Raw genomic sequence first — 55248 nt, 5'->3', positions numbered from 1 at the left:
TGCAGACCGAGGATCCGGTCGTCGATCTCGCCGCGCGCGGACACCACGATGATGGCCACGTCGCTCGCCGCGCGGATGCTGCGGCACAGCGTCACACCGTCCACATCGGGCAGTCCGAGGTCCAGCAGGACCACATCCACCCCTAACAATCGATCCAGAGTACCCCTACCTGTAGCTTGACGATCCACGGTGAAACCGCGTCGGGTCAGCGCCGGGACCAGCGCTTCTGCGACACGGTCGTCATCCTCGACGAGCAGCACACGCACTGTGGTCCCTCTCGGGTAGGGGTCGCCGACCTGTGACAGAGTTGAGACCCTAAGTCTTGCTCAATGTCGTGGACTGGTGTGGTGGCGCACACCTAGGTTTTGCCCAGCGCTGACAATTGCCAGTTGGAGGATCGGATGACTGCCCCCAATCCCGCACCGCCGATGATCAAGATGGCGGGCGTGGACAAGTTCTTCGGCCCTCTGCACGTTCTGAAGAACGTCAACCTGGAGGTGCCCAAGGGCCAGGTGGTCGTCGTCCTGGGCCCCTCCGGCTCCGGCAAGTCGACGCTGTGCCGCACGATCAACCGCCTGGAGCCCATCAACTCCGGGACGATCGAGGTCGACGGACAGCCGCTCCCGGCCGAGGGCAAGGAGCTCGCCCGCCTGCGCGCCGACGTGGGCATGGTGTTCCAGTCGTTCAACCTGTTCGCGCACAAGAGCATCGTCGACAACGTGCTGCTCGCCCCGACGAAGGTGCGCAAGGTGCCGTCGAACGAGGCCTTGGAGCACGCCACGGAGCTGCTGGAGCGGGTCGGCATCGCCAACCAGGCCGAGAAGTTCCCCGCACAGCTCTCCGGTGGCCAGCAGCAGCGCGCCGCCATCGCGCGCGCGCTGGCCATGCGCCCGAAGGTCATGCTGTTCGACGAACCCACCTCCGCGCTGGACCCGGAAATGGTCCAGGAGGTGCTGGACGTCATGACGACGCTGGCCAAGGAAGGCATGACCATGCTCGTGGTCACCCACGAGATGGGGTTCGCCCGGAAAGCCGCCGATCGCGTCATCTTCATGGCGGATGGCGAGATCGTCGAGGACTCGACGCCGACGGAGTTCTTCTCGGCGCCGAAGTCCAACCGCGCGAAGGACTTCCTTGGCAAGATCCTCACCCACTGAAGTCTCGGCATTTCGCGACGCCCCGACAGGCGTCGTCTGATCTACAAGAGCAGGAGAAGGACGATGAGGGCTCGTACCCTTGCGGCGGTGCTGCTTGCCGGCGGCCTGGCGTTGACCGCATGTGGCAAGGAAGGCACCCCCGGAGACACCGGCGGTACCGCCCCTTCCCAGGCAGCCGCCACGGACGTGAAGATCGACGGCTCGCCGACGTTCGAGAAGATCAAGGCGCGTGGCCGCGTCATCATCGGCGTCAAGGAGGACCAGCCCGGCCTGGGCTTCAAGGACCCGACGACGAACAAGTACAGCGGCTTCGACATCGAGATCGCGAAGCTGATGGCCGCGAAGCTCGGCTACGCCGAGGACAAGATCGACTACAAGGCGGTCGCGTCCGCCGGTCGTGAGCAGGCCCTGATCAACGGCGACGTCGACTACTACGTCGGCACGTACACGATCAACGCTGCTCGCAAGGAAAAGATCGCCTTCGCAGGCCCGTACTACACGGCCGGTCAGGACCTGCTGGTGCGCAAGGACGACACGTCCATCACCGGCAAGGACACCCTCAAGGGCAAGAAGGTCTGCTCCGCGACGGCGTCGACCCCGATCAAGAAGATCCGGGACGAGAACCTGACCGAGCCGGAGAACATCACCGAGTTCCAGCTCTACTCGCAGTGCGTGAGCAAGCTGGCCGAGGGCGCGGTCGACGCCGTCACCACGGATGACGCGATCCTCAAGGGCTTCGCCGCTCAGGACCCCGACAAGTTCAAGGTCGTCGGCAAGCCGTTCTCCCTGGAGCCGTACGGCATCGGCCTGTCGAAGGAGGACACCGCCCTGCGCGGCAAGTTCTTCGACGTGCTGGAGGCGGCGCTGAAGGACGGCACCTGGCAGACGATCTACGACAACACGCTGGGCAAGTCCGGCTCCGCGGCGACCAAGCCGATCATCGAGCGCTACTGACCCACGAGAGTGGCCGGTGACCACGCCTTTTGCGGGCTGGTCACCGGCCATTCCTCTTGAGCCCTCCGGCAAGGAACCCCGATGAGCGTCCTCACCAACTTTTCCAGCCTTTTCCTGAGCGCGTTCGGCACGACTCTCAAGCTGTTCGCGTTCTCGGCCGTCGGGTCGCTCATCCTGGGCACCTTCCTGGCGATGCTGCGGGTCAGCCCGGTACCGGTGTTCCGCGCGGCCGCCACCACCTACGTCGGCATGCTGCGCAACACACCGCTCACGCTGGTGTTCTTCTTCTTCACGTTCGCCTATCCCCTGCTGAAGATCCTGAAACTCGATCCCGACCCCACGGCGATCGTCGCGCTGACGCTCTACACGTCCGCGTTCGTGTGCGAGGTCGTCCGCTCGGGCATCAACACCGTGCCGGTCGGCCAGGCCGAGGCGTCGCGGGCGCTGGGACTCACGTTCTCGCAGATGCTCGCGAGCGTCGTCCTGCCCCAGGCCCTGCGCGCCGTCGTCCCGCCGCTGGTGAGCACCATGATCGCACTGCTGAAGAACACGACGGTCGCGGCGGGCTTCTCGGTCCAGGACGCCGGGTCGATCAGCTACTCGCTGTCCGAGGCGGGCGCCGACACGCTCGTCGGGCTCGGCTGGGTGGCGTTCTTCTTCGTGTTGCTGGTGATCCCGCTGACCCTGCTGCAACGCAGCCTTGAGAAGCGCTGGAGCGTGGCCCGATGAGCTCGGTCCTTTTCGACGTACCCGGCCCGAGGGCTCGATTCCGCCACCGGGTGCTCGCGGTGGTCGGCGTGCTCGGCGTGGTCGGCCTGCTGGGCTTCATCGTCTACCGGTTCGCCGACAGCGGCCAGTTCGAGCCGCGGCTCTGGGAGTGGTTGCAGTACGAGACCATCCAGATCGGCTTGATCGAAGGCCTGCTGAACACGCTGAAGGCCTTCGCGCTCGGCGCGGTGCTGGCCATGGTCTTCGGGGCGTTCTTCGCCGCGGGCCGCCTCTCCGAGCACGCGATCTTCCGGGGCCCGTCCTCGGTGGTCGTCGAGTTCTTCCGCGCGGTCCCGCTGCTGATCATGATGTTCACCTTCTACTACGGCCTCCCGCAGGTCGGGGTGAAGATGACGCCGTTCACGGTCGTCGTGCTGAGCCTCATGCTCTACAACGGCTCGGTGCTGGCCGAGATCTTCCGCGCGGGCATCAAGTCGCTGCCCAAGGGCCAGACCGAGGCCGCGTACGCGCTGGGCATGCGCAAGACCCAGGTCATGGTGCTCGTGCTGCTGCCGCAGGCGCTGCGCTCGATGATGCCGACGATCATCAGCCAGCTCGTGGTGCTGCTGAAGGACACCGCGCTCGGCTTCATCATCACCTACGAGGAACTGCTGTACTACGCGCGCTTCATCGGCTCGCAGGGCCAGTTCGGCAGGCCCCTCGTGCCGATCACGATCATCGTGGGCGCCATGTACATCACCATGTGCCTCCTGCTGACGCTGCTCGCGAACTACCTGGAGAAGCGAAACCGGCGGAACAAGAAGGTCCAGACGGCGGTCCCGGTCGAGGACATCGCGCCCGCTGGGGCGACGACGGGCGCCTGACCTCCGTTCGACTCGCACGAAAGGGTGGCTCCGACTTCGGAGCCACCCTTTCGTGCGTTATCAGCGAAAACCACGATCTATTCGGATGAAATCACGATCCACACGTGAACGCGTTTCATCGAGAATGAGCCGCAGAAATCACGGGCCGACGTACAGGCCCCAGTAGAGGACGTTGTTGTACCAGGTCTCCTCGCAGTAGTAACCCGTGGACCCGTCGGCGTACGACTCCCCCTCGATCTGGCACGCGCGCAGCCCAACCGCGGAGTACGACCACAAGGTCACCAGCTTCCAGGCGGACGCGTGAACCCCGCCCTCAGCAGCGACAACAGGCGCGGAAGCCGCACCTGCGGAAGCCGACGCGACCGGTGCGACACCAATTCCAGCCCCCAACAACGCTGCCGACATGATCGCAGCACTAATAAACTTCTTGCAAGACACAATCCCCCCTGACCAATTTCCCCAATCAGTACAAGATCGAAGCTACTCAGGGCGCAGTGCGGCAGCAATACTCCATACGGGATGAATGCAGTGCGCCATTCCGGGCAAGTAGGCATAACGCCGTGTGATCACCGCAGAACCGTGGGGGCACCCAGGCGAGCCGCGTGACGAAACGGCGAAGGGCGCCCCCGGAGGTCCGGGAACGCCCTTCGTGGTTCACCGCGGGAGCAGCCCGCTCACGAACGTCACGACGACGTGCCGCCGTCGCAACCGCTCGACCCCTCACCATCGCTTCCGGACATGTCCACCTCCCCGATCGCATGCCGCCACCACCAACGGTAGCCAGATCTCGACAGCAGGCAACCAGTTCAAACGCACACGATCAGGTGGAGTTCAGGCTCACGATTGGCGACGGAAGATCTTGTTGCCCAGCCAGACGACGGGGTCGTACTTGCGGTCCGCGACCCGTTCCTTCATCGGGATCAGGGCGTTGTCGGTGATCTTGATGTGCTCCGGGCACACCTCGGAGCAGCACTTGGTGATGTTGCACAGCCCGAGCCCGTGGGTCTCCTGCGCGGCGACGGTCCGACCGCCCTCGTCGAGCGGGTGCATCTCCAGTTCGGCGACCCGCATCAGGAACCGCGGCCCGGCGAACGCCTCCTTGTTCTCCTCGTGGTCGCGGATCACGTGGCAGGTGTCCTGGCACAGGAAGCACTCGATGCACTTGCGGAACTCCTGCGAGCGCTCCACGTCGATCTGCTGCATCCGGTACTCGCCGGGGGCGAGGTCCTTCGGCGGCTTGAACGACGGGATCTCGCGGGCCTTGGTGTAGTTGAACGACACGTCCGTCACGAGGTCTCGGATGATCGGGAACGTGCGCATGGGCGTGATCGTGATGGTCTCGCCCTCGGTGAACGTGGACATGCGGGTCATGCACAGCAGCCGCGGCCTGCCGTTGATCTCGGCCGAGCACGAGCCGCACTTGCCCGCCTTGCAGTTCCACCGGACGGCGAGGTCGCCCGCCTGCGTGGCCTGGAGGCGGTGGATGACGTCGAGGACGACCTCGCCCTCGTTCACCTCGACGGTGAAGTCCTCCAGCCCTCCCCCGTCCTCGTCGCCGCGCCAGACCCGGAAGTTCCCCTGGTAACCCATCGTCAGCTCCCCAACTCGTCACCGGTGAGGTACTTCTCCAGCTCGCCCCGGTCGAACAGGTCCAGCAGGTCCTCGCGGATCGGGATCTGCGGCTTCTCCACCACGTCCACTTCGGACGGTCCGGAAGCCGTGCACACCAACAGCTTCCGCCGCCAGTCCGAGTCCATCGCGGGGTAGTCGTCACGGGTGTGGCCGCCGCGGCTCTCGGTGCGCAGCAGCGCGGCCTTGGCGACGCACTCGCTGACGACGAGCATGTTCCGCAGGTCGAGCGCGAGGTGCCAGCCGGGGTTGAACTGCCGGTGGCCCTCGACGGTCAACGTCCTGGCGCGGACCTTGAGGCCCTCCAGGCGTTCCAGCGCCCGCTCGATCTCCTCGGCCTTGCGGATGATGCCGACGAGGTCGTTCATCGTCTGCTGGAGCTCCATGTGCAGCGTGTACGGGTTCTCCCCGCCGTCACCGGAGAACGGCGCCAGCGCGACCCGCTCAGCCTCGGCGATGGAGGCCTCCGACGGCACCGGCCGGACGCTCAGCGCCGCCGCGTAGTCCGACGCCCCGGCGCCCGCCCGGCGGCCGAACACCAGCAGGTCGGACAGCGAGTTGCCGCCGAGCCGGTTCGAGCCGTGCATGCCGCCGGACACCTCGCCCGCCGCGAACAGGCCGGGCACCGACGACGCCCCGGTGTCCGGGTCGACCTCCACCCCGCCCATGACGTAGTGGCAGGTCGGCCCGACCTCCATCGGCTGGGCGGTGATGTCGACGTCGGCCAGTTCCTTGAACTGGTGGTGCATCGACGGCAGCCGCCGGGTGATCTCCTCGGCGGGCAGCCGGGTCGACACGTCCAGGAACACGCCGCCGTGCTCGGTGCCGCGACCGGCCTTGACCTCGGAGTTGATCGCGCGGGCGACCTCGTCGCGGGGCAGGAGCTCCGGTGGGCGCCGGTTGTTGTCGGCGTCGGTGTACCAGCGGTCGCCCTCGGCCTCGCTGTCGGCGTACTTCTCCTTGAAGACCTCGGGGATGTAGTCGAACATGAACCGCTTGCCTTCGGAGTTCCGCAGCACGCCGCCGTCACCGCGGACCGATTCGGTGACCAGGATGCCCTTCACGCTGGGCGGCCAGACCATGCCGGTCGGGTGGAACTGGATGAACTCCATGTTGATCAGCGAGGCCCCGGCGCGCAGCGCCAGCGCGTGGCCGTCGCCGGTGTACTCCCACGAGTTCGACGTGACCTTGAACGACTTGCCGATGCCGCCGGTCGCGAGGATCACCGAGGGGGCCGTGAACAGCACGAACCGGCCGGACTCGCGCCAGTAGCCGAACGCGCCCGCGACCCGGCCGTCCTCGATCAGCAGGTCGCTGACGGTGAACTCCTGGAACACCTTCAGCTTGGCCTCGTAGTCGCCGGTCTCGGCGTGGTCCTCCTGCTGGAGCGACACGATCTTCTGCTGGAGGCTGCGGATCAGCTCCAGGCCGGTGCGGTCGCCGACGTGCGCGAGCCGCGGGTACTCGTGGCCGCCGAAGTTGCGCTGGCTGACCCGGCCGTCCGCGGTCCGGTCGAACAGGGCGCCGTAGGTCTCCAGCTCCCAGACGCGGTCCGGCGCCTCCTTGGCGTGCAGCTCGGCCATCCGCCAGTTGTTGAGGAACTTGCCGCCGCGCATGGTGTCGCGGAAGTGGACCTGCCAGTTGTCGTTGGAGTTCACGTTGCCCATGGCCGCGGCGATGCCGCCCTCGGCCATCACCGTGTGGGCCTTGCCGAACAACGACTTGCAGAGCACCGCCGTGCGCATCCCGTGCTCACGGGCCTCGATCGCGGCACGCAGTCCGGCGCCCCCGGCACCGATGACGAGTACGTCGAACGAGTGCCGTTCCAGCTCGGCCAAGGTTGTGCTCCCTAGTTGACGATGCGCAGGTCGCCGATGACCCCGGAGGCGACGAGAGCGATGTAGAGGTCGGTCAGGCAGACGAAGATCAGCGAAGCCCAGGCGAGCTGCATGTGCTTGGCGTTGAGCTTGGAGATCTTCTGCCACATCCAGTAGCGGACGGGGTGCTTGGAGAAGTGCTTGAGCTTGCCGCCCATGATGTGCCTGCACGAGTGGCAGGACGCCGTGTACGCGGCGAGCAGGCCCACGTTGACCAGCAGGATGATGTTCCCGAGGCCGATGCCGAAGCCCTTCTCACCGACGAAGGCGGTTATCGCGTCGTAGATGTTGACCAGCAGCAGGAGCGACGCCGCGTAGAAGAAGTAGCGGTGCAGGTTCTGCGCGATCAGCGGCGCCTTGGTCTCGCCGGTGTACGTCTTGTGGGGCTCCGCCACGGCGCACGCGGGCGGCGACATCCAGGCCGCCCGGTAGTAGGCCTTGCGGTAGTAGTAGCAGGTGATCCGGAACCCCAGCAGGAACGGGATGATGAAGATCGGCGGCGTGAGGAAGCCGGGCAGCTCCGGCAGCGGCTGGCCGAAGTGGCTGGCCGCCGGGACGCACTCGGCGCTCAGGCAGGGCGAGTACATGGGTGTCAGGTAGTGGTACTCCGACACCCAGTAGTAGTCGTTCATGAAGGTGCGGATCGCCGCGTAGACCGAGATCAACCCCAGCCCGGCTACGGTCAGCAACGGCGAAAGCCACCACCGGTCCGTGCGCAGCGTTCGCTCGGAGATCTGCGCCCTCACCAACTGGCCCACCTCGGTTCCACTTCGTTGTGGCTGCAAAGGCCTCGGCCCCCGCATACCAGCGAGGGCCGAGGAGGAGTGTTGCAGATCACCTATCGCTGACGGTAGCCACCCAACCCCTCGTCGTCGGCGTCCTGCCACAGCGACGAGTCGTAGGGCGTGTCCGGGACGACGACCACCTCCCGCTCCACCAGAGGCGCCCTCCTGGGCGGTGGCGGGGAGTCGATGTCGATCAACTCCGTGGCGTCGATGTCCATGCGCTCGATGTCGTTCGCAAGCCGCTGCACTGCGGCAACGTCGCCATAGCGCCCGCGCAGGGAGCCGACGCACTGCCTGAGCTGACCCAGCGCGCGCCTCAACTCGACGATCTCCGTGGACGTCATGTCGCACCTCCGTTACCGAGGTCCCCGTCAGTGATCTCGACGCCGACTCTGCCTTGTCCAGCGCCATGTGACAAGCGACACACGCCAAGATTTAATTCGCACTTACCCCCCGGTTACTGAATCGGTCACTGAATCGGTTCTGGGTGAATACGCGCTGGTGAACTACCCTGTGATTGTCACGACCGTTCGTGCGACGCCAGCGCTGTCGTCCACTGGGCCCCACCACGGCCCGTGATCACCGGAGACAGTCATGAGCCAGACGCACCCCATCGTCGCCGAGGTGACCGAGCGCATCGCGGCCCGCAGCGCCGCCGGACGCGCCGTCTACCTGGAGCGCGTGGCCGCAGCGGCTAGCGAGAGCACCACCCGCACGGGCATGGCGTGCAGCAACCTCGCCCACGGCTTCGCGGGCATCACCGGCGGCGACAAGGCCGCCCTGCGCGCGCTGCGCAAGCCGAACGTGGCGATCGTGTCCGCCTACAACGACATGCTGTCGGCCCACCAGCCGATGGACGAGTACCCCGCGTGGATCAAGGACGCCGCCCGCCGGTCGGGTGGCATCGCCCAGTTCGCGGGCGGTGTGCCCGCCATGTGCGACGGCATCACCCAGGGGCGCGACGGCATGGAGCTGTCGCTGTTCAGCCGCGACGTCATCGCCATGTCCACCGGCGTGGCCCTGTCGCACGAGATGTTCGACGCGACGCTGCTGCTCGGCGTGTGCGACAAGATCGTGCCGGGGATGCTGATCGGCGCGCTGTCGTTCGGGCACCTGCCGACGATCCTGGTGCCCGCGGGCCCGATGAGCTCCGGGCTGACGAACTCCGAGAAGAGCCGCGTCCGACAGCTCTTCGCCGAGGGCAAGGCCACCCGCGAAGACCTGCTCGAGGCCGAGGCCGCGTCCTACCACAGCCCCGGCACCTGCACGTTCTACGGAACGGCGAACTCGAACCAGCTCGTCAACGAGGTCATGGGCCTGCACCTGCCCGGCGCGACCTTCGTGCCGCCGGGCACGCCGCTGCGGCGGGCGCTGACCGAGGAGGCCGCCCGCCGCGCGGTGAAGATCAGCCGCGGCGAGGAGTACACGCCGATCGCCCGCGTCGTCGACGAGCGCTCCGTCGTGAACGGCGTCGTCGCGCTGCTCGCCACCGGTGGCTCGACCAACCTGACCATGCACCTGGTCGCCATCGCGTCCGCCGCGGGCATCGAGCTGAGCTGGGACGACTTCTCCGACCTGTCGTCGGTCGTGCCGCTGCTGACCAGGGTCTACCCGAACGGCAGCGCGGACATCAACCACTTCCAGGCCGCGGGTGGCGTCCAGTTCCTGGTCGGCACGCTGCTCGACGCGGGCCTGTTGCACGGCGACGTGCACACGGTCGCGGGCTTCGGCCTCGACCGGTACCGCGAGGAGCCGGTGCTGATCGACGGCGAGCTGCTCTGGCGCGACGGCCCGACCAAGAGCCTCGACAAGGCCGTCCTGCGCGGTGCCGACGAGCCGTTCGCCGCCGACGGCGGCCTGCGCATGATGACCGGCAACCTGGGCCGCGCGGTGATCAAGGTGTCCGCCGTCGCGGAGGAGAACCGGGTCGTCGAGGCCCCGGCGCGCGTGTTCACCACGCAGGAGGCGTTCGCCGAGGCCTTCCAGGCGGGCGAGCTGGACCGCGACGTCGTGGTGGTGGTCCGCAACCAGGGACCGCAGGCCAACGGCATGCCGGAGCTGCACAAGCTCACGCCCCCGCTGGGCGTCCTGATGGACCGCGGCCACCGGGTCGCGATCGTCACCGACGGCCGCATGTCCGGTGCCTCCGGCAAGATCCCGGCCGCCATCCAGCTCACCCCCGAAGCCGCCGTCGGCGGCCCGCTGGGCAGGGTGCGCGACGGCGACGTCATCCGGCTCGACGCGGGAACGGGCACCCTGGAGGTGTTCGTGGACGCGGCCGAACTGGCCGCCCGCCCGCTGGTGGACTTCCCCGCCGACGCGCAGGCGTGGACCGGGACGGGCCGCGAGCTGTTCGCCGCGCTCCGCCGCGCGGTCGGCCCGGCGGACCGGGGCGCCAGCGTCTTCGGGCCCGTCGCCGCCTCCCACTTCGAAGGCCGCTGGGAGACCAGCCCCGCGTCGAGGTAGAGGGCCGTTCCCGCACCACGGCAGTGGATCTTGACCACGGTCCGCGCCGCACGTCACGACTAGGCTGCCCGGTTGGCGGCCGGTTCCGACCGCGCCGCCGACCGGCCAGCACCCGACCACCCAGAACCAGGAGGGCTTCGCGGTGACCACCAGCGCGGACCTGCTCACGCTGTCCCCCGTCATCCCGGTCGTCGTCGTGGACGACGCCGCTCACGCCGTGCCGTTGGCGCAGGCGCTGCTGCGCGGCGGGATCGGGGTGATCGAGCTGACGCTGCGGACGCCCGCCGCGCTGGCCGCGATCGAGCGGGTCGCCGCGGAGGTGCCGGAGATCGTCATCGGCGCGGGCACGGTGACCACGCCGGAGCTGGCCGAGCAGGCGGTGAAGGCCGGTGCGGCGTTCCTGGTGACCCCCGGCTGCACGGAGCGGCTCCTGAACGCCGTGGAGGACACCGGACTGCCGTTCCTGCCGGGCGCGGCGACCGTGTCGGAGGCGCTGCGGCTGTACGAGCGCGGGCTGACCGCGCTCAAGTTCTTCCCCGCCGAGGCCGCGGGGGGCGTGGACTACCTCAAGTCGATCGGCGGCCCGCTGCCGCAGTTGCGCTTCTGCCCGACCGGCGGCATCACCCCGCAGACCGCGCCCGAGTACCTGGCGCTGTCGAACGTGGGCTGCGTCGGCGGCTCGTGGCTGACCCCGAAGGAAGCACTCGCCGCGGGCGACTTCGGCCGCGTCGAGACGCTCGCCAAGGTGGCTTCGGGGCTCAAGTAGGGAACACCCTCCGCACCGGCGCCCGTCTCCTCCGGACCGCGGCGCCGGTGCGGTGTTCTCGCGAGACCGGGGCCGTCCTCGCCGGGCACGACCGGAGAACGTCCTCGCGGCGATGACGATCTTCGACGTCCGACCGCGCCCGCCGCGGCGCGAGGTGGGCGCCCCGCTGGCCATCGTGACGGCGCTGAGTGTCCCGACAGGGCGGTCCTAGTCCAGCAGCGCCAGTGCCTCGGAGATCGAGTCGGCGACCGGCGCCCCGGTGGCCTCCAGCTTGGCGCGGCTCATGACGCCGGTCGTGACGAGGACGCTCGACGCGCCGACGTGCGCGGCGGCCTCGGCGTCGTCGACGACGTCACCGATGAGCACGACGTCGGCCGGGTCGAGGTCCAGCGCGGTCAGGTGCGCCGCGAGGTGCGCCGCCTTCGACCCGCCCTGGGCGTCCTCGCGCAGGCCGTCGACCCGGCTGAACAGCTCCGTCAGCCCGTACTGGTCGACCAGCACGACCAGCTCGTCGTGGTACCACATCGACAGCAGCGACTGGGTGAGGCCGCGCTCGCCCCACGCCCGCAGGTGCTCGGGTGCCCCGTCGGCGAGGCGGCAGAGCGGCAGGAGACCGCGGTAGTGGTCGTGGTAGACCGTGTCGACGCGCGTCCACCCCGCCGCGTCCAGCGGCTGTCCGAGCAGGCGCTGGTAGCAGTCGAGGAGCGGGCGGCTGAACACCGAGCGCCACTGGTCCAGCGTGATCGGCTCGCGCCCGAACCCGGCGCAGACGACGTCCACGGCCGACGGCCCGTTCGAGGGCGGCCCGCAGGTGACGCACAGGCACTCCACCCCAGCCTGAGCCGGGTAGAAGTCGCGGATCACCCTGTTCACCGACGCCATCACGGCGACGTTGTCCGCCAGCAGGGTCCCGTTCCAGTCCCACACCACGTGTTTCGCGCCCACGACGGCACTCTAGTGCGGTACCGACGGCCACCGGGCGGTTCCCACCCGCCCGCGCTAACGGCCGGTGTCGACCCACTCCACGTGGTGCGCCTCGGTCGGGTCCGGTGTCTCCCACTTGCCGATCAGCCGGTCCACCACGGCTTCCGGCACGGGTTCGGCCCTCGCCCGGTTGCGGGCCCGCACGATCGACGGGGCCGCTTCGAGGCTCACGAGCGTGACCCGCGCGCGGTAGTCGGCCGCCAGCCCGACGCAGCGCTCGCGCACCTGGCGCGACACGTTGGTCGCGTTCCAGACGAACCGCTCCCCCGCCCGCAGGTGCACCCGTGCCTGCTCGAACGCCGCCGCGACGACGGCCCGTTGATCACCACCCGGCTTGACGCCCATCCGGTCCCGCAGCACGTCCAGGCTCACCACCGGCCACCCCGCCCGGTGGGTGGCGGCCCAGTGGTCCTTGCCGACGCCCGGCAGTCCGGACAGGACGGTCACGTCCATCCTCGTGTCGTCGAACGCGGCGTACTCCGGATCACGCCCCGGCGTGCGGAAGTACTGGAACCGCGCGTGCTCCGACGCGAACCCCTTCGGCTTGTCCAGGCAATCCAGTTCGCGGCAGTACTCCCGGAACAGCTCGATGTTGTCCAGCACGCCCGCCGCGTCCCCGCACACCCGTCCCAGGATGTCCGCGGTCGCCAGGATCGCCAGGTCGTCGTTGCGCGCCACCAGGCTCACCCGGTACGCGATGCGCGTCAGGTCCGGCCGCTCCAACGCCCAGAACGGCACCTGGTGGTGGTTCACCAGCGCGGCGACGTGCTCGCGCCACGGCCGCGGCGCCCCCAGTTCCCACAGGATCCGCCGCGCCAGCAGGTCGCCGTGCCGCGAGTGGCCGTGCGCGGTGACCCGCCCGTGCTCGTCGACCTGCGTCCGGAACGGCTTCGCGCAGTCGTGCAGCAGCACGGTCGCGAACAGCCGCGTCCGCTCGGGCTCAGGCCTCGCCCGCCACTCCGGCAGCGACACCAGCGCCTCGCACGCCATCCGCGTGTGCGTCGCCACGTCGCCTTCCGCGTGGTGCACCGGGTCCTGCACGACACCGCGCATCCGCCGAACCCACTCGAACGCGGCTTCGACCTCCGACCACCGCACCGTCCACTCCGGACCGCGCGGGCACAGCTCGTCAAAGATCCGCACGAGAGCCCCCGGCCAGCCGGTTCGGCAGGATCGGCCGGGAAGCCCAGTGGCTGCCCGAATCCAGGACCGCGGTCAGGAAGCTGGGCCGCACCCACTTGTACCGGTCGACGGTCTCGTCACCGACCTCGACCTTGAGGTACAGGCCTTCCATGAGGTCGTCCGAGTCCGTCTCCACGACCACCTGGTCCGGGTCCAGCCCCGCGGCGCCCGCGGCCTCGCGCAGCACGGCACGCCACCTCGGCGTGCGGCAGGTCGACGTCCCCAGGAACGCCGTCACCGCCACGAGGTCCTCGATCACCCCGGAGTGCAGCACCGGCACGGACACCACCGGCGCACCGGCGAGCAGTTCCGCCCGCGCGGGCGTCGACAGGAACCTGCCGCTCTCCCGGTCGTACACGTCGAACTCGCAGAAGTAGTGCGGCAGCGCGTCGTAGAACACCGTGTGCTTCGCGAAGAGCCACTCCCCGTACATGACGTACCGGGAGCCGAGGCGGTCCCACAGTTCCGGGCGCACCTGCGCCGCCCACGCCTTGAACCGCGCGAACTGCCGCTCCCGAGGCCCACCGACCAGGTAGTGCCCCCGGCTCTGCAACCTCAGGGTCCCGTCCGGGTCGAACCCGACCCCCGCGTTCGCCCCGTCGAGCTTCTCCTCGACCACCACGTGCCGCCCCCGGATCGCGGCGAACGCCACCGAGTCCAGGTCTTCGTCCCCCGGCTGGAGGCGCGACCCCTCGAGGTGCCGGGTTCGGGGGTACTTGAGGAGCATGACGTCTTTGTACGCACCGACACCGGTCCCGGCCAGCGAATATGCGCCCGCGGCCGGAACGGCCCACGTCCACCCACAACGCGGGCAGGGCGAGGCTCCGGGCGACCTGCCGTGTGCCACCGCACGACCCGATGGCCCGCGGACGAAAGCACCTCAGTCCGGCAGGGCCTCGTCCAGCAGAGCGGCGTCCGCACCCTCGGCACGCAGTTCCTCGCGCACCACCTGGTAGGCCATACCGCCCGAATAACCCTTCCGCGCCAACGCACCCACGAGCCGACGGATCTTCGCCGTCTCGTCGACACCGCTCATCCCGCGCAGCTTCTTCCGCACCAGTTCACGGGCACGGTCCTGTTCGGCCTCGTCGTCCACCGCCGCCACGGCCTCGGTGACCAACTCGTCCGCGACACCCTTGCGCTTCAACTCCATCGCCAGCGCGCGGCGACCGAGCCCGTTGTAGGTGTGCCGGGACCGGACCCAGATCTCCGCGAACGCCGCGTCGTCGATCAGGCCCGCCTTGTCGAACTTGCCGAGCACCAACTCGGCGAGTTCCTCGGCGATCCCCTTGCGCAGCATCGCGTTCTTCAGTTCGAGACGAGTGCGCGGCTGTGCGGCGAGTTGCGTGAAGCAGATCTCCTTGGCCCGCTTCTGCTCCTCGACGGGATCCGGCGGCGGGAGGTCGGGTTCGTCGTCGTCCGAACCGAATCCGGGCCGCCGACGACCCCGACCCCTGCCACCGTGGAACGTCATGGTGCTGCTCAGAAGTCGACCGGCGTGGGCGCCGCCACGGTGACGTCCTCGTCGAGCTTCGCCCCGATGCCGAGCTTGTCCTTGATGCGCTTCTCGACCTCATTGGCGACGTCGGGGTTCTCCAGCAGGAACTTGCGGGCGTTCTCCTTGCCCTGCCCCAACTGGTCGCCCTCGTAGGTGTACCAGGCACCGGACTTGCGCAGGATGCCCTGGTCGACGCCCATGTCGATCAGCGAGCCCTCACGGCTGATGCCCTTGCCGTAGAGGATGTCGAACTCGGCCTGCTTGAACGGCGGGGCCACCTTGTTCTTCACGACCTTGACCCTGGTGCGGTTGCCGACGGGCTCGCCTCCGTCCTTCAGGGTCTCGATGCGGCGCACGTCCAGGCGGACCGACGCGTAGAACTTCAGCGCCTTGCCACCGGTCGTCGTCTCCGGCGTGCCGAACATGACGCCGATCTTCTCGCGGAGCTGGTTGATGAAGATCGCCGTGGTGCCGGAGTTGCTGAGCGCACCGGTGATCTTGCGGAGCGCCTGGCTCATCAACCGGGCCTGGAGGCCGACGTGGTTGTCGCCCATCTCGCCCTCGATCTCGGCGCGGGGCACGAGCGCCGCCACCGAGTCGATGACCAGGATGTCGAGCGCGCCGGAGCGGATCAGCATGTCCGCGATCTCCAGCGCCTGCTCACCGGTGTCGGGCTGGGACACCAGGAGCGCGTCGGTGTCGACGCCGAGCTTCTTCGCGTAGTCGGGGTCGAGTGCGTGCTCCGCGTCGATGAACGCCGCGATGCCGCCCTGCTTCTGGGCGTTCGCGACCGCGTGCAGCGCGACCGTCGTCTTACCGGACGACTCAGGACCGTAGATCTCGACCACGCGACCGCGCGGCAGACCGCCGATGCCGAGGGCCACGTCCAACGCGATAGCGCCGGTCGGGATGACGGCGATCGGGGCGCGGCCCTCTTCGCCGAGACGCATGACCGAACCCTTGCCGAACTGCTTGTCGATCTGGGCAAGGGCCAGCTCTAGGGCCTTGTCCCTGTCGGGTGCTGCGGGAGCCATCTGGTGTCCACCTCGGGTTGTCTCGGATCGCTTTTTCATGTTGGGCCCGACGCTACGGGGAGGGTCCGACAATTTTTGCGAGGGCCGGGCGAGCAGCGGTTCGGACACCCGGTCGTGCCGGGAGCTTAGCCGAACAGGTGTTCGATCGCAGCCCCGACACGCTCGCTCATCTCCGCTGCTCGGGGACGTCGAAGGCGTCGCAGACCGCGAGCCAGATCTCTTTCGGGGGTAGTCCGGATTCCAGTGCCTGATCAGGTGTCAGCCCGCCGAGCGCGGACAGCACGTGGTCGTGGGCCACCATCTCACCGCGGACGGAGCCGAACTCGTCGGCCATCAGCTTGCGGAACACCGTGATGCGCATCGGGTCCAGGCTAACCTCAGGGCGTGGTGCTGCTCCAGCAAGACCCCAGTGGCCTGTCCTCGCCCGTCGGCCGGATCGCGGTGGTGGCCATGCTGCTGATCACGATCGTCATCGGCCTGCGCTTCTGGTGGGGGAACCGGCGGAAGTGACTCACGCCGTCCGCTGGAGCGTCGTGTAGACGCAGACCGCCAGCAGGGGCAGCGCGACGAACCCGACGATCAGGCCGAGCGCCGCGAACGACCACGCGGTGACGACCAGGCCCGCCGTCACGCCGCCGATCGCGCCGCCGACGTTCATGCAGAGGTCGGACAGGCCTTGGGCCGCGGGCCGGTCCGGCACCGCGACGGACTCCGTGAGCAGCGCGGACCCGGACACGAGCGCGGCGGACCAGCCGAACCCGAGGACGGTGAGCCCGGCGGCGAGCTGCGGGGCGTTCTCCGACGGCGCCATCCCGGTGATGCCGGACGCGGCGACGAGCAGCGCGGCCCCGATGGCCAGGACGGGGATCCGGCCGAGGCGGTCGGCCAGCCAGCCGAACAGCGGGCTGGCCCCGTACATCGACGCGACGTGCAGGCTGATCACGACGCCGACCACCTGGAGCGAGGAGCCCGCGTGGTTCATGTGCACCGGGGTCATCGACATCAGGCCGACCATCGCGGTGTGGCTCAGCGCGATGGCCACCAGCGCGAGCTTCGCGCTGGACCGCAGCGACCGCCACACGGCGGCGCTGCCCCTCGTCGGGGCCTGGCCGCCCGCGCAGTGGCCGGGCGCGACCGGTGCGGGTTCGGCGTCGCGCACGACCACGAGGGGGTCCGGCCGGAGGAAGACGCCGATGACCAGCGCGGCGACCCCGAACACGACGGCGGCCAGCAGGAACGGGCCTGCGCCGACCGGGAGCCCGGAGGACGCGGCCAGGCGGCCCGCGGGGTCGGCGAGGTTGGGTCCGGCGACGGCTCCGATGGTCGCCGCCCACACCACGATCCCCACCGAACGCGCACGTCGATGGGGATGTGCGAGGTCGGTGGCCGCGTAGCGGGCGGCGAGGTTCGCGCTGCTCGCGCCACCGAACAGGATGAGCGCGGGCAGCAGGAGCTGCCACCAGCCGAGTACGACGGCGAGCGCGGCCACCAGCGCGCCGAGCGCGCCGACGCCGTAGCCGAGCACCAGCGCGGGACGGCGACCTCGGCGCTGCGCCAGCCGGGCCGCGGGGAGCGCGAGGAGGGCGGCGCCCACGACGGCGCTGGTCTGCGCGAGACCGCCGATCGCGTCGGAACCCGACAGCGCGGCGGCGATCAGCGTGCTGAAGGCGAGCCCGATGGTGACGCCCGCGGCCCCCAGGACCTGGGTGGTCGTGAGCACGCGGAGCACCCTGCGCTGGAGGTGCTCGACTGCGGGCGCGGCCGTCTTCATGATCGCGATGGTGACACGGTCCCGCGGACCCCTGCCAGGGCCGTCCGGGTCACGTACCAGGCTGGACGTGCTTCTCGAAGTAGTTCGCGACCTCGTCGGCGGTGAGTTCCCCGCCGCCGGTCTTGCTCACGATGCCCAGCAGCGGCCGGTCCGTCGCGGTGAACGCGAGCAGCCCGACGCCGCCGTCCGCCGACGACCGGTACCTGCCCTCCAGGCCGTTGCCCGCCCACTGCGCCTCGACCACGTCGGCCTTGAGCGACCCGACGACGGCGTCCGCGCCCTGCTGCGCGCCGGTGACCGTCTCCGTGAGCACGTACTGCACCTGGTAGTCCTCGGCCAGTTCGCAGCTCACGACGGTGCCCTTGATGGCGTTGACGCCGGACACGCCCGCCGAGCCGCCGGTCTCGCACTTGCCGCCGTCCGGCACGACCCCCGCGAGCTGGCGCAGGCACTTGGTGAAGCCCTTGTCGTCGGTCGCCGTGTCGGACTTGCACTCCTGCGCGTTCGGGATGTCCGGACCGCTCAGCGCGAAGACGCCGCCGACGACGGCCAGCACCAGCACGACCGCGCCGCCCACGGCGAGCAGGACGGTCCGGTTCGGCTTCTTCTTCGAGGAGGAGGCGGCGACGGTGCTCGGGAAGTTGAACTGCTGCGGCCCGGTCGACGGGTACTGGGAGTTGACCGAGAACGAGGTGTTCACCGAGTACGGCGAGGTCACCGGGTAGCCGCCGCTGATCGCGGGGTTCACCGGGTACGGGCCGCTGGCCGCCGGGTTCACCGGGAAGGGACCGCTCAGCGCCGGGTTGACCGGGAAGGACCCGCTCTGCACGGGGTTCTGCGCCGGGAACCCGCCGGTGGCGGGCATGTTCTCGGTGGGGAAGTCGTCGACGGGCTCCGTGACGACCGTGGGCACCTCGGAGCTCTCCACCGCGACGGCCGACTGCTCGTCGGTCGCCCGCAGGGTGATGCCCTCCTTCGGCACGTGGTGCGCGCCGAGCGCGACGGCCGTCTCCGGCTGGTCGAGGCTGGTCGGCGCGACCCGGACCTGCTCGACGATCATGGTGCTGACCAGCGGGATCCGGCTGGACCCGCCGACGAGGTAGATGCCCGCGAGCTGCTCGGGGGCCATGCCGGTCGAGTGGATCGTGGACGCCAGCAGCTCGGCGCTGCGCAGCAGCCGCGGCCGGACCAGCGCCTCCATGTCGGAGCGGGTCACCACCACGTCGGCGAACGGCTCGGGCATCGGCACCTCGGTCTGCTGGTGCCGCGACAGCGCTTCCTTGGCCGAGCGGACGTCGTCCAGCAGGGTCCGGCGGACGCGGCGGTCCGCGGTCGACTCCGGCCGCATCAGCCGCTGCCAGTGGCCGGGGTCGCCGTGCGACACCTGGCGGCCGATGTGCTCGAGCAGCGCCTGGTCGACGTCCAGGCCACCGAGGTCCGGCACGCCGTCGTGGGCCAGCACCTCGAACCCCTTGCGGGTGACGCCGACGATGGCCACGTCGAACGTGCCCGCACCCAGGTCGTACACGGCCAGCGCCTGGCCGGCCGAGAAGTTCCGGTCCAGCACGGCGGCGAAGTGCGCCGCGGCGGCCACCGGCTCGGGGACCAGCACGATCTCGGCGGTCACCCCGGCCAGCAGCGCGGCGGACATCAGCACGTTGCGGCGCGTCGGGCCCCACTGCGCGGGGTGGGTCAGCCGGACCTCGTCCAGCGCGGCGCCGTTGAGCTGCCGCTCGGTCTCCTCCAGCACGCGGCCGAGCACGGCGGCCAGCGCGTCCGAGACAGCCACCATGGAGTCGCCGAGCCGCAGCACGCCGTCGTCCACCCGGCGCTTCGGGTTCGGCTCGAACCGCGACGGGTCCAGGCGCGCGCGCCGCTCGGCGTCGCGGCCGACGACCAGGGTGCCGTCCTCTTCGCAGAAGATCGCCGACGGCATCGCCGACGCGCCGTCCACCTCGACGACCCTGGGTGGGCGGCCGTGTGCCGACAGCACCGCCACCGTGTTGGAAGTTCCCAGGTCAACGGACAGGACGCGCACGCTCTCCCCTTAGTCGGCGGACCGGCTGATGGTGCCACGTCCGTCGAGGGGTGCGCCCAGGGGTTGGCCGGATTGGGTCGTTCGAGGTCAGGTGCCCTCCAACCGGAAATTGTCGGACCCGCGGTTCATGATGGGCCGTATGGACGCGTTGAAGGCTTTCTCCCCCGCCACCCGGCAGTGGTTCACGGGTGCCTTCGCCGCGCCGACGGACGCGCAGGCGGGGGCGTGGCAGGCCGCGGCCGCGGGCGAGCACGCGCTGGTCATCGCGCCGACGGGGTCGGGCAAGACGCTGTCGGCGTTCCTGTGGGCGCTCGACCGGCTGGCGTCGACACCGGCTCCGGAGGACCCGAAGGCGCGGTGCCGCGTCCTCTACATCTCCCCGCTGAAGGCCCTCGCGGTCGACGTGGAGCGCAACCTGCGGGCGCCCTTGGCGGGCATCCGGCAGGCCGCGCGCCGGTTGGGGCAGGCGGAGCCGTCGATCACGGTCGGAATGCGGACCGGTGACACGCCCGCGGACGAGCGGCGGGCGTTCATGAAGACGCCGCCGGACGTGCTGGTGACCACGCCCGAGTCGCTGTTCCTGCTGCTCACGTCCGCCGCGCGCGAGTCGTTGCGGGGGGTGCGGACGGTGATCCTGGACGAGGTGCACGCGGTGGCGGGCACCAAGCGCGGCGGGCACCTGGTGCTGTCGCTCGAACGGCTGGACGCGCTGCTCGAGCAGCCCGCCCAGCGGATCGGGCTGTCGGCGACGGTCCGGCCGGTCGAGGAGGTCTCGTCGTTCCTCGCGGGCGGGCGGCCCGTGCGGGTGGTGCAGCCGAAGACGGCGAAGACGATCGAGGTGCGGGTCGAGGTGCCCGTGGAGGACATGTCGGTCCTCGGGCAGCCGACCGGGGAGGTGACGGGGTCGGCCGCGGGCGCGGAGCAGAAGGCGTCGATCTGGCCCGCCGTGGAGCAGCGGATCCTGGAGCTGGTGCGGGAGCACCGGTCGACGATCGTGTTCGCGAACTCGCGGAGGCTGGCCGAACGGCTGACGGCCAGGCTGAACGAGCTGGCGGAGGAAGCGGTCGAGCTGGAGCGGTTCCCCGCCGAGGCGATCGGGCAGTCCGGGCTCACGACCCAGACGGCCCCGGTGGTCGCTCGCGCGCATCACGGGTCGATGGCGCGCGAGCAGCGGACGGTGGTGGAGGAGGAGCTGAAGTCCGGGCGGCTGCCGTGCGTGGTGGCGACGTCGTCGCTGGAGCTCGGCATCGACATGGGCGCGGTCGACCTGGTGGTCCAGGTGGAGGCGCCGCCAACGGTGGCGTCCGGGATGCAGCGGGTGGGCCGCGCGGGCCACCAGGTGGGGGCGGTGTCGCGCGGGGTGATGTTCCCGAAGTTCCGCGGCGACCTGGTGTCGTGCGCGGTCGTGGCGGAGCGGATGCGGGACGGGGCGATCGAGGCCGTCCGGTACCCGCGCAACCCGCTCGACGTGCTGGCGCAGCACGTCGTGGCGATGGTCGCGCTGGAGCCGTGGACGGTGCAGGAGCTGGCGGGGCTGGTGCGGCGGGCGGCGCCGTTCGCGGCGCTGCCGGAGTCGGCGCTGGTCGCGGTGCTGGACATGCTGGCGGGCCGGTACCCGAGCGAGGAGTTCGGGGAGCTGCGGCCGCGCATCACCTGGGACAGGGTGACCGGCGAGCTGCGCGGCAGGCCGGGAGCGCAGCGGCTGGCGGTGACGTCGGGCGGCACGATCCCGGACCGGGGCATGTTCGCGGTGATGACCCCGGCGTCGGACCGGGGGCCGGGGTCGCGCGTCGGCGAGCTGGACGAGGAGATGGTCTACGAGTCGCGGGTGGGCGACACGTTCCTGCTGGGCACCTCCGCGTGGCGGGTGGAGGACATCACCCACGACCGGGTGATCGTGGTGCCCGCGCCGGGGCAGCCCGCGCGGATGCCGTTCTGGAAGGGCGACGCGCCGGGCAGGCCGTTGGAACTGGGGCGGGCGCTGGGGAAGTTCCTGCGGGAGATGTCCACGGCGGACGGTCCGGACGCGGCGGTGCGGGCCGCCGACGCGGGCTTGGACGCGTGGGCGGCGAGCAACCTCGCCGCGTACCTGGGCGAGCAGCGCGAGGCCACCCGGCACGTGCCGAACGACCGGGTGCTGCTGGTCGAGCGGTTCCGCGACGAGCTGGGCGACTGGCGGCTGGTCGTGCACTCGCCGTTCGGGGCGCAGGTCAACGCGCCGTGGGCGCTGGCCATCGCGGCCAGGCTGCGGGAACGGCGGGGCGTCGAGGTGCAGGCGGCCCACTCGGACGACGGCATCGTGGTGCGGCTGCCCGACGCGGTCGACTCCGACGGCGCGGACGTGGTGGTGGGCGCGGAGGACGTGCTGCTGGACCCGGAGGAGGTCGAGCAGGTCGTCGTGGCCGAGGTGGGCGGGTCGGCGCTGTTCGCCGCCCGGTTCCGGGAGTGCGCGGCCCGGTCGCTGCTGCTCCCCCGGCGCGACCCCCGCAAGCGGTCGCCGCTGTGGCAGCAGCGGCAGCGGGCGGCGCAACTGCTGTCGGTGGCGTCGAAGTACGAGAGCTTCCCGGTGGTGCTGGAGGCCATGCGGGAGTGCTTGCAGGACGTCTACGACGTGCCGGGGCTGCGGGAGCTGATGACCGACGTCCGGGCGCGGCGGGTGCGGGTGGTGGAGGTCGAGACGCCGACCCCGTCGCCGTTCGCCCGCAGCCTGCTGTTCGGGTACGTCGGCATGTTCCTGTACGAGACGGACACGCCGCTGGCCGAGCGGCGGGCCGCCGCCCTGTCCCTGGACTCGACGCTGCTCGCGGAGCTGCTCGGGTCGGAGGCGATCCGCGAGCTGCTGGACCCGGAGGTGGTCGAGGAGGTCGAGCGCAGCCTGCAACGGCTCACCGAGGACCGGCGGGCGCGGCACGCGGAGGACGCGGCGGACCTGCTGCGGTTCCTCGGCGACCTCTCCGAGGCCGAGGGGCTGGAGCGCGGGATCCAGCCGTCGTGGTTCGCGGAGCTGGTCGAGCAGCGGCGGGCGTTGCGGATCAGGGTCGCGGGCGAGGAGCGCCTGATCGCGATCGAGGACGCGGGCCGCTACCGGGACGCGTTGGGGGCGGCGCTGCCGGTCGGGGTGCCGGAGGTGTTCACCGAGCCGGTGGCCGACCCGGTCGGCGACCTGCTGAGCCGGTACGCCCGCACGCACGGGCCGTTCCCGGCGCTGGACGCCGCGGCGCGGTTCGGGCTCGGGATCGCGGTGGTGACGGGTGTGCTGGAACGCATGTCCGGCACCGGGCGGCTGGTGCGCGGTGAACTCCGGCCCGGCGGCACGCACACCGAGTACTGCGACGCGGAGGTGCTGCGCAGGCTGCGGCGGGCCTCGCTGGCCCGGCTGCGGGCCGAGGTCGAGCCGGTCGAGCCCGCCGCGCTGGGCCGGTTCCTGCCGAGTTGGCACGGTGTCGGCCGACGGCTGCGGTCGGCCCCGTCGGTGGACGACGTGCTGTCGGTCGTGGAGCAGTTGGCGGGCGCGCCGCTGCCCGCGAGCGCGCTGGAGTCGCTGGTGCTGCCCGCGCGGCTGCCCGGCTACTCCCCCGCGCTGCTGGACGAGCTGACCGCGTCGGGCGAGGTGACGTGGACCGGCTGCGGTTCGCTGGCGGGCGGCGACGGCTGGATCGCGCTGGCGCCGACGGACGTGGCCGACCTGCTGCTGCCGGACCTGGTGCCGGAGTCGGCCCCGGAGTCCCCGCTGCACCTGGCGGTGGTCGAGGCGCTGGCGGGTGGGGCGCTGTTCTTCCGGCAGCTCGTCGACCGGGTGTCGTTGCAGGGGCCGACCACGGACTCCGACGTGGTCGGCGCGCTGTGGGACCTGGTGTGGGCGGGGCTGGTCACCAACGACACCCTCGCTCCGCTGCGGTCGCTGGTGTCCGGCAAGAGCGCGGCGCACAAACCCAGACGGTCGGCTCCGCGCGGCCGGTACGCCCGGATGCGGGCCGGGCGGCCGGACATGCCGAGCCGGACCGGGCCGCCGACGGTCGGGGGCCGGTGGTCGTTGGCGGTGGTGCCCGCGACCGACCCGACCCGGCGGGCGCACGCGAGAGCCGAGGCGTTCCTGGAACGGCACGGCGTGCTGACCAGGGGCGCGCTCGACACCGAGCGGGTGACCGGCGGTTTCAGCGGTGTGTACAAGGTGCTGCGGGCGATGGAGGAGTCCGGGCAGGTCGTGCGCGGGTACGTCGTCGAAGGCCTCGGCGCCGCCCAGTTCGCCGCGCGCGGTGCCGTCGACCGTCTCCGGGCGCTGTCGAGACCGCCCGGTCAGGACCACCTCGGCACGCCGGAGGCCGTGGTGCTGGCCGCGTCCGACCCCGCCCAGCCGTACGGCGCGGCGCTGGACTGGCCCGCGCCGGTCGGTGACGGCAAGCACCGCCCGGCCCGCAAGGCCGGGGCGCTGACCGTGCTGGTCGACGGGGTGGCCGTGCTCTACGTCGAGCGCGGTGGTCGGTCGCTGCTGTCGTTCACCGAGGACGAGGGCACCCTGCGGGCCGCCGCGCAGTCGTTGAGCCGGGCCGTGCGCGACGGGTGGCTCGGCCACCTCGCCGTGCAGCGCACCGACGGCGAGAACGCGCTGGGCACCCGGTTGGCGGGCGTCCTCCAGGAGGCGGGTTTCCGCGCGACGCCGAAGGGGTTGAGGCTGCGGGCGTGAGTGGGAAAGCCGGTGGATCTGGGACACTGGGGCGATGGGCAGAGGACGGGCGGTGGCGGCGGCGGTGACCGTCGCGTTCGCCGTGTCCGGCGTCCTGGTGGCTCGCGCGGACGAGACGGGCGTCGCCCACTGGGGTGAGTGCGAGTTCGGCCTGTGCGGCACCGTCGTCAACGACCTCGAACTCCCCGTGGACGTGGCGCTCTCGTGGTGCGAGTGGGCTCCGTGCGAGACCGAGCCCATCCGCACCATTCCGGCCAGGAGCAGCAGCGATGCCGGGGGCAAGATCGACATCGACGCGTTCCACGTCCCCGAGGGCCTCCGCTACCAGGTCGTCCTCAGCCACACGTTCAGCCGGGAAACCGTCTGGCTCGGTCCCGGCTGGCACAAGATGAGCACCGACACGGTCGCCCACATCACCGCGCACCAGGTCGGCCCGGTGGTCGGCCGAGCCCTGTAGCCCGCCCGGCCCCGGCGCCGCGTGCGTCGATCAGGTGAACAGGGTGCTGTAGGCGTTCAGGGCGGGTTGGCCGCCCAGGTGGGCGTAGAGGACCTTCGAGTCGCGGGGGATTTCGCCGGTCGACACGAGTTCGACGAGGCCTGCCAAGGACTTGCCCTCGTACACCGGGTCGGTGATCATGCCTTCCAGCGAGGCGCCGAGGCGCATGGCGTCCAGTGTGGACTTCCCCGGCACGCCGTAGACGCCTTCGTGGAAGCGTTCGTCGAGCAGCACGTCGGCGGGGTCGAGGGGGACTTCCAGCAGGGTCGCGGTGGCGGTGGCGATCCTGGTGACCTGGTCCAGGGTCTCGGCGGGTTTCGCGGAGGCGTCGATGCCCAGCACCCGGCGGGGCGTGGGGCTGTCCGCGAAGCCCGCGACCATGCCCGCCTGGGTGCTGCCGGTGACGGAGCAGACGACGACGGTGTCGAAGAAGAGGCCCAATTGGGCTTCCTGGGCCTCGACCTCCTTGGCCCAGTTGGCGAACCCCAGGCCGCCGAGGCGGTGGTCGGAGCCGCCCGCCGGGATCGGGTACGGGGTGCCGCCCGCATCGCGGACGTCCTGGATGGCCTGTTCCCACGCGGGTTTGACGCCGATGCCGAACTCGGCCTCCACGAGCCGCACGTCGGCGCCCATCAGGCGGCTGAGCTGGATGTTGCCGACCCGGTCGTAGCCGGGATCGGTCCACTCGACCCAGCTCTCCTGCACCAGCACGCACTTCAGACCCGCGCGGGCGGCCGCCGCGGCCACCTGGCGGGTGTGGTTGGACTGGACGCCGCCGATCGAGACGAGCGTGTCGCAGCCGGTCGCCACGGCGTCGGCGACCAGGTACTCGAGCTTGCGGGTCTTGTTGCCGCCGTAGGCGAGACCGGAGTTGCAGTCCTCGCGCTTGGCCCACACCTCGGCGCCACCGAGGTGGGCGGTGAGGCGGTCCAGGCGGTGGACGGGTGACGGGCCGAACAGCAGCGGGTAGCGGGGGAAGTCCTGCAACACCGGGGGTCTCCTCTAGTCGTCGGACTCAAGCAGGTCGGTCAAGGTCGCCCAGTTCAGGGACACCCGTTCGGCGGCCAGGTCGGCGTCCGGGAGGGCGCAGGCCGCGATGACGTCGGCGTGCATCGCCACGGAGTGACGGCCGGGAGGGGTGGCGAAGCGCAGGCGTTCGAGCCTGCGGACCAGCGGCGTGTAGCGGTCGATGGTCGCCGTGACCGCGAAGTTGTCGGCGCGGCGGACCGCGACGTCGTGGAACTCGTCGTCGGCGGCCAGCGCGGCCGTCACGTCACCGGTCGCCAGGGCTTCTTCGAAGCGGCTGTTGGCGGCCCGCATGGCGTCCAGATCCGCGGGCGTCATCAGCGGAACGGCCAGTCGGGCGGCGAGCGCGTGCATCGCCTGCACGACGGCGTGCGCGTGCCGGACGACGGCGGTGTCCAGCGGGGTGACCCTGGTGTAGCTGTGCGGCTTGCTCTCGACCAGACCTTCGTCGGTCAGCCTGGCGAGCGCCTCGCGAACAGGCGTACGCGACAACCCCAGTTCCTCGGCGAGGTCGACGTCCTTGATCGGAGTGCCCGGCGCCAGGTCGCCGCCGACGATGGCGTCGCGGATCGCCGTTAACGCGCGGTCGCGGTAGAGCGAGCGGTCCAGGCGACCAATATATTGCATATCGGCACTGTCGCCGACGAACTCCTCCAGGTCAAGGGGATGTGACAAGGGGGGTGGCGGGACGCTGCCCAGGCGGCGACCGCGGCTTCCTCAGGCGGCTGCCGCACCAAACGAAGGCGGAACAACACCGCCCGGCACGGCAAACGCAACCTCTACGCCCGTGGTGGCGCCAATCGGGAGGCGACGGCGTCGCTCAGCTATCGCCGACAGCCGCTCCACCGGAGGCCTCGCCCGCGAGACCAGAAGCCACGCCAGCGGGTCCAGGGCCGTACCCGCGGCCGGAAGCCGTGTCCGCAGGGCTGGAGGTCCGTGTCTGGCGAGGCCGGACGCCCTGCCAGCAGGACCAGAGGCCGTGCCTGCGGCGCCGAAAGCCGTACCCGCGGTGCCGGAGGCCGCGCCCGCGAGACCGGAAGCCTTACCCGGTGCGGCCGGAAGTCGTGGCTAGCGGGGTGAGAGGACGCAGAATTCCTGGCCCTCCGGGTCGAGCAGGACGACGTGGGTCCAGTCCGTGGGGCCGGTGTCGATCACCTTGGCGCCCAGCGCGACCAGGCGCGCGACCTCGACCGCCTGGTCGTCGTGCACCGCGGGTGCGACGTCGAGGTGGACGCGGTTCTTGGCGCGTTTCGGGTCGTCGCTGTGCAGGAATTCCAGCCACGGGCCCGATTCGCGGCGCAGCGACGCGAACTCGGCTGTGCGGTTGACGATCGTCAGGCCGGTCGCCTCGGCCCAGAAGTCGGCTTCGACGCCGGTGTCGGCGACGTCCACGACGATCGCGGCGACCGGGCCGGTCCCGCGGTACTCCGGGCGTGGTTCCAGCACGCAGAACTCGTTGCCCTCGACGTCGGCGAGCACCACCCACGGCACGCCCCGCTGTCCCAGGTCGACGGGGCGGGCGCCCAGTGCTCTCGCCCGGTCGACGGTCGCGGCCTGCTCCTCCGGCGACGAGCTGGCCAGGTCGAGGTGCAGGCGGTTCTTGGTGACCTTCGGCTCGGGAACCGGCACGAACGCCAGCTCCAGACCATCTGAGACGAAGACGTCGACTTCGTCCGGGTACTCGCCCACGACGCGCGTACCCAGCAGCTCCGACCAGAACCGACCCAGCGCGACGGGGTCCGCGGCGTCGACCACGACGTTGTTCAGCCTCGTTGCCATCCGCCAAAGGTAACGTCTGCCCCATGGCGAAGCTGGTTCTCGGCCCGGTGCTGCGGCACGTGAACGCGACGTCGGCGACGGTGTGGGTGGAGACCGACACCGCGACCGAGGTGGCAGTCGTGGGCCACAGCGCCCGGACGTTCCAGGTAGGGGCGCAGCACTTCGCGCTGGTGCGCATCGAGGGCTTGGAGCCCGGCACCACGACGGAGTACGACGTGCGGCTGGACGGCGACCTGGTGTGGCCCGAGCCGGACTCGGAGTTCCCACCGTGCCGCATCAGCACGAAGTCCGATGAGGACTTGACGCACCGCATCGTGTTCGGCTCGTGCCGCGCCGCGAAGCCGCAGAAGCCCGCGGAGGAGGACTCGCTCGGGCCGGACGCGCTGGACGCCTACGCGCTGAGGATGGCGAAGCAGCCCCAGAACGAGTGGCCGGACGCGCTGCTGCTGCTCGGCGACCAGGTGTACGCGGACGAGCCGACGTCGCGGACGAAGGAGTGGCTGCGGAAACGACGCGGTGGCAAGGATCCCGTCGACGAGGTGCTGAGCTTCCGCGAGTACGCGCAGCTCTACCACGAGTCGTGGGGCGACCCGGAGATCCGGTGGCTGATGTCGACCGTGCCGACGTCGATGATCTTCGACGACCACGACATCCGCGACGACTGGAACACCTCGCGGCCGTGGCGCGAGCAGATGGCCGCGACCTCGTGGTGGCCGGAGCGCATCCGGGCGGGCCTGGCGTCGTACTGGGTGTACCAGCACCTGGGCAACCTCGGGCCGGACGAGCTGGCGCGCGACGAGCTGTACGCGAAGGTGGTGTCGGCGGGCGGTGACGTGCAGCCGATGCTGGAGGAGTTCGCCGAGCAGGCCGACGCCGAGCTGGACGGCCGGAAGTCGACGTGGTGGAGCTACCGCCGCGACTACGGGCGGGTGCGGCTGCTGGTGATCGACACCCGGTGCGGCCGGATCCTCGCGGGCGACACGCGGCGGATGGTCAGCGACGAGGAGTTCGACTGGATCGAGCGCAACGCCGAGGGCGACTACGACCACCTGGTCATCGGCTCGTCGCTGCCGTGGCTGATGCCGTACGCGATCAGCCACGGCCAGTCGATCAACGAGCGCGCCGCCGCGAGACCGGGCAGGCGCGGCCGGTTCGCCGAGCAGGTCCGCCAGATCGCCGACCTGGAGCACTGGCCCGCGTTCCGCGACTCGTTCGAGCGGCTGTCGCGGTTCCTCGGCCGGATCGGGCGCGGCGAGAACGCGCCCAGCACCATTTGCGTCCTGTCCGGCGACGTGCACCACAGCTACGCCGCGCAGGGCCACTACGCGGAGCCGACGGAGAGCGCGATCGTGCAGCTCACCTGCTCCCCCGTGCACAACGACCCGCCGAAGTTCTTCCGCCCGGTGTTCCGGCTGTCCTGGTGGCCGCCGATGGGCCGCCTGATGCGCAGGCTCGCCGACCGCGCGGGCGTGCCCGCGGACCCGTTGGAGTGGAGCCGGTTGACCGGGCCGCACTTCGGCAACTCCATCGCCGTGCTGGAGGTGGACGGGCGGCGGGCCCGGTTCCGCCTGGAGTCCGCGACGCCCGACGGCAGGGGGTTGGTCGAGGTCGCGGACCTGGGCCTGCCGCCCGCCTAGTCGGTGCCCGTGGCCGTCCGGCCGTCGGACGTGTCCACGGGCACGACGGTGGAGCCCGTCGTCACGTCCCAGGTGATGACGTCCGCGGCACCGGCCGGGAGCCTGGCCCGCACCGACGCCCAGACGCCGTCGCGCTGCCACGTCCGGAAGAGCCCGTAGGCGGTCTCCCACGGTCCGTAGCGCTCGGGCAGGTCGCGCCACGGCGCCCCGGTGCGCACCCGCCACCGGATCGCGTTGACGACCTGGCGGCGGTCCCGGCTGGGGCGTCCCACGCGCTGTTCGGGTGGCAGCAACGGTTCCAGCACCGCCCATTGCGCACGGGTCAGGTCACCACGCGCCAACGGAGGCCCCCAGCAGGACGGGAGTCGATCTCGTCGGCGTGGACGGTCGGTGAGCGGCGGTCACTTCGTCGCCAGCCGCAGCAGGGCCCAGAGCTGGGCGATGGCGTCGTGGTCGCCGTTGACCTCGACCTCGCGGTCGGAGATGCGGCCCCACAGCCAGCGGTAGACGTTGAGGGGGACGCCGGTGACGTCGGCGTCGGCCGGTTCGGCCTCCTCGGGTGTCGCGCGCCACGAGGTGGAGCCGGTCGGGCCCGACTGGGCGAGCCAGACGCGGCCCGCGGTGCGGACGGCGACGACGCCGTCCCTGGTGCCGCGGACGCCCATGACGCCCAGCCGGTGGACGAACCAGAGGGACAGGACCTCGTCGACGCCGTCGGCGACGACGTCGTCGGCCACCGGGTCGAGCGGGGTCATCGCGGCGGCCTGGACGTCCATCCGGTGCACGGTCGTCTCGTGGGCCAGCCTGCGGGCCCAGAAGCCGTAGTTGGGCTCCTCCGGCCACCACGTGCCGCACGGGTCCTCCTGCTCGTGGGCCGCGAGTTCGTCCAGCAGCGGTTCGACGCCGTCGCGGACGAAGTCGGCCAGCGTCTCGCCGGGGGCGGGGTTCTGCTGCCACGTCACGGGTTGGCGGCCGTCGCGCAGCCAGGACAGGGTCATGCGGTAGGTGCTGCCGACGTGCCTCGCGGTCTCGCCGAGGTTCAGGCCGGGGCAGGCGGGGACCTGGCGTTCGGGGCGCTGCCCCTCGGTGGAGGAGGCGAGCGCCTCCGCTTCGGCGGCGAGGACGTCGAGCAGCCTGCCGTAGTCGATCAGGGCCTTGGTCACGTGCGCGCCTCGTGCATGATCAGGTCGACCAGCGCGACGAACTGGGCGGCCTGGCGGACCAGGTCGTCGGCGGAACGAGTGGTGACGACGCGGGTGATGCCCGCTTGGACGGCGGCTCGGGTCGCGGACCCGGACGCGAAGAACGCGGCCCACTCCGCCAGTTCGGGGGCGATGCCCGCGAGCAGGACCCAGACGCTGGTGGGTTTGGCGTGGCCGCGGTGCGGCCTGCCGCGCAGGGCGAGCACGGCGGCGCCCGCCCGCAGCGCGGCGAGGTACGCGACGGCGAAGCGCTCGGCCGGGTCGGTCGCGGCCTCGGCTTCCGCGATGCCGTCGTGAGCGTTCCGCAGGAGCCCGACGGCCGCGGTCGGGGGGAGGGGAACCGGAACGGGGATCCGGCTGGGCTTGGGGAAGTCGATCGAAGCTGACATCGGCGGCCTCCTCGCGGCGTCGGTGAACTCGACGACCACCGCGGGGAGACGGCGGCTCCTGGTGGTGGGGCGCTTCCCCCGCCCCACCACCAGGGCATCACGATCGAACACATGTTCGATCCAGGTCAGCGTAGCGCCTGTCACCGACATTCCTCAACCCAGGACCCAGCGACACCCCGATCGTGATCCGTGGTCTGATTGGACGCGTGAGCGCACTGGACCACCCGGGCATGCAGAAGGTCGCCGCGGCACTGACCGAGGCGGGCCACCACGAGGCCGCACAAGGCATCCGGGTGCTCGCGGACGCGGTCCGCACCGCCGCGCAGGCCGCCGAGGCGGTCGGCGTGCCCGTCGGGGCCATCGCGAACAGCCTGGTGTTCACGGCGGTCCGCGCGGAGGTCCCCGCACCCCTGCTGGTGCTGACGTCCGGCGCGCACCGCGCGGACACCGACCTGCTGGCCGGGCTCGCGGGCGCCGACCGGATCGAGCGCGCCACCCCGGACTTCGTGCGCGAGCACACCGGTCAGGTCATCGGCGGGGTCTCGCCGGTCGGCCATCCGACGAGGATCATGACGTTCGTGGACGTGGACCTGGAGCAGTACCCCGTCGTCTGGGCGGCGGGCGGGCACCCGCACGCGGTGTTCCCCACGACGTTCGCCGACCTGGTCGAGCTGACCGGCGGCACCCCCGCGAGGGTCGCGCGATGACCGCCACGCCGTCCCCCCGCACCGAGCGGCTGGTGGAGTTCTCGCCGCAGGACCTGAACGGCCGCCTGCACGAGGCGCTGGAGCTGTACGTCACGGCGATGAACTACCCGCCGAGCACGGTGGAGCAGCGGGCGCCGATGTGGCTCGCGCACATGCTGCGCGAGGACTGGCGGTGCGTCGTCGCGCTGGACGACCGCGACGAGCTGGTCGGCATCGGCTACGGCTACCGCGGTTCGAGCGGGCAGTGGTGGCACGAGCAGGTGCGCCGCGGGCTGACGACCGTGTCGGGCGCGCAGGCCGTCGACGAGTGGATGGACGACTACTTCGAGCTGACCGAGCTGCACGTGCTGCCGCGCGCGCAGGGCCGCGGGCTCGGCGAGGCGCTGCTGCGGAACCTGCTGGGCGGCGTGCCGACGACGCACGTGCTGCTGTCGACGCCGGAGGGGCCGAGCAACGCGTGGCGGCTGTACCGGCGGGTGGGTTTCCAGGACGTGCTGCGGCACTACCAGTTCACCGGCGACCCGAGGCCGTTCGCGGTGCTGGGGCGGGAACTCCCGATGACGTGAGGGGCTGCCCGGTCGCACCGGGCAGCCCCTGCCCCCGTCAGAGCTCGGCGAGCCGTTCGCGGAGCGTGTCGAGCCCCATGGCGCCCATCTCCAGCGCGCTCTGGTGGAACTCCTTGAGGTCGAACGCGGCGCCGTGGCGGGCGCGGGCGTCGTCGCGCGCGGCGAGCCAGAGGCGTTCGCCGATCTTGTACGACGGGGCCTGGCCCGGCCAGCCGAGGTAGCGGTCGATCTCGTCGTGGACGTGCGAGGCGTCGGTGATGGTCCGGGTGAGCATGAACTCCAGGCCCAGCTCGGGGGTCCACCGCTCGCCCTCGTGGAAGCCGGTGCCCTTCGGGATCTCCAGTTCCAGGTGCATGCCGATGTCCACGATCACGCGGGCCGCGCGGAAGAGGTGGGCGTCGAGCATGCCGAGCAGGTTGCCGTCGTCGTCGAGGTAGCCGAGTTCCCGCATCAGCCGTTCGGCGTAGAGGGCCCAGCCCTCGCCGTGGCCGGAGACCCAGCAGAAGAGGCGCTGGTAGTCGTTGAGCTTGTCGGCGTGGTAGACGGCGGTCGCGACCTGGAGGTGGTGGCCGGGAACACCCTCGTGGTAGACGGTCGTCAGCTCGCGCCAGGTGGAGAACGACTCCTTGTCGGCGGGCACGGACCACCACATGCGGCCGGGGCGGGAGAAGTCCGGGGTCGGGCTGCTGTAGTACGCGCCGACGCCGCCGCCGGGCGGGGCGATCCGGCACTCCAGCTTCATCAGCTCGTCCGGCAGCGCGAAGTGCACGTCGCGCAGGTCGATCAGGGCCTTGTCGGAGAGCTGCTGCATCCACGACTGGAGCCCGGCCTGGCCGTGCACGAGGTAGCGGGGGTCGGCGTCGAGCGCCGCCGCGGCTTCGGCGAGCGTCGCGCCGGGCTTGATCCGGCCGACGATCTGCTTCATCTCGGTCTCGATGCGGGTGAACTCCTCCCAGCCCCACTCGTAGGCCTCGGCGAGGTCGAGGCGGGAGCCGATGAAGTACCGCGAGGAGAGCCGGTAGACCTCTTCGCCGACGGCGTCCTTCTCCGGGGCCTTGGCGGCGAGGTCGTCGCGCAGGAACGCGGCCAGGTCGCCGTAGGCCTCGGACGCGGCCGTCGCGCCCCGTTCCAGGTCGGCGCGCAGCGCGTCGTCCACCTGCGCGCCCTCGACCAGTCCGGCGAAGAAGGACTTGCCGCCGCGGCGGCCGGACCACGTGTCGCACTGGTCGGCGACCTTGGTGACCTGGCGCAGCGCGGCGGTCCTGCCCTTGTCCGAGGCGTAGGTCAGGCCCGCGCGGAGGTTCGCGACCGCGGCGGGCATCGCGGCGAGGCGGCGGGCCACGACGGCCCACTGCTCGGGGGTGTCGGTCGGCATGTGGTCGAAGATCTCGCGCAGGTTCTGCACGGGGCTGGCGAGCACGTTGAGGTCGCCCTCGGACCGGCCCGCCTCGTGCAGGTCGGTGGCGACCTCGCTGCGTTCGAGGAAGACCGCCTTGGCGTCGCTCTCGGACTTGTCGACGGGCTCGGTGGCCTCGATGTCGCGGACGGCCTTGACGGTCAGCTCGTACCGCGCCGCGTGGCCTTCCGGCGAGTAGTCGGTGAGCTGGTCCTCACCTCCGGGCAGACCGAGCTGGGTCGCCGCGATCGGGTCCAACGCCGCGTAGTCGGTCACGAACCGGTTGCTGATGCCGTGCACACCAGCCGAAGAGGAAGCCATGTCCGGCACGCTACCGCCCGGTTCGGACACCCGAAAGGTCTTTAGGCTTGCTCACGATTACCAGTCGAACGGTTGGCTGACAAGGTCCACACCGCTCCTTGCCGGCAGGATGACCAGGTGTCCAGAGCCCGTGTGCTCCTCCTGCCGGTCTTCCTGCTCCTCGCGGCGTTCTCGCTGTCGGGGTGCGTCCGCCTGCACGCCGCCATGGCGGTGTCGGAGGACGACCGCGTGTCCGGCGAGATCATCGCCGCGACCCCGCCGACCGCGGACAACGATCCGGGCCCCCAGTTGCGGGTGCCGTCGGAGCTGGCCAGCCGCGTCACGACCAAGCCGTACAAGGTCGACGCCTACGCGGGCACCCAGCTCTTCTTCAACGGCCTGACCTTCGACGAGGTCCGCACCCTCTCGCTCGCCACCAGCTCGTCCAGCAGCCGCTACCAGATCAGCTTCCGCCGCTCGGGCAACCTGGTCACGATGTCCGGCTCGGTCGACCTGACGCAGGTGCCGATCGACCGCGCGGACATCCAGGTGAAGATCAGTTTTCCTGGCGGGGTGGTCAACACCAACGGCCGCGAGGAGGAAGAGGGCACGATCGCCTGGAGCCCCAAACCCGGCCAGGCGTCGATGCTGAACGCGACCGTGCAGTACGCGGGAGCGAACTCCGAGGGGCTGATCGGGTGGGTGTTCCTGGTCGGGGCGCTCACGGGCGGGGCCGCGCTGATCGTCGTGGTGCTGGCGCTCGTCGCGCACCGGAGGAGCCTGGTCGCCTGATCGAGCGTCACCGGGACGGGTGATCCTCTAGCGCCCGCGGTGCTCCCAGGCCTGGACGAGGGCCGAGGACGCCCTGCTCCCGTACTCGGAGAACGGCAGCACGGTCGGCCGCGCGCCCTGGACGCCCGCGCAGACGAACAGGACGCGGGTGTTCCGGTCCAGCACCAGGCGGTGGGTCATGCCGAAGTCGGCTTCGAGGGTGGTGCCCGCGAGCGCGTTCACGTCGCTGACCGCGATGGCCTGGTGGACGGCTCGGATCCGGGCTTCGCGCTCGGCCGTCCTCTCCCTGCGGACGCTGGACTTGAACCGGTCGCTGAGCAGCGCGCCGTCGGGGGTCAGGGTGGCCCAGGACGGGGTGGCCAACTGGAGGCCGAAGCGCTTGCCGAAGCGGTCCGCCGCGGTGTAGCGGGGCGGGGCGGACAGCACCGACGGCAGGTCCGGGAGTGACCAGCCGTCGTCGGTGGCGACGGGCACCCGCGCCACGCGGAGCACGGCCGCCATGTCGCGGCAGACCCGTGCGATCACCGGCGCGGCAGAACGCATCTTGGCCTCGAAGTCGTCGGCCAGGCCGCGCTTGTGCGCCTCGGACCGGGCTCGCCGGGCTTCGGCCGCGTTCTTCTTGAAGTTCTCGTCGAAGGCGGACATCCGCACCTCCTCACGTGCGCGCGGGGACCAGGCCCAACCGGGCCACCACTTCCCTCGTCGCCTTCGAGCGGTTCAGGGTGTAGAAGTGCAGGCTGGGCACGCCTTCGGCGAGCAGCCGCTCCCCCATCTCCGTCACCAGGTCGACACCAGCTTTCCGGAAGGCCACCGGGTCGTCCACGAAGGGGTCCAGTTTGCGGGCGACCGACGGGGGGACGTCGGCGCCGGACAGCTCGATCGTCTTGGCCAGCGTGCGCGGGGTCGTCAGCGGCATCAGGCCGGGGATCAGCGCGGCGTCGCAGCCGAGCGCGGCGACCCGGTCGCGCAGCCTCAGGAAGTCCTCCGGCTCGAAGAAGAGCTGGGCGATGGCGAAGTCCGCGCCCGCGCGCAGCTTGCGGACCAGGAACTTCGTGTCCTCGTCCACGTCGCCGGACCGCGGGTGGCCGTACGGGAACGCCGCGACGCCCACGCAGAAGTCGCCGAGCTCGCGGCAGAGCCGGACCAGCTCCTCGGCGTAGGTGAGGCCCTCGGGGTGGGCGATCCACTCGCCGTTGGGGTCGCCGGGCGGGTCGCCGCGCACGGCCAGGATGTTGCGCACGCCGACGGCCGCGTACCAGCCGATCACGTTGCGCAGCTCGGCGACGGAGTGGTCGACGGCGGTCAGGTGCGCCATCGGCACCAGGGTCGTCTCCTGCGCGACGCGGCCGGTCGTGCGGATGGTGAAGTCGCGGCTGGACCCGCCCGCGCCGTAGGTGATGGAGACGAAAGCGGGGTCGAGCGGCTCCAGTTCGCGGATCGCGCGCCACAGGACCAGCTCTTCCGCGCTGTCGCGGGGAGGGAAGAACTCGACCGAGAACAGGGGACCTCGCCCGTGCAACCGCTCGACCACCGTCGTCATGACCACCACCCTAGTGGGGTGTCCGACGCGTGGGAGACACCATTCACTTGCTGGGACGAGGGCCCCGGTGCGGCGGTGGAGCGCCGGAGAGGTGACCATAGAGAGGTGTCCGCCCCAGAACTGCTCCACCCGTTGGACCTCGCCCTCCCCCAGCACGTCGACGAGGCGTTGGCGGCCTACCTGGCCGACCGGCGCGCGTTGGGCGAGCTGATGGACGACAACTTCACCGGGGCGGTGGACGGCCTGGCCGCGTTCGTCCTCAGCGGTGGGAAGCGCATCCGCCCGACGTTCGCCTGGTGGGGCTGGCGGGCCGCGGGCGGTGACCCGGAGGGGCCACTCGCGGAGTCCGTGCTCACGGCGGTCAGCTCGCTGGAGCTGATCCAGGCGTGCGCGCTGGTGCACGACGACCTGATGGACGCCTCCGAGGTGCGCCGCGGCCAGCCGACCGTGCACATCGCGTTCGCCCAGGAGCACCGCGACCGGCGCTGGCTCGGCGAGCCGGAGCGGTTCGGGCTCGCGGCGGCCGTGCTGATCGGCGACATCGCGCTGGCCTGGGCGGACGACATGCTGTTCGCCGCCGGTCTGCCGACGGACGCGCTCCAGCGGCTCAGCCTGCCGTGGCGGGACATGCGCACCGAGATGCTCGCGGGCCAGTACCTGGACGTGCTCACGCAGGCGCGCGGCGACTCCTCGCCGGAGGCCGCGCTGCGGATCGACCGGCTCAAGACCGCCGCGTACACCGTGGAGAGGCCGCTGCACATGGGCGCCGCGCTCGGCGGCGGGTCGCCGGAGCTGATCGACGGGCTGCGCCGGTTCGGCGCGGACATCGGCGTCGCCTTCCAACTGCGGGACGACCTGCTCGGCGTGTACGGCGACCCCGCGGTCACCGGCAAGCCCGCGGGCGACGACCTGCGCGAGGGCAAGCGGACGCTGCTCGTGGCGCTCGGCATGGAGTACGGCGCCGACGTGCTGCACAAGGCGCTCGGCAACCCGGAGCTGGACGTGGAGACGGTCGACGAGGTGCGCGACGCGCTGATCGGCGTGGGCGCCGTGGACGCGATCGAGGACCGGATCACCGAGCTGACCACGTCCGCGATGGCCGCGCTGGAGGCCGCGCCGGTCGTGGCCCCCGCAGGAGAGCGGCTGGCGGAACTGGCCGTCAGCGCGACGAAGCGGGCCTACTGACATGAAGACGCTACCGGGGCGCACCGACCACGTCGTCGTGGTGGGCGCGGGCCTCGCCGGGCTGTCCACGACGCTGCACCTGCTCGGCGCGGGCCGGGCGGTGACCGTCGTCGAGCGCGACCCCACGCCCGGCGGCCGGGCCGGGCGGCTGGACCTGGACGGCTACCGGATCGACACCGGGCCGACCGTGCTGACCATGCCGGAGCTGGTGGAGGACGCCCTCGCCGCGGTCGGCGAGTCGCTCTCCGACCGGCTGGACCTCCTGCCCGTCGAGCCCGCCTACCGGGCGCGGTTCGCCGACGGCGGCACGCTCGACGTGCACGCCGACGCGGACGCGATGGAGGCCGAGGTCCGGCGGTTCGCGGGTGGCGCGGAGGCCGCGGGCTACCGGCGGCTGCGGACGTGGCTCACCGAGCTGTACCGGGTCGAGCGCGACCAGTTCATCGGCGGCAACTTCGACTCCCCCACCGACGTGCTCGGCCCGTCGCTGGCCAAGCTGGCGGCGCTGGGCGGGTTCGGGCGGCTCGGCCCGGCCATCGGGCGGTTCCTGCGCGACGAGCGCCTCCAGCGCGTGTTCTCGTTCCAGTCGCTCTACGCCGGGGTGCCGCCCCGGCGGGCGCTGGCCGCGTACGCCGTGATCGCGTACATGGACACGATCGCGGGCGTGACGTTCCCGCGCGGCGGGATGCGGGCGCTGCCGGACGCGATGGCGGGCGCCGCGGCCACCGCGGGCGCGACCTTCCGCTACGACACCGCCGTCGCCTGGCTGGAGCGCATCGGCAGCCGCGTCACGGCCGTCCGCACGACCGGCGGAGAGCGGATCCCGTGCGACGCCGTGGTGCTGACCCCCGACCTGCCGGTGGCCTACCGGCTGCTCGGCAAGGCCCCGCGCCGCCCGCGCCCGGTGCGCTGGTCGCCGTCGGCGGTCGTGCTGCACGCGGGCACGAACCGGACGTGGTCGGAACTCGGGCACCACACGATCTTCTTCGGCGACGCGTGGGACCGGACGTTCGACGAGATCACCTCGACGGGTCGGCTGATGAGCGACCCGTCGCTGCTGGTCACCCAGCCGACGCTGAGCGACCCGTCGCTCGCGCCCGCCGACCGGCACCTGAACTTCGTGCTCGCGCCCGCGCCGAACCTGGAGACCGGGCCGATCGACTGGCCGCGCGTCGGCCCCGCGTACCGCGACGAGCTGCTGCGCACCCTCGAGGCCCGCGGGCTGACCGGGTTCGAGGCGTCGATCGAGACGTCGCGGCTGGTCACGCCCCAGGACTGGGCGGACCAGGGCCTCGCCGCTGGCACGCCGTTCTCGGCGGCGCACACGCTTGCGCAGACCGGGCCGTTCCGGCCGCGCAACCTGGTCGATGGCGTCGACAACGTGGTGCTGGCGGGCTGCGGCACCACGCCCGGCGTCGGCGTCCCGCCGGTGCTGATCTCCGGGAAGCTGGCCGCGTCACGGGTCGCCGGCACGCCGCTGCGCACCCGTTCCGCACGGGCCAGGACGTCCGTCGTGAGCTGATCGAACCGCGCGCCGCCCCGCCGCGAATACTCCACATGGGCACTGCCCGGAGCGATCTCCACGTGCGAAGATCCTCCGGGACGCGGGAGCCCCGCGGCGCTTGCCCGCCATCGCGTTCCGGCGTGTGAGCGCGCTGTGCAACGATGTTGCCGCGATGGCTTCAACTCCGTCCCCTCCCAGATCGGGCGCCGCGTCCGTGCAGCAGGCGCCGTCCGCTGCTACGCGCGCGCCCGCGGAACCGACCGGTATCCCGATCAGGACGATCCTGCTGGGGGTCGTGGGCGTGACGCTGCTCTCGATCGGCGGCGCGGGAGCGGGCGCGGTCCTGAAGATCGATCCCCTGCTGACGAACACGTCGTTGAGCTGGGTCCGGTACGGGCACGGTCGTGATCTGGCGACGGGGGTGCTGTACGCGGGTCTGGGGTTGGTGATCTGGGCGTGGGTGCGGCTGGGTCGGATGGTGCGCAACCGGTACGTGGGCAGTGCGGCGGTGGTGATCGCCATCGCGGCGTGGACGTTGCCGTTGTTGTTGTCGCCGCCGTTGTTCTCCAAGGACGTGTACTCGTACTTGGCGCAGGGGCAGTTGGCGTTGCACGGGTTCGATCCGTACCGGGTGGGGCCCGCGGCGTTGCCGAGTCCGTTGAGCGACAACGTGAGTTGGGTGTGGCAGAACACGCCCGCGCCGTACGGGCCGCTGTTCATCCTGATCGCCAAGGGCGTCGTGTGGGCCACCGGCGGCAGCGTGATCACCGGTGTCGTGCTGATGAGGATCATCCTCGCGGCCGGGCTCGCGCTGCTGTGCTGGTCGCTGCCCGGGCTCGCCCGCCACCTCGGCGGCCGTCCCGCCGTCGCGCTCTGGCTGGCGGGGGCCAACCCGTTGATGCTGGTCCACCTGATCGGTGGGGGGCACAACGACATCCTGATGGTCGGGTTGATGGCGGCCGGGGTGCTGCTGGTGTTGGACCGGCGGCACGTGATCGGGATCGCGCTGGTGACGTTGGCGGTGGCGATCAAGGCCACCGCCGTGATCGCGTTGCCGTTCCTGGTGCTGGTGTGGGCCGCGCGGCTCGACGGCACGCAGCGGGCGCGCTTCGCGAAGACCATCGGCGGGGGGATCGCGGTGTTCGCCGCCGTGTTCGCCGTCTGCACGGTCGTCGCGAAGGTCGACCTGGGCTGGATCCCGGCCCTCAGCTCGTCCTCGACGATCGTGAACTGGCTGTCGCTGCCCAGCGCGGTCGGTGACTTCGCCTTCACCGTGGTCAACACCTTCGTGTCGGTCGAGCCCGGTGTCTTCATGACCGTCGCCCGCGGCGCCGGGTCGCTGCTGCTGATCTACATCGCCTGGCGGCAGTGGCGCGCGGCGGAGGACGGCGGACCCAACGCCATCCGGCACGCGGCGTTGACCATGCTCGCGGTCGCCCTGCTCTCACCCGCCACGCTGCCCTGGTACTTCAGTTGGCCGCTGGCCCTCGGCGCCGGGCTGGCGTGGACGCTGACCGGCCTGCGGGCCGTGGTGTTCTTCTCCTGCGTGCTGCTGCTGGTGACGTTCCCCAACGGCGACACGGGGCTGTACTCGTGGTTCTACCTGGCGTTCGTCGTCGCCGTGTCCTCGCTGGCCACCGTCTCGCTGGGGCGGCCGGACCCCCTGGAGCTGTCGAGCAGGTACGGGCCACGCCCGTGAGCGACCGGGAACTCGACGCCGCGGGGGTCACCGACCCGGCGGTGCGACTGGCCTACGCGCGCTGCAAGCGCCTGAACGCGAGCTACGGGAAGACGTTCTACCTGGCCACGCGCCTGCTCACGCCCGCGCAGCGCCCTGCCGTGCACGCGCTGTACGGGTTCGCGCGGTGGGCGGACGAGATCGTGGACGCGAACTCGTCGGCCGAGCGCGGAGCGGAGCTGGACCGGCTGGAGAAGCAGCTCGGCGCCCAGCTCGACGGCCACCGGACGGACCACCCGGTCCTCGCCGCGCTCGCGGACACCGTCGAGCGCCACGGGATCGAGCGGACCCTGTTCACCGACTTCCTGGCGTCGATGCGGATGGACCTGGAGGTCACCGAGTACGCCGACCTGGCCGCGCTCGGCCGGTACGTGCACGGGTCGGCCGCCGTGATCGGCCTCCAGATGCTGCCGGTGCTGGGCACCGTCGGCCCGCGCGACGAGGTCGAGGCGGGAGCGGCGGCGCTGGGGGTCGCGTTCCAGCTCACGAACTTCCTCCGGGACGTCGGCGAGGACCTCGACCGGGGGCGGCTCTACCTGCCGCTGGACGTGCTGGACGCGTACGGCGTCGACCGGGACCTGCTCCTGCGGTGCAGGCGGACCGGGCGGTCCGAGCAGCGGGTGCGGCGGGCTTTCGCGCACCTCGCCGCGCACACCTACGCCGTCTACCGCGAAGCGGAAAAGGGCGTGCCGGGGCTGCGGCCGGTCTCCCGGCCGTGCGTCGGAACGGCGCTGACTCTCTACCGGGACATCCTGGACGGCATCGTGGCGGCCGACTACCAGGTGTTCTCCCGACGGGTGGTCGTGCCGCGGGCGCGACGGCTGGCCGTGGCGCTACCTGGTCTGGCCCGCGCCGTCGTGGCGCGGGCCGTCCATCCGGGAACGGGTCAGAACGCCAGGGCCTGAGCCCGGCGCTTCACCTCGCGACCACGGTCGCCGCGCAGCGCCTCGATGGGCGTGCCGGGCAGCGTCTCGTCCTCGGTGAAGAGCCAGCGCAGGATCTCGTCGGTCGAGTAGCCGGAGTCGCGCAGCACGGTGACCGTGCCGAACAACCCCTTCACGACGCCTGCTGCGGCGATGAAGTCGGCGGGGACCACGAGCACACCGGCACGCCGTTCGGCGAGCAACTGCCCGTCGCGGAGGAGCTGGTGGACACGGGTGATGGGTAGGCCAAGGCGGTCGGCGACCGTCGGGAGGTCGAGGACCTCCAGGTCGGGGGCCAATACATCCGCAGCGGCGGGAATCGCACTCACGGGGGTCACGATGCCATAACCTCTCTTTGAACGCCCTGCGCCAACCGGGTCATCCTCGTCCTCCGTACGATCGGTAGTTGTGGAGAGGTCTGGTACGAACGTGATCGGCGGATTGCTGGAACACCGCTACCGGGTGGACCGCGTGCTCGCTCGTGGCGGCATGTCCACCGTCTACCGCGGCGTGGACACGCGCCTGGACCGCGCCGTCGCCATCAAGGTGATGGATCCCCAGTTCTCCGCGGACCGCGCCTTCGTCGCCCGCTTCGAGCAGGAGGCCCGCACGGCGGCCCGCCTGAAGCACCCCGGCATCGTCGCCGTGCACGATCAGGGGGTCGACAGAGGCACACCCGACGGTGAGCACGTATTCCTCATCATGGAACTCATCGAGGGCGGCACCCTGCGCGACCTCATCACCGAACGGGGCACCCTGAGCACGCCGCTCGCGCTGAGCGTGCTCGAACCGGTGCTGTCGGCGCTGGCCGCCGCGCACCAGGCGGGCCTGGTGCACCGGGACGTGAAGCCGGAGAACGTGCTGATCGGCCACGACGGGGTGGTCAAGGTCGCGGACTTCGGACTGGTCAGGGCGGTCGCGAACGCCAGCACCACCAGTGACAGCACCATCCTGGGCACGGTCGCCTACCTCTCCCCCGAGCAGGTGGCCACCGGCGCTTCGGACTCCCGCAGCGACGTGTACTCGGCCGGGATCGTGCTCTACGAGATGCTGACCGGGGTGACGCCGTACCTCGGGGACACGGCGATCTCGGTCGCCTACCGGCACGTCAACGAGGACGTCCCGGCCCCCAGCACGCTCAACCCCGGCATCCCGCCGGAACTGGACCGGCTGGTCGTGCGAGCCACCCGGCGCGACCCGGCCCAGCGCCCCGCCGACGCGGCTGCGTTCCTGGCCGAGGCCGAGCGGGTGCGGCTCTCGCTCGGCGTGTCGAAGACGCCCGTCCCGGCGCCCGCTCCGGGCCAGCACGACGCGACCGTGAGGGTCCGCCCCGTGCAGGCACCGGGGCAGGGTTCGCCGCCCGCCGAGCTGACCATGCCCGTGCTGGCCTCTGCCGCCGCTTCTGCGGCCACCGTCATCACCAGGGCACCTCGGCTACCCGGTGGGCCCGCGGGTGGGGTTCAGGACGGCGCTCAGGGTCCTCAGGGGACCGTGGCGCTCAACCGCACCTCCTTCCAGCAGGCCCCGCCTCCCCCTCCCGCCGCGCCGACCAAGCCCGCGGCCCGGAAGCGCCCGCCGAAGAAGACGGCCGCCGAGCTGTACGAGGAGGAGCGGAAGAAGAACAAGCGCCGTTTCGCCCTCTGGGTCAGCCTCGTCGTCGTGCTGGCCATCCTCGTGGGCGTCACCGCGTGGTGGATGGGCAGCGGCCGGTTCACCGCCGTTCCCGGCGTGGTCGGCAACGAGGAGGAGAGCGCCGTCGTGCTCCTCCAGGGCGCGTCGCTGAAGTCCACGATCTCGCTGGAGGCCAGCGACACGGTCCCCAAGGGCAAGGTGCTCCGCACCGACCCGCCCGAGGGCACGGAGAAGCTGCGGGGCGACGCGGTCAAGGTGTTCGTGTCGCTCGGGAAGCCCGTGGTGCCGACCGTGCAGGCGGGCATCGACCCGGCCGTGGCGCAGAAGGACATCGAGCAGGGCGGCCTGAAGTCCGCGCTGAACCCGGAGGACGACGCGTTCAGCGACACCGTGCCGAAGGGCAAGGTCGTGACGCTGAAGCCCCAGCCCGGCACGCAGGTCAAGGTCGGCTCGACGGTGATCATCGTGCTGAGCAAGGGCTCCCAGCCCAAACCGGTGCCGAACGTCGCCGGGAAGACCAAGGACGAGGCCTTCGCGGAACTCACGTCACTGGGTTTCGAGCCCGTGGAGGGGCCCGCGGAGAAGAACGGCAACGTCGAGGGCGGCCGAGTGGTCCGCACCGATCCCCCGGCCAACACCGTCGTGCAGCCCGGAACCAACAAGCGGGTGACGGTCGTGCTGTCGTCGGCGCCCGAAGGGGTGACCGTGCCGAAGGTCGAGGGGAAGAAGCTGAAGGACGCGAAGAAGCAACTGGAAGACCTCGGGTTGAAGGTGGACCTGCAGTTCAGCCGGAACGGGAACGCGACGGTGCTGAACCAGTCCGTGCCGCCGGGGTCGAAGGTGGAGAAGGGTTCGCGGATCACGTTGACGGCGCTTTAGGTGTTCGGGGGAATTGACCGGTGGTCAATTCCCCCGAATAGTTCGCTCGATAGTGGTTCCCTTTCTTGCCCGGTGCGCTGCTAGCGTGCAATTGTGGAAGTTGTGGAAATTGCACGGGTAACCGCGGATGAACTGCTGCACGATCTCGCGGGAGTGCTGGAGCGGGTCGCGGCGGGCGAGAACGTCGAGGTGGTCGAGGACGGTGTCCCGATCGCCGTCATCAGCCCACCGGATTTCGCCGAGGCGATGATCGGCGGCATGGTCAAGGCCGGGATCCTGCCATCGGACTGGCAGGAGAAGCAGGCGGAGCTGAAGCGGTGGCTCTTGACCGACCCGCCGCTAGCCGCTCAACCGCACGAACAGTCCCTGTCCGAAACCTTGATCGAAATGCGCGAGGAAGAAACCCGATGATCTACCTGGACTCCTGTGCACTGGTGAAGCTCGTTCAGGCGGAGGAACACAGCGGAGCACTGGCCACCCATGTCGGCCTGAGCTCGGAAATGCTGTTCAGCAGCGAATTGGCACAGGTGGAGATCGGGCGCACACTCACCCGCCACGGCGCGGGCAAGGCGGCTCACGACAAAGCGGCCGCTCTTCTGGAGAAGATCACCAAGCTGCCGATCAACGTGACCATTCCCCGTGCCGCGACGCTGCCGGGCAAGCACCTGCGCAGCCTGGACGCCTTGCACCTCGCCAGCGCTCAGATGCTCACCCCGACGCTGACCCAGTTCATCACCTACGACAAGCGCCTCGCCCAAGCGGCGCACGACGCGGGTCTGCCCGTCGTGACACCCGGTACGACCATCTGACCAAAAACGAACCGGCCCCCGACAACGTCGTTGTCGGGGGCCGGTCGTCGTTAAGCGTTCCCTACGAGCGGAGCATCTCCGCGACCAGGAATGCCAGTTCCAGCGACTGCTGGGTGTTCAGGCGGGGGTCGCAGGCGGTTTCGTAGCGGCCGGAGAGGTCGGCGTCGGAGATTTCCTGGGCGCCGCCCAGGCATTCCGTGACGTCTTCGCCGGTGAGTTCGATGTGGATGCCGCCGGGGTGGGTGCCGAGGCCGCGGTGGACCTCGAAGAAGCCCTGGACCTCGTCGACGATCCTGTCGAAGTGCCTCGTCTTGTAACCGGTGGACGACTCGTGCGTGTTGCCGTGCATCGGGTCGCACTGCCAGATGACCTGGTGGCCGGAGGCGGTGACCTTCTCGATGATGGGGGGCAGCAGTTCGCGGACCTTGCCGTTGCCCATGCGCGAGATGAGGGTGAGCCTGCCCGCCTCGTTGCGCGGGTCCAAGCGCTCGACGTACTCGACGACCATCTCCGGGGTGGTGGAGGGGCCGATCTTGAGGCCGATCGGGTTGGCCAGGAGTTCCGCGAACGCGATGTGGGCGCCGTCGAGCTGCCTGGTGCGGTCGCCGATCCACAGGAAGTGCGACGACAGGTCGTACAGCCTGGCCTCGTCGTTCGTGGTGTCCAGGCGCAGCAGGGAGCGCTCGTAGTCGATCAGCAGCGCCTCGTGCGAGGCGAAGATCTCGGTGGAGTGCAGCGACATGTCGTTGACGCCGCAGGCCGACATGAAGCGGAGGCCGCGGTCGATCTCGGACGCCAGCGCCTCGTAGCGCTCACCGGCGGGGCTGGTGCGGACGAAGTCCTTGTTCCAGTCGTGCAGGCGGTGCAGGTCGGCCATGCCCGCGCTGGTGAGCGCGCGCAGCAGGTTCATCGTGGCGCCCGCGTTGGCGTACGCCCTGAGCATGCGCGACGGGTCCGGGACGCGGGCTTCCGGCGTGGCCACGAGGGAGTTGATGATGTCGCCGCGGTACGACGGCAGGCCGAGCGCGTCGATGCCCGACGAGCGCGGCTTGGCGTACTGGCCCGCGATGCGGCCGACCTTCACCACGGGGACGCTGGCGCCGTAGGTGAGGACGACGGCCATCTGGAGCAGCGTCCGGATGTTGCCGCGGATGTGCGGCTCGGTGTTGTCGGCGAAGGTCTCCGCGCAGTCGCCGCCCTGGAGCAGGAAGGCTTCGCCGCGGGCGACCTCGGCCAGGTTGGCGCGCAGCCGGTCGATCTCGGCGGGCACGGTGATGGGCGGCACGCTCTCCAGCACGGTGCGCACCTTCCGCACCTGCTCCGGGTCCGGCCACTCCGGCTGCTGAGCAGCCGGGCGAGCCAGGGCGGCGTCCAACCGAGCACGCATCTCGGGGGGAAGCGGCGGTAGCTCGGGAAGCGTGTCCACGGGCACGTCCACGGTCCAGTTCACAGTGAACAGCGTAGGTGTTCCACACTGAGAGACGCGATGGGGGTTTCCGCAGTCAGGGAAGCCAACGGACGGCCCCTGCGCGAGAAGCGGGATCGCCTGCATGATGAACGCATGAATTCCACCCGATTGGATGACCCTACGGCCGCACGGCTGCTGGCGACCGCTGTGGCCAACGTCCAACGGGACCACCCGGTGCACTGGACGATGCTGATCACCTCCGACGAGGAGCTGGTTCCGCACCGCGTCCTGCACCCGGTGTTCGCCGGGTCGTACGACTGGCACTCGTGCGTGCACCAGACGTGGCTCGCGGTGCGGCTGCTGAGGTTGCGGCCCGCGTTGGACGGGGCGGCCGAGGCCGCCGCCGTGTTGGACTCGCTGCTCACGCCGGAGAAGTGCGAGGTCGAGGCCGAGTTCTTCCGCGGGCCGCGCGGCAAGCACTGGGAGCGCCCGTACGGCTGGGGCTGGCTGCTCGTGCTGGACGCCGAGCTGAGGACGTGGGGCTCGGAGGACGCCCGGCGCTGGTCGGCCGCGCTGGCACCGCTGGCGACCGTGCTGCGCGACCGCTTCCTGGCGTGGGTGAGCACGGCGCGGCTGCCGATGCGGACCGGCACGCACGGCAACACCGCGTTCGCGACCGGCCTGGTCCTGGACGCGGCGCGGGCCGTCGGCGACGACGAGCTGGCCGAGGCGTGCGCGGAGGCGGCGCTGCGGTGGCACCGGGAGGACTCCGGTTACGGCGGGTTCGAGCCCGACGCGGCGGACTTCCTGTCCCCCGCGCTGGTCGAGTCGGACCTGATGCGCCGGGTGCTGGACACCGAGGCGTTCGCCGCGTGGTTCACGGCGTTCCTGCCGAACCTCGACGAGGCGCGGTGGAAGGTCCTGCGGGAACCCGTGCCCGTGGACGACCCCGCCGACCCGTACGGCTCCCACCTGTCCGGGCTCGCGCTGTCGCGGGCGTGGAACTGGAAGGCCATCGCCGAGGCGCTGCCCGAGGGCCACCGCTACCGCGAGCTGGCGGTGACGTCGGCCGAGGCGCACCGCGAGGCGGGGTGGCGGTACGTGTTCGGCCACGGCTACGCGGCTGAGCACTGGCTGGGCACGTTCGCCGCGTACTTGGATCTAGGCGCTTACTGAAAGCAAGAGGGCCCCGAGGAAGTCCTCGGGGCCCTCCCTCAGAACACGTCTACCCGAAGAAGACCTCGGCCTCGGCCAAGCGGTGCGCGGGGACCGTCTTGAGTTCGGCGGTCGCCTCGGCCAGCTTGACGCGGACGATCTCGGTGCCGCGGAGCGCCACCATCACGCCGAAGTCGCCGTCGGCGACGGCGTCGGCCGCGTGCAGGCCGAAGCGGGTCGCGAGGACGCGGTCGTACGCGGTCGGGATGCCGCCGCGCTGGGTGTGGCCCAGCACGACCGCGCGGGACTCCTTGCCGGTGCGCTGCGCGATCTCCTCCGCGAGCCAGGTGCCGACGCCGCCGAGGCGGACGTGGCCGAACGCGTCCTTCTCACCGGAGTGCAGGACCTCGGCGCCGCCCTCGGGCACAGCGCCCTCGGCCACGACGATGATCGGCGCGTACTGCTTCTCGAAGCGCTGCTCGACCCAGTTGACGACCTTCTCGACGCTGAACGGGCGCTCCGGGACGAGGATGACGTTCGCGCCACCGGCGAGACCGGAGTGCAGCGCGATCCAGCCCGCGTGCCGGCCCATGACCTCGACGACGAGCGCGCGGTGGTGCGACTCGGCGGTGGTGCGCAGCCGGTCGATCGACTCGGTCGCGATGTGCACCGCGGTGTCGAAGCCGAACGTGTAGTCGGTCGCGCCGAGGTCGTTGTCGATCGTCTTCGGCACGCCCACGACGCCGATGCCGTCGTCGGTGAGGCGCTTCGCGACGCCGAGGGTGTCCTCGCCGCCGATCGCGATCAGCGCGTCGACGCCCTCGTCGGAGAGCACCTTGCGGATCTTGTCGACGCCGCCGTCGACCTTGTACGGGTTCGTCCGCGAGGACCCGAGGATCGTGCCGCCCCTGGTCAGGATGTCCTCGACGTCCGCGAGGCCGATGGGCTTCGTCAGCCCCTCGATCGGCCCCTGCCACCCGTTGCGGAAGCCGACGATGTCCCAGCCGTGGACCTCGACACCCTTGCGAACGACGGCCCTGATGACCGCGTTCAGGCCAGGGCAGTCCCCGCCGCCAGTGAGCACACCGATGCGCATCTGCTTCGCCCAATCTCTCTCGAAGACCGTTTGGTCGAGTGTCGCCCAGGGCGTCGGTGCCCGGCGTCACTACCTCGGAGCCCGAAGCGTGTCACGGACTGGATCGGTGCAGCAACACCGCGGTCACATTTCTGTGCTCACGCCACCGGGAAACCGCGCTTCTTGCGCTCCTGTTCGATCACCTTCCAGCGCGCCAGGTTGTGCCTGGCGTCCGCGAGGGCGTCGTGCGCGTCGGCGGGCGCCTGCGGCAGCCGGGGCCTGCCCACGTCGTCCCAGCGCTGCCTGAGGTCGCGGGTGAAGCGCGGCAGGCTGCGCGGCAGCGCGGGCATGGCGCCCCAGAGCTGGGCGAGCGCGACGTGGTCGTACGCCGCGAACCACGCCCACAGCTCGACCTCGTCGCGGGCCGCCTTCGGCCCGCCGAGGAAGTCCAGCAGGTCGCGCCGGAGCTTCTCCCGACTGCGCCAGGTCGGGTCCGCGGGCGGCGGGAGCTGGTTGAGCACGTTGTTGCGCACCCAGGGACCGGCCTTGGCGGGGTCGAACTCGGTCGAGACCGCGTAGAACTCATCGCCCTCCTCGGTCACCACACCGATCGAGATCAGGTCGATGGTGGTGCCGTCCTCGATGAATTCGCAGTCGTAGAAGAAACGCACCGCGCCACCCTAGGTGGCCGCTCAGCCCGCCTTCGTCTCGGGCACGCGATCGGCCGACTTGGCGTCCTGCTGCGCCGGGACCTCGACCGCTCCCGCCTCCGCGGCGGCCTGGTCCTCCTTGGCCTTCGCCGCGTAGACGTCCACGTACTCCTGGCCGGTCAGCTCCATCAGCGCGTACATGATCTCGTCGGTGATGGACCGCAGCACGAACCGGTCACCGGAGAGGCCCTCGTAGCGGGAGAAGTCGAGCGGCTTGCCGATCTTGATCGTGATCGGGGTCGGCTTCCACATGCGGGAGCCGATCGGGTTGGCCTTGTCGGTGCCGAACATCGCGATCGGGATCACCGGCACGCCCGCTTCCAGCGCGATCCAGGCGACGCCGACCTTGCCCTTGTAGAGGCGGCCGTCCGGCGAGCGGGTGCCCTCGGGGTAGATGCCGAGCAGCTTCCCCTCGCGCAGGATCCGCACGCCCGTCGACAGGGCTCCCTGGGCCGCCGAGGCGCTCGACCGGTCGATCGGCACCTGGCCGACGCCGGACATGAACGACCTCTGCAACCAGCCCTTGATGCCCGTGCCCGTGAAGTACTCGATCTTGGCAGGGAACGTCACCCTCCGCGACAGCTTCAGCGGCAGGAAGAAGGAGTCGGAGACCGCGAGGTGGTTGCTCGCCAGGATGGCGCCACCCTCCTTCGGGATGTTCTCGGCGCCCTCGATGATCCGGGGACGGAAGAACACCTTCAGCACGGGTCCGAGAAAAATGTGCTTCATCAACCAGTACAGCACTGCTGGGAGCGCCTCCCTCACCGACCTTGATCCGACCTCAGCCTACGTAGCCGACGGCACAAGGCACAACGAACGCGCGTTGCCAGTAGGTGCGGGTCCACATCCGCCCGGCTGCCGGAGCCCGGAACGCCGGGCGCGCGTGGGACGATGACAGGGAAGAAGACGACGCCCGGACACGGGAGGGCTGGAGCACGCCGATGGATTCCCGACGCGACTCGACCGACGGCCCCGAGGACGTGGACGCGGCCTTCGCCGAAATCGTCGCGAGCCTGGAACGGGACGGGATGGGCGCCAACTGGCCCGATCCCCCCTCGTTCGACGAACCCGCTGACGAACCGGTGGCCGCCGGGATCCGACCGGAGGGGCAGCCGCGGGTCGCGGTGCCCGAACCGGACGACGAGGACGACGACGAGCACTTCGTGCCGCCGGACCCGCCACCACTGCCCCGGCTGCGGGTGGGGACGATCGCCGCGCTGGTGATCATCGTCGTGGGTGTGGTGCTGCTCGTGGTGCCGCAGCTCTTCGGGCTGTCGACGCAGATCAGCGTGCCGGTGGCGCTCGTGGTGTTGTGCGGGGGGGTTGGGTGGCTGGTGATGCGGGTCAAGCCCGGTCCACCGCCGGACTCCGGATGGGATGACGGGGCGGTCCTGTAGGTCGGTGGGGGGTCGACCGGTTATGTAGAAGTGGGTTGGTGGTGGGTGGGGTTCCAGCGTGGGTGGGGGTTCCAGCGTGGTGTGGCCGATTTGACTTGGGGCCCCGCTTTTTGGCGCTAGTCGGGCCAAAACGGCAGGTGGAGAGCTTGCCGCCCGACTGAGTTTAGCGCCAAAAACCCCAAGTAAAATCGGCCACGGTTTTAGGGCCCTGGCTGCGGGTTACGTAGTGGGTCGCTTGTTGGATGCCGGTTTGTTGTGGGTCGCCCGTCGGCTGCCGGTTTTGCTGTGGGTCACCTATTGGCTGTGCAGGTCAAAGCCCTAAACGGGCGCGTCTGGCTAGCGCTTTCGGCCGTTGGGGGTGGTGTGGCTTGCCAGGTCGCGTGCAAGTGTTGCTGCGCCTACCAAGCCTGCGTCGTCTCCCAATTGGGCCGTTCGGATTCGTGCCAATGGGCGGTGGCCTGCGCCGGTGATGGTTTCCGCGTAGCGTTCTCGGGCGTCGTCCAGGAATAGTGGTGCGGATTCTGAGACTCCGCCGCCGATCACTACCATTTCCGGGTCGTAGACGTCCGCGACCAAGGCCAAGCCGTCGCCTAGCCATTTGGCCAGGTCCGCCATGGCTCGTAGGGCCAGTGGGTCGCCGTCGCGGGCTGCTGCTGCTACTCGTCTGCCGGTGATGGCGCGGGAGTCGTGCAGGGCTTCTCTGACCAGGACCGTTGAGACGCCGGGGTTCTTCGCCAGCAGTTCTACGGCTGTGGTGCTGAGGGCGGTGCCGCTGCAATAGCGTTCCCAGCAGCCGTTCTTGCCGCACGGGCAAGGGCGGCCGTCGGGGACCAAGCGTAGGTGGCCCAGTTCTGGTGCGACGCCGTGGGCGCCGCGGTAGACCTTGCCGTCTATGAGCAGTGCGCCGCCGATGCCGGTGCCCAGGGCGACCATGACGGCGATCTTGGCGCCTCTGGAGGCGCCGAAGCGGTGTTCTGCCAGTGCCGCCGCGTTGGCGTCGTGTTCCAGCACTACCGGTAGGCCGGTGCGGCGGGAGAGGCGTTGGGCTACTGGGGCTTGGCGCCATGCCAGGTGGGGGGCGAAGCGGACGGTGCGGCGGTCGGTGGCCACGAAGCCCGCTACGGCTAGGCCGACCGCGGAGATGTGGTGGCGGGTGGCCAGTTCGGCGACCGCGGTGGTGATGGCGTCTTCTAGCGGGCCTTCTTCGCCTGGGGTGAGGGCGCGGGTGATGTCGATGACGGCGCCGTCGGCGTTGACGACGCCCGCGCGGACGCTGGTGCCGCCGATGTCGACGCCTACCGTCAGCACTGCGAACCCTGGTCGGACTTCCGGCGCACCACCTGGATGTGCTGGACCCGCGGTTCGTCCTGCTGGGGTTCGGGCTGGGCTGGGGTCGCTGGGTCGGTGAGGGCCATGCGGAGCAGGGTGAGCAGGCCGGAGACGTGTTCGGCGGCCTTGGCGGCCAACTCCGAGCGGTCGCCCTTGATCAGGGCCGCGGCGTTGCAGACCGGGCACCAGCCGCAGGTCTGCGGGTTGTGGTCGCCCGCGCCCTCGGTGGCGATGCGGTGCAGCCACGGTTGGGCGCGTTCGGCGGCCACGTCGACCAGCAGTCGCAGTTCTTCGACGAGCTTCGCCGTCTTGTCGTCCGCCACAGGGTCACCGCATCCACAGGTTGGGGTCGGGTCGGAAGCTGACCGCCAACCCGGTCTCGTCCATCTCGGCGCCGGTCACGACGCACCGGCGCAGCAGCGACGGCAACGCCACCAGCTTGCGCCTGCCGTCGACCGTGACGGCCAGTTCGTCACCCACCCTGGCGAGGTCCAGCGCCACGTCGTCGCCCAGCGGCAGCACGATGCGCAGCAGGTACTCGGCCTCGGTGCCCTTGCCGCCGCCGCTGACCTCCAGCAAGGGCGCGGCGGACGCCTCGACGCCCCGCAGCGGGTCCTCGCCCCGGTACAGCTCGGCGGCCACGTCCAGCAGCGCCTGCACGCCGACGGGTTCGGCGGCGCGGTGGTCGACGACCCGCACGTCGCCCATGCCGGTCAGCTCGGCGGACTGGCGCAGCTCGGCCAGCACGGCGTCCTGCTCACCGCGGCGGGTGCGCAGCCACGTCGCGGACGGCCCCTCGGCGGAGCCGGGGTCGGGGACGAGGCGGTTGGCGACGACGCCGTCGACGCGGATGCCCTGCAACGCCAGCGCGGTGAGCGTGCGGCGGGTCTCGGCGGCGACCACGCGTTCGGGGGTGAGCACGAGGCGGACGGTCGTCGTGGTCTGGTCGGCGAGCAGCGCGCGGAGCAGGTCGAGGTGTTCGGCGAGCCTGCCGAGCGCGTCGGCGGTCGCGTCCCACTTCTCCACGGTCGCCGTGCCCGCGACGCCCGCGAGCAGGCCGCGCACGACGCGCCGGTGGGTCGGGAAGAGGCGTTCGAGGTAGCCCGCGAAGGCCTCGGGCAGCGCGAGCAGGCGCAGGGTCTCGGCGGTCGGGCCGCAGTCGACCACGACGGTCTCCCACGGGCCCGTGGTGGCGAGGCGGTGCACCTCGGCCAGCGCCAGCAGCTCCTCGACACCGGGCAGCACGGTCAGCTCTTCGGCGTCGAGCTCGTCGACGCCAGCGCCCGCCAGGATGGTCCGCAGGTGGCCGCGCAGGTCGCGCCACGCGTCGTCCACGAGGCCGCGCGGGTCGATCTGGGCCGCGTAGAGCCCGGAGTCCACTTCGGACGGCTGGCCACCGAGCGGGACGCCGAGCGCGTCACCGAGGGAGTGCGCGGGGTCGGTCGAGACGACGAGCGCCTTGCGCCCGTCGGCGGCGAGCTGGGCCGCGGTGGCGGCGGCGAGCGTCGTCTTGCCGACGCCGCCCTTGCCGGTGAAGAGCAGGACGCGCGTCATCCAGCGTTTTCCACGCGCCGCTTGAGCTCCTTCAGGGCGGTGTCCATGATCATCTTCTCGGCCTTGCGGCGGAACAGGCCGATCATCGGGACCACGAGCTGCACGGACAGCGTGTAGGTCACCTCGGTGCCGCCGCCGGAGGTCTTCAGGCGGTAGCTGCCCTGCTGCGACTTCTGCATGTTGCCCTTGACCAGGGTCCAACTGACGCCGTCGGCGGCCCACTCGTAGGCCAGCACGTACTCGTCCTTGATGGGGCCCTGGTCGATGTTGAACTTCACCTGCGCCGCCCGACCGTCCTCACGGGATTCGAGCACCTCGGTGCGCTTCACCCCGTTCGCCCAGTCCGGGTACGACTCGAAGTCCGCGATGACCGCCAGGATTTCCTCCGGCGGCGCGTCGATCACGATTGACTGGGTGGACTCGTCGGCCATGCGCAGCAGGTTACCCGGTAGTTCACCAACTCAACGCGTACGGCCTGCCCAGGCGCTGGAAGTGGCCGACGTTGACGCACTCGGTGCGGCCGATCCGGACCCTCCGCGACATCGGCTGGTGGACGTGGCCGAAAACGGACCAGCGCGGTTGTTCGCGGTGGATGGCTTCGAGCAGTGCCGTGGAGCCCGCCTCGGCACGCCTGGCGACCACGTCGTAGGTGAGTTCCGCCACGGACGGCGGGATGTGGGAGCAGAGGACGTCGACGTCGGTGAGCTTCTCGACCGCGGCGGCGAACTCCTCCTCGCGGCGGAGGTACGGGAGCCACGGCGCGTCCGGGCGCAGGACGTGGCCCCTGCCCAGCAGGGCGCCGCCGGTGAAGCCGAACCGCAGGCCGCCGATCTCGACCACCTGGCCGTCGACCATGTGCAGGCCCTCTCGGGCGAACTCCGGCCACAGCGCGGGCGAGTCGACGTTGCCGGGGATGGCGTAGGTGGGGGTGGTCATGGCGGCGAACATCTCCGCGTACTGGGTGCGGACGGCCTCCTCGACCACCGCGCGCGGGTCGTCCAGGCTGCCCCAGAGGGACCGGAGGAACAGGCCTGTCTCCGGGCCCATCGGGCCGCGGCGGAGTTCGGCGAAGACGCCGACCTTCTCGGCGCCGAAGACCTGGCCGAGGATGCCGCTGCCGTGGTCGTGGTAGTCGACGAAGTCGACCAGGTCGCCCAGGACGACGAGCGCGTCGGCGCCGTCCCCCGCGCGGGCCAGCGCTTCGGTGTTGCCGTGGACATCGGAGACGACGTGAACCCGCACTCCCCAAACCTACGACACGAGCGGCGGGCAACCGGGGGCGCGACCCGCTTCCAAGGTCATCTTGAGGCCGAGGGAAACCTCCTTCGCCGCGAGCTGGCGGCGGCGGATCTCGCGGCGGACGCGCTTGGCGGGCACGTCGCCCGGCAGCTCGGCGCGGAGGAAGTAGTGCAGCAGGGTGCCGTCGAGCACCTCCTCCAGCCAGACCTCCATCGTGCCGGTCAGCGCGCCGCCGACGGTCCACCGCAGCCCCTGGTCGCCGCGGTCCAAATAGACTTGGAGATCGAGATCGGGCCAGAATCGACGCCAGGCGGAGGGCGGCGCGAAAGCGGCGGCGACCACCGCTCGCGGCACCACCAGGAAGGTCTCGTCAACCACGTCGACACTCGCCACGGCTCGGAAGAGTGCCACGACACGGTCACGGAACACCCCACCGGCCTGGTGTATCGCCGGAATCACAGGCT

General features: G+C 70.9%; 56 protein-coding genes (1 of these 56 running past the window's edge). 22 read left to right on the top strand and 34 right to left on the bottom strand.

Features of this window, described 5'->3' with window-relative positions; genetic code table 11:
* A protein-coding gene (locus tag NZH93_RS06890) for a response regulator transcription factor (RefSeq protein ID WP_259622060.1) crosses the window boundary here: on the bottom strand, positions 1-266 show its beginning. Its footprint begins 418 nt before the window's first position; 266 of the gene's 684 nt are visible here — the first part of the coding sequence; its start codon is at positions 264-266; the stop codon falls past the left edge of the window.
* Positions 267-428: 162 nt separating this feature from the next.
* Between NZH93_RS06890 and NZH93_RS06885 the strand changes: the two genes are divergently transcribed.
* The 4 genes from NZH93_RS06885 to NZH93_RS06870 all read left to right on the top strand — a co-directional run bounded on the left by NZH93_RS06885 (position 429) and on the right by NZH93_RS06870 (position 3703).
* Positions 429-1157: an amino acid ABC transporter ATP-binding protein gene (locus NZH93_RS06885; RefSeq protein ID WP_259622179.1), complete on the top strand. Its 729-nt coding sequence runs from the start codon at positions 429-431 to the stop codon at positions 1155-1157.
* A 63-nt stretch (positions 1158-1220) separates the two neighbouring features.
* Positions 1221-2111: a glutamate ABC transporter substrate-binding protein gene (locus NZH93_RS06880; protein ID WP_259622059.1), complete on the top strand. Its 891-nt coding sequence runs from the start codon at positions 1221-1223 to the stop codon at positions 2109-2111.
* 81 nt (positions 2112-2192) lie between these two features.
* Entirely contained in the window at positions 2193-2840 is a 648-nt protein-coding gene (locus NZH93_RS06875) for an amino acid ABC transporter permease (RefSeq protein ID WP_259622058.1), read from the top strand.
* On the top strand, positions 2837-3703 hold the full coding sequence (locus NZH93_RS06870; RefSeq protein ID WP_259622057.1) for an amino acid ABC transporter permease: 867 nt from the start codon (positions 2837-2839) through the stop codon (positions 3701-3703). Before NZH93_RS06875 ends, NZH93_RS06870 begins: the two co-directional genes overlap by 4 nt.
* A gap of 138 nt (positions 3704-3841) precedes the next feature.
* Here the strand turns inward: NZH93_RS06870 and NZH93_RS06865 are convergent, their stop codons facing one another.
* The 5 genes from NZH93_RS06865 to NZH93_RS06845 all read right to left on the bottom strand — a co-directional run bounded on the left by NZH93_RS06865 (position 3842) and on the right by NZH93_RS06845 (position 8338).
* Positions 3842-3985: a hypothetical protein gene (locus tag NZH93_RS06865; protein ID WP_259622056.1), complete on the bottom strand. Its 144-nt coding sequence runs from the start codon at positions 3983-3985 to the stop codon at positions 3842-3844.
* A gap of 555 nt (positions 3986-4540) precedes the next feature.
* Positions 4541-5293, bottom strand: a complete 753-nt coding sequence (locus tag NZH93_RS06860) for a succinate dehydrogenase/fumarate reductase iron-sulfur subunit (protein ID WP_259622055.1) — start codon at positions 5291-5293, stop codon at positions 4541-4543.
* Positions 5294-5295: 2 nt separating this feature from the next.
* A complete protein-coding gene (locus NZH93_RS06855) occupies positions 5296-7170 on the bottom strand; it encodes a fumarate reductase/succinate dehydrogenase flavoprotein subunit (RefSeq protein ID WP_259622054.1) in 1875 nt (624 codons plus the stop codon).
* Positions 7171-7181: 11 nt separating this feature from the next.
* Positions 7182-8012: a succinate dehydrogenase subunit SdhC gene (sdhC, locus tag NZH93_RS06850; protein WP_259622053.1), complete on the bottom strand. Its 831-nt coding sequence runs from the start codon at positions 8010-8012 to the stop codon at positions 7182-7184.
* 35 nt (positions 8013-8047) lie between these two features.
* Positions 8048-8338 (bottom strand): Rv0250c family protein, encoded by a 291-nt coding sequence (locus NZH93_RS06845; RefSeq protein ID WP_259622052.1) that lies wholly within the window; start codon positions 8336-8338, stop codon positions 8048-8050.
* Positions 8339-8588: 250 nt separating this feature from the next.
* Here NZH93_RS06845 and edd point away from each other — a divergent pair, with 250 nt between their 5' ends.
* Both edd and eda read left to right on the top strand, forming a co-directional pair.
* On the top strand, positions 8589-10460 hold the full coding sequence (gene edd, locus NZH93_RS06840; protein WP_259622051.1) for a phosphogluconate dehydratase: 1872 nt from the start codon (positions 8589-8591) through the stop codon (positions 10458-10460).
* Positions 10461-10602: 142 nt separating this feature from the next.
* Entirely contained in the window at positions 10603-11226 is a 624-nt protein-coding gene (eda, locus tag NZH93_RS06835; protein WP_259622050.1) for a bifunctional 4-hydroxy-2-oxoglutarate aldolase/2-dehydro-3-deoxy-phosphogluconate aldolase, read from the top strand.
* A 207-nt stretch (positions 11227-11433) separates the two neighbouring features.
* On the opposite strand, the gene NZH93_RS06830 is transcribed toward eda, so the two are convergent.
* The 6 genes from NZH93_RS06830 to NZH93_RS06805 form a co-directional block, all read right to left on the bottom strand.
* Positions 11434-12171: an HAD family hydrolase gene (locus NZH93_RS06830; protein ID WP_259622049.1), complete on the bottom strand. Its 738-nt coding sequence runs from the start codon at positions 12169-12171 to the stop codon at positions 11434-11436.
* Positions 12172-12225: 54 nt separating this feature from the next.
* Positions 12226-13353 (bottom strand): AAA family ATPase, encoded by a 1128-nt coding sequence (locus tag NZH93_RS06825; RefSeq protein WP_259622048.1) that lies wholly within the window; start codon positions 13351-13353, stop codon positions 12226-12228.
* Complete coding sequence (locus NZH93_RS06820; RefSeq protein WP_259622047.1) at positions 13340-14119, bottom strand: RNA ligase family protein; 780 nt, start codon at positions 14117-14119, stop codon at positions 13340-13342. The genes NZH93_RS06825 and NZH93_RS06820 overlap by 14 nt, the downstream gene beginning before the upstream one ends.
* A gap of 153 nt (positions 14120-14272) precedes the next feature.
* On the bottom strand, positions 14273-14866 hold the full coding sequence (locus NZH93_RS06815) for a regulatory protein RecX (protein WP_259622046.1): 594 nt from the start codon (positions 14864-14866) through the stop codon (positions 14273-14275).
* 8 nt (positions 14867-14874) lie between these two features.
* Positions 14875-15924 carry a recombinase RecA gene (gene recA / locus NZH93_RS06810; protein WP_259622045.1) on the bottom strand — a complete coding sequence of 350 codons (1050 nt, stop codon included), beginning with the start codon at positions 15922-15924 and terminating at the stop codon, positions 14875-14877.
* 166 nt (positions 15925-16090) lie between these two features.
* Positions 16091-16285 (bottom strand): DUF3046 domain-containing protein, encoded by a 195-nt coding sequence (locus tag NZH93_RS06805; protein WP_259622044.1) that lies wholly within the window; start codon positions 16283-16285, stop codon positions 16091-16093.
* Positions 16286-16308: 23 nt separating this feature from the next.
* Here NZH93_RS06805 and NZH93_RS06800 point away from each other — a divergent pair, with 23 nt between their 5' ends.
* Positions 16309-16434 carry a hypothetical protein gene (locus NZH93_RS06800; RefSeq protein ID WP_259622043.1) on the top strand — a complete coding sequence of 42 codons (126 nt, stop codon included), beginning with the start codon at positions 16309-16311 and terminating at the stop codon, positions 16432-16434.
* Between the two features lies 1 nt (position 16435).
* Here the strand turns inward: NZH93_RS06800 and NZH93_RS06795 are convergent, their stop codons facing one another.
* Positions 16436-17695, bottom strand: coding sequence for an MFS transporter (locus NZH93_RS06795; protein WP_259622042.1), 1260 nt, complete (start codon positions 17693-17695; stop codon positions 16436-16438).
* 49 nt (positions 17696-17744) lie between these two features.
* The gene (locus NZH93_RS06790) at positions 17745-19733 is read right to left on the bottom strand and encodes an Hsp70 family protein (RefSeq protein ID WP_259622041.1); all 1989 of its coding nucleotides are present in this window, start codon (positions 19731-19733) and stop codon (positions 17745-17747) included.
* Between the two features lie 139 nt (positions 19734-19872).
* On the opposite strand from NZH93_RS06790, the gene NZH93_RS06785 reads away from it, so the two are divergent.
* Both NZH93_RS06785 and NZH93_RS06780 read left to right on the top strand, forming a co-directional pair.
* Positions 19873-24417, top strand: coding sequence for an ATP-dependent helicase (locus NZH93_RS06785; RefSeq protein WP_259622040.1), 4545 nt, complete (start codon positions 19873-19875; stop codon positions 24415-24417).
* Positions 24418-24451: 34 nt separating this feature from the next.
* Positions 24452-24874: a hypothetical protein gene (locus tag NZH93_RS06780; RefSeq protein ID WP_259622039.1), complete on the top strand. Its 423-nt coding sequence runs from the start codon at positions 24452-24454 to the stop codon at positions 24872-24874.
* A 30-nt stretch (positions 24875-24904) separates the two neighbouring features.
* On the opposite strand, the gene NZH93_RS06775 is transcribed toward NZH93_RS06780, so the two are convergent.
* The 3 genes from NZH93_RS06775 to NZH93_RS06765 all read right to left on the bottom strand — a co-directional run bounded on the left by NZH93_RS06775 (position 24905) and on the right by NZH93_RS06765 (position 27718).
* A complete protein-coding gene (locus tag NZH93_RS06775) occupies positions 24905-25903 on the bottom strand; it encodes a 1-aminocyclopropane-1-carboxylate deaminase (RefSeq protein WP_259622038.1) in 999 nt (332 codons plus the stop codon).
* A 12-nt stretch (positions 25904-25915) separates the two neighbouring features.
* Complete coding sequence (locus NZH93_RS06770; protein ID WP_259622178.1) at positions 25916-26566, bottom strand: GntR family transcriptional regulator; 651 nt, start codon at positions 26564-26566, stop codon at positions 25916-25918.
* Between the two features lie 441 nt (positions 26567-27007).
* Entirely contained in the window at positions 27008-27718 is a 711-nt protein-coding gene (locus NZH93_RS06765; RefSeq protein ID WP_259622037.1) for a VOC family protein, read from the bottom strand.
* Between the two features lie 23 nt (positions 27719-27741).
* Here NZH93_RS06765 and NZH93_RS06760 point away from each other — a divergent pair, with 23 nt between their 5' ends.
* Positions 27742-29355, top strand: a complete 1614-nt coding sequence (locus NZH93_RS06760; RefSeq protein WP_259622036.1) for an alkaline phosphatase D family protein — start codon at positions 27742-27744, stop codon at positions 29353-29355.
* Here NZH93_RS06760 and NZH93_RS51175 read toward each other — a convergent pair.
* Genes NZH93_RS51175 through NZH93_RS06745 form a run of 3 tightly spaced genes read right to left on the bottom strand, consistent with a single transcriptional unit; the run spans position 29352 to position 30946 of the window.
* Positions 29352-29696: a transposase gene (locus NZH93_RS51175; protein ID WP_372506579.1), complete on the bottom strand. Its 345-nt coding sequence runs from the start codon at positions 29694-29696 to the stop codon at positions 29352-29354. The two genes, NZH93_RS06760 and NZH93_RS51175, sit on opposite strands and share 4 nt — an antisense overlap.
* A gap of 60 nt (positions 29697-29756) precedes the next feature.
* A complete protein-coding gene (locus NZH93_RS06750; RefSeq protein WP_259622035.1) occupies positions 29757-30518 on the bottom strand; it encodes a maleylpyruvate isomerase N-terminal domain-containing protein in 762 nt (253 codons plus the stop codon).
* Positions 30515-30946: an SAV_6107 family HEPN domain-containing protein gene (locus NZH93_RS06745; RefSeq protein ID WP_259622034.1), complete on the bottom strand. Its 432-nt coding sequence runs from the start codon at positions 30944-30946 to the stop codon at positions 30515-30517. The genes NZH93_RS06750 and NZH93_RS06745 overlap by 4 nt, the downstream gene beginning before the upstream one ends.
* Before the next feature lie 206 nt (positions 30947-31152).
* Between NZH93_RS06745 and NZH93_RS06740 the strand changes: the two genes are divergently transcribed.
* A complete protein-coding gene (locus NZH93_RS06740; protein WP_259622033.1) occupies positions 31153-31653 on the top strand; it encodes a YbaK/EbsC family protein in 501 nt (166 codons plus the stop codon).
* Positions 31650-32219, top strand: coding sequence for a GNAT family N-acetyltransferase (locus NZH93_RS06735; RefSeq protein ID WP_259622032.1), 570 nt, complete (start codon positions 31650-31652; stop codon positions 32217-32219). Before NZH93_RS06740 ends, NZH93_RS06735 begins: the two co-directional genes overlap by 4 nt.
* A 37-nt stretch (positions 32220-32256) precedes the next feature.
* On the opposite strand, the gene NZH93_RS06730 is transcribed toward NZH93_RS06735, so the two are convergent.
* Complete coding sequence (locus tag NZH93_RS06730; protein ID WP_259622031.1) at positions 32257-33936, bottom strand: DUF885 domain-containing protein; 1680 nt, start codon at positions 33934-33936, stop codon at positions 32257-32259.
* 117 nt (positions 33937-34053) lie between these two features.
* Here NZH93_RS06730 and NZH93_RS06725 point away from each other — a divergent pair, with 117 nt between their 5' ends.
* A complete protein-coding gene (locus NZH93_RS06725) occupies positions 34054-34707 on the top strand; it encodes a DUF3153 domain-containing protein (RefSeq protein WP_259622030.1) in 654 nt (217 codons plus the stop codon).
* Between the two features lie 27 nt (positions 34708-34734).
* Here NZH93_RS06725 and NZH93_RS06720 read toward each other — a convergent pair whose 3' ends face one another.
* The gene (locus NZH93_RS06720) at positions 34735-35352 is read right to left on the bottom strand and encodes a hypothetical protein (RefSeq protein WP_259622029.1); all 618 of its coding nucleotides are present in this window, start codon (positions 35350-35352) and stop codon (positions 34735-34737) included.
* Positions 35353-35362: 10 nt separating this feature from the next.
* Positions 35363-36247, bottom strand: a complete 885-nt coding sequence (locus NZH93_RS06715) for a methylenetetrahydrofolate reductase (RefSeq protein ID WP_259622028.1) — start codon at positions 36245-36247, stop codon at positions 35363-35365.
* A gap of 105 nt (positions 36248-36352) precedes the next feature.
* Between NZH93_RS06715 and NZH93_RS06710 the strand changes: the two genes are divergently transcribed.
* The 4 genes from NZH93_RS06710 to NZH93_RS06695 all read left to right on the top strand — a co-directional run bounded on the left by NZH93_RS06710 (position 36353) and on the right by NZH93_RS06695 (position 41579).
* Positions 36353-37432, top strand: a complete 1080-nt coding sequence (locus NZH93_RS06710; RefSeq protein WP_259622027.1) for a polyprenyl synthetase family protein — start codon at positions 36353-36355, stop codon at positions 37430-37432.
* Between the two features lies 1 nt (position 37433).
* The gene (gene crtI, locus NZH93_RS06705) at positions 37434-38954 is read left to right on the top strand and encodes a phytoene desaturase family protein (RefSeq protein WP_259622026.1); all 1521 of its coding nucleotides are present in this window, start codon (positions 37434-37436) and stop codon (positions 38952-38954) included.
* A 154-nt stretch (positions 38955-39108) separates the two neighbouring features.
* Entirely contained in the window at positions 39109-40635 is a 1527-nt protein-coding gene (gene mptB, locus NZH93_RS06700; RefSeq protein ID WP_259622025.1) for a polyprenol phosphomannose-dependent alpha 1,6 mannosyltransferase MptB, read from the top strand.
* On the top strand, positions 40632-41579 hold the full coding sequence (locus tag NZH93_RS06695; protein ID WP_259622024.1) for a phytoene/squalene synthase family protein: 948 nt from the start codon (positions 40632-40634) through the stop codon (positions 41577-41579). The genes mptB and NZH93_RS06695 overlap by 4 nt, the downstream gene beginning before the upstream one ends.
* Here NZH93_RS06695 and NZH93_RS06690 read toward each other — a convergent pair.
* The gene (locus NZH93_RS06690) at positions 41561-41926 is read right to left on the bottom strand and encodes an Rv2175c family DNA-binding protein (protein ID WP_259622023.1); all 366 of its coding nucleotides are present in this window, start codon (positions 41924-41926) and stop codon (positions 41561-41563) included. The genes NZH93_RS06695 and NZH93_RS06690 overlap by 19 nt on opposite strands.
* Before the next feature lie 79 nt (positions 41927-42005).
* On the opposite strand from NZH93_RS06690, the gene pknB reads away from it, so the two are divergent.
* From pknB to NZH93_RS06675, 3 genes are all read left to right on the top strand, one after another.
* Positions 42006-44108 (top strand): Stk1 family PASTA domain-containing Ser/Thr kinase, encoded by a 2103-nt coding sequence (gene pknB / locus NZH93_RS06685; RefSeq protein WP_259622022.1) that lies wholly within the window; start codon positions 42006-42008, stop codon positions 44106-44108.
* Between the two features lie 93 nt (positions 44109-44201).
* Complete coding sequence (locus NZH93_RS06680) at positions 44202-44519, top strand: type II toxin-antitoxin system Phd/YefM family antitoxin (RefSeq protein ID WP_259622021.1); 318 nt, start codon at positions 44202-44204, stop codon at positions 44517-44519.
* Positions 44516-44917, top strand: a complete 402-nt coding sequence (locus tag NZH93_RS06675) for a type II toxin-antitoxin system VapC family toxin (RefSeq protein ID WP_259622020.1) — start codon at positions 44516-44518, stop codon at positions 44915-44917. The genes NZH93_RS06680 and NZH93_RS06675 overlap by 4 nt, the downstream gene beginning before the upstream one ends.
* Before the next feature lie 61 nt (positions 44918-44978).
* Here NZH93_RS06675 and NZH93_RS06670 read toward each other — a convergent pair whose 3' ends face one another.
* Positions 44979-46367 (bottom strand): class II 3-deoxy-7-phosphoheptulonate synthase, encoded by a 1389-nt coding sequence (locus NZH93_RS06670; RefSeq protein ID WP_259622019.1) that lies wholly within the window; start codon positions 46365-46367, stop codon positions 44979-44981.
* A gap of 111 nt (positions 46368-46478) precedes the next feature.
* On the opposite strand from NZH93_RS06670, the gene NZH93_RS06665 reads away from it, so the two are divergent.
* Positions 46479-47501 (top strand): DUF2891 domain-containing protein, encoded by a 1023-nt coding sequence (locus tag NZH93_RS06665; protein WP_259622018.1) that lies wholly within the window; start codon positions 46479-46481, stop codon positions 47499-47501.
* A gap of 49 nt (positions 47502-47550) precedes the next feature.
* Here the strand turns inward: NZH93_RS06665 and NZH93_RS06660 are convergent, their stop codons facing one another.
* The 3 genes from NZH93_RS06660 to NZH93_RS06650 form a co-directional block, all read right to left on the bottom strand.
* Entirely contained in the window at positions 47551-48576 is a 1026-nt protein-coding gene (locus NZH93_RS06660) for a 6-phosphofructokinase (RefSeq protein ID WP_259622017.1), read from the bottom strand.
* Positions 48577-48713: 137 nt separating this feature from the next.
* On the bottom strand, positions 48714-49226 hold the full coding sequence (locus tag NZH93_RS06655; protein WP_259622016.1) for a polyadenylate-specific 3'-exoribonuclease AS: 513 nt from the start codon (positions 49224-49226) through the stop codon (positions 48714-48716).
* Between the two features lie 21 nt (positions 49227-49247).
* Complete coding sequence (locus NZH93_RS06650) at positions 49248-50009, bottom strand: lysophospholipid acyltransferase family protein (protein ID WP_259622177.1); 762 nt, start codon at positions 50007-50009, stop codon at positions 49248-49250.
* A 197-nt stretch (positions 50010-50206) separates the two neighbouring features.
* On the opposite strand from NZH93_RS06650, the gene NZH93_RS06645 reads away from it, so the two are divergent.
* The gene (locus NZH93_RS06645; RefSeq protein ID WP_259622015.1) at positions 50207-50662 is read left to right on the top strand and encodes a hypothetical protein; all 456 of its coding nucleotides are present in this window, start codon (positions 50207-50209) and stop codon (positions 50660-50662) included.
* Positions 50663-50998: 336 nt separating this feature from the next.
* Here the strand turns inward: NZH93_RS06645 and NZH93_RS06640 are convergent, their stop codons facing one another.
* The 6 genes from NZH93_RS06640 to NZH93_RS06615 are packed head-to-tail and all read right to left on the bottom strand — an operon-like array spanning position 50999 to position 55177.
* Complete coding sequence (locus NZH93_RS06640; RefSeq protein ID WP_259622014.1) at positions 50999-51970, bottom strand: ROK family glucokinase; 972 nt, start codon at positions 51968-51970, stop codon at positions 50999-51001.
* Positions 51964-52314 carry a hypothetical protein gene (locus tag NZH93_RS06635; protein WP_259622013.1) on the bottom strand — a complete coding sequence of 117 codons (351 nt, stop codon included), beginning with the start codon at positions 52312-52314 and terminating at the stop codon, positions 51964-51966. The genes NZH93_RS06640 and NZH93_RS06635 overlap by 7 nt, the downstream gene beginning before the upstream one ends.
* Positions 52315-52318: 4 nt before the next feature.
* Entirely contained in the window at positions 52319-53545 is a 1227-nt protein-coding gene (locus NZH93_RS06630) for an ArsA family ATPase (RefSeq protein ID WP_259622012.1), read from the bottom strand.
* Positions 53542-53976 carry an SRPBCC family protein gene (locus NZH93_RS06625; RefSeq protein ID WP_259622011.1) on the bottom strand — a complete coding sequence of 145 codons (435 nt, stop codon included), beginning with the start codon at positions 53974-53976 and terminating at the stop codon, positions 53542-53544. The genes NZH93_RS06630 and NZH93_RS06625 overlap by 4 nt, the downstream gene beginning before the upstream one ends.
* A gap of 22 nt (positions 53977-53998) precedes the next feature.
* Positions 53999-54787 (bottom strand): metallophosphoesterase family protein, encoded by a 789-nt coding sequence (locus tag NZH93_RS06620; RefSeq protein WP_259622010.1) that lies wholly within the window; start codon positions 54785-54787, stop codon positions 53999-54001.
* Between the two features lie 9 nt (positions 54788-54796).
* On the bottom strand, positions 54797-55177 hold the full coding sequence (locus tag NZH93_RS06615; protein ID WP_259622009.1) for a polyketide cyclase / dehydrase and lipid transport: 381 nt from the start codon (positions 55175-55177) through the stop codon (positions 54797-54799).
* Between the last annotated feature and the right edge of the window lie 71 nt (positions 55178-55248).

Origin of the sequence: Umezawaea endophytica (assembly GCF_025061645.1) — a bacterium.
GTDB classification, from domain to species: domain Bacteria; phylum Actinomycetota; class Actinomycetes; order Mycobacteriales; family Pseudonocardiaceae; genus Umezawaea; species Umezawaea endophytica.
The sequence above is the reverse complement of the archived record's forward strand: the minus strand, read 5'-3'. Positions and strand labels throughout refer to the sequence as shown.

What these genes read in the sequence shown, in the direction of transcription:
- NZH93_RS06885 (WP_259622179.1), top strand. Translation starts at nt 429, where the DNA reads ATGATCAAGATGGCGGGCGTGGACAAGTTCTTCGGCCCTCTGCACGTT.
- NZH93_RS06880 (WP_259622059.1), top strand. Translation starts at nt 1,221, where the DNA reads ATGAGGGCTCGTACCCTTGCGGCGGTGCTGCTTGCCGGCGGCCTGGCG.
- NZH93_RS06875 (WP_259622058.1), top strand. Translation starts at nt 2,193, where the DNA reads ATGAGCGTCCTCACCAACTTTTCCAGCCTTTTCCTGAGCGCGTTCGGC.
- NZH93_RS06870 (WP_259622057.1), top strand. Translation starts at nt 2,837, where the DNA reads ATGAGCTCGGTCCTTTTCGACGTACCCGGCCCGAGGGCTCGATTCCGC.
- NZH93_RS06860 (WP_259622055.1), bottom strand. Translation starts at nt 5,293, where the DNA reads ATGGGTTACCAGGGGAACTTCCGGGTCTGGCGCGGCGACGAGGACGGG.
- sdhC (WP_259622053.1), bottom strand. Translation starts at nt 8,012, where the DNA reads ATGCGGGGGCCGAGGCCTTTGCAGCCACAACGAAGTGGAACCGAGGTG.
- NZH93_RS06845 (WP_259622052.1), bottom strand. Translation starts at nt 8,338, where the DNA reads ATGACGTCCACGGAGATCGTCGAGTTGAGGCGCGCGCTGGGTCAGCTC.
- edd (WP_259622051.1), top strand. Translation starts at nt 8,589, where the DNA reads ATGAGCCAGACGCACCCCATCGTCGCCGAGGTGACCGAGCGCATCGCG.
- NZH93_RS06820 (WP_259622047.1), bottom strand. Translation starts at nt 14,119, where the DNA reads ATGCTCCTCAAGTACCCCCGAACCCGGCACCTCGAGGGGTCGCGCCTC.
- NZH93_RS06815 (WP_259622046.1), bottom strand. Translation starts at nt 14,866, where the DNA reads ATGACGTTCCACGGTGGCAGGGGTCGGGGTCGTCGGCGGCCCGGATTC.
- recA (WP_259622045.1), bottom strand. Translation starts at nt 15,924, where the DNA reads ATGGCTCCCGCAGCACCCGACAGGGACAAGGCCCTAGAGCTGGCCCTT.
- NZH93_RS06805 (WP_259622044.1), bottom strand. Translation starts at nt 16,285, where the DNA reads ATGCGCATCACGGTGTTCCGCAAGCTGATGGCCGACGAGTTCGGCTCC.
- NZH93_RS06795 (WP_259622042.1), bottom strand. Translation starts at nt 17,695, where the DNA reads ATGAAGACGGCCGCGCCCGCAGTCGAGCACCTCCAGCGCAGGGTGCTC.
- NZH93_RS06785 (WP_259622040.1), top strand. Translation starts at nt 19,873, where the DNA reads ATGGACGCGTTGAAGGCTTTCTCCCCCGCCACCCGGCAGTGGTTCACG.
- NZH93_RS06780 (WP_259622039.1), top strand. Translation starts at nt 24,452, where the DNA reads ATGGGCAGAGGACGGGCGGTGGCGGCGGCGGTGACCGTCGCGTTCGCC.
- NZH93_RS06770 (WP_259622178.1), bottom strand. Translation starts at nt 26,566, where the DNA reads ATGCAATATATTGGTCGCCTGGACCGCTCGCTCTACCGCGACCGCGCG.
- NZH93_RS06765 (WP_259622037.1), bottom strand. Translation starts at nt 27,718, where the DNA reads ATGGCAACGAGGCTGAACAACGTCGTGGTCGACGCCGCGGACCCCGTC.
- NZH93_RS06760 (WP_259622036.1), top strand. Translation starts at nt 27,742, where the DNA reads ATGGCGAAGCTGGTTCTCGGCCCGGTGCTGCGGCACGTGAACGCGACG.
- NZH93_RS06745 (WP_259622034.1), bottom strand. Translation starts at nt 30,946, where the DNA reads ATGTCAGCTTCGATCGACTTCCCCAAGCCCAGCCGGATCCCCGTTCCG.
- NZH93_RS06735 (WP_259622032.1), top strand. Translation starts at nt 31,650, where the DNA reads ATGACCGCCACGCCGTCCCCCCGCACCGAGCGGCTGGTGGAGTTCTCG.
- NZH93_RS06730 (WP_259622031.1), bottom strand. Translation starts at nt 33,936, where the DNA reads ATGGCTTCCTCTTCGGCTGGTGTGCACGGCATCAGCAACCGGTTCGTG.
- NZH93_RS06720 (WP_259622029.1), bottom strand. Translation starts at nt 35,352, where the DNA reads ATGTCCGCCTTCGACGAGAACTTCAAGAAGAACGCGGCCGAAGCCCGG.
- NZH93_RS06715 (WP_259622028.1), bottom strand. Translation starts at nt 36,247, where the DNA reads ATGACGACGGTGGTCGAGCGGTTGCACGGGCGAGGTCCCCTGTTCTCG.
- crtI (WP_259622026.1), top strand. Translation starts at nt 37,434, where the DNA reads ATGAAGACGCTACCGGGGCGCACCGACCACGTCGTCGTGGTGGGCGCG.
- mptB (WP_259622025.1), top strand. Translation starts at nt 39,109, where the DNA reads ATGGCTTCAACTCCGTCCCCTCCCAGATCGGGCGCCGCGTCCGTGCAG.
- NZH93_RS06675 (WP_259622020.1), top strand. Translation starts at nt 44,516, where the DNA reads ATGATCTACCTGGACTCCTGTGCACTGGTGAAGCTCGTTCAGGCGGAG.
- NZH93_RS06665 (WP_259622018.1), top strand. Translation starts at nt 46,479, where the DNA reads ATGAATTCCACCCGATTGGATGACCCTACGGCCGCACGGCTGCTGGCG.
- NZH93_RS06660 (WP_259622017.1), bottom strand. Translation starts at nt 48,576, where the DNA reads ATGCGCATCGGTGTGCTCACTGGCGGCGGGGACTGCCCTGGCCTGAAC.
- NZH93_RS06645 (WP_259622015.1), top strand. Translation starts at nt 50,207, where the DNA reads ATGGATTCCCGACGCGACTCGACCGACGGCCCCGAGGACGTGGACGCG.
- NZH93_RS06630 (WP_259622012.1), bottom strand. Translation starts at nt 53,545, where the DNA reads ATGACGCGCGTCCTGCTCTTCACCGGCAAGGGCGGCGTCGGCAAGACG.
- NZH93_RS06625 (WP_259622011.1), bottom strand. Translation starts at nt 53,976, where the DNA reads ATGGCCGACGAGTCCACCCAGTCAATCGTGATCGACGCGCCGCCGGAG.